Below are 56,497 nucleotides of genomic sequence, written 5' to 3' on the forward strand. Positions count from 1 at the left end.
TCAAGCTGGGCCGGGCGGAAGATCCGGCCTTCACGGTCAAGGTCATGACCATCATCACTGCCTGGCCGGGGGCCACGGCGCAGGAGATGCAGGATCAGGTCGCCGAGAAGCTGGAAAAGCGCCTGCAGGAATTGCGCTGGTACGAGCGCTCGGAAACCTATACCCGTCCGGGCCTGGCCTTTACCACCCTGACGCTGCTCGACAGCACACCGCCGGCCGAGGTGCCCGAGGAGTTCTACCAGGCGCGCAAGAAGATCAGTGACGAAGCCAAGGTCCTGCCCGCCGGGGTGAGCGGGCCAATGGTCAATGATGAATACGCCGACGTCACCTTCGCGCTCTTCGCGCTCAAGGCCCGGGGCGAGCCGCAACGGCTGCTGGCACGCGAGGCGGAAACGCTGCGCCAGCGTCTGCTGCATGTGCCGGGGGTCAAGAAGGTCAATATCCTGGGTGAGCAGACCGAGCGCATCTATGTGGAGTTTTCCCACGATCGCCTGGCGACCCTGGGCGTGGCACCGCAAGACATCTTCGCCGCGCTCAATGCCCAGAATGCCCTGACGCCCGCGGGCTCCATCGAAACCCGCGGCCCCGAGGTCTTCGTCCGTCTGGATGGCGCCTTCGAACAGCTCGATGCCATCCGCGACACCCCGGTGATCGTCAAGGGCCGCACCTTCAAACTGGCCGACGTCGCGACGGTGACGCGTGGCTATGAAGACCCGGCCACCTTCGTCATCCGCAGCGGTGGCGAGCCGGCGCTGCTGCTGGGCATCGTCATGCGCGACGGCTGGAATGGCCTGGATCTCGGCAAGTCACTTGAAGGCGAAGTCGGCAACATAAACGCTGAGATGCCCCTGGGCATGAGTCTGACCAAGGTGACCGACCAGGCGGTCAACATCGCCTCGTCGGTCGACGAATTCATGATCAAGTTCTTTGTCGCCCTGCTGGTGGTGATGGTGGTTTGCTTCGTCAGCATGGGCTGGCGGGTGGGCATCGTCGTGGCGGCCGCGGTCCCCCTGACGCTGGCGGCGGTGTTTCTCGTCATGGCCGCCATCGGCAAGAATTTCGATCGCATTACCCTGGGCTCGCTGATCCTGGCCCTGGGGCTGCTGGTGGACGATGCCATCATCGCCATCGAGATGATGGTGGTGAAGATGGAGGAGGGCTATAGCCGCGGCAAAGCCTCCGCCTATGCCTGGAGCCACACCGCCGCTCCCATGCTGGCCGGTACCCTGGTGACCGCCGTGGGCTTCATGCCGAATGGCTTTGCCCAGTCCGCGGCGGGTGAATACACCAGCAACATGTTCTGGATCGTCGGCATCGCGCTGATCACCTCCTGGGTCGTGGCAGTGGTGTTCACGCCCTACCTGGGCGTCAAGCTGCTGCCAGAGACCAAGACCGTCGAAGGAGGGCACACCGCGCTTTACGACACGCCGCGCTACCACCGCTTCCGCCGCGTTCTCGGCCAGGTGATCGCGCGCAAGTGGCTGGTCGCGCTGCTGGTGATCGGCCTATTCGTGGCCGCCATCCTGGGCATGGCTGTCGTCAAGAAGCAGTTCTTTCCCATCTCCGATCGCCCCGAGGTGATGGTGGAGGTGCAGATGCCCTATGGCACCTCGATCAGCGAGACCGAACGGGCGACCGCCAAGGTCGAGGCCTGGCTTGCCCAGCAGGATGATGCCCGGATCGTGACCTCGTACATCGGGCAGGGTGCGCCGCGCTTCTTTCTCGCCATGAGTCCGGAGCTGCCGGATCCGTCGTTCGCCAAGATCATCGTCCGCACCGACAACCCCGAGGCCCGTGAAGCGCTCAAGATGCGGCTGCGTGACGCCATTGCCGCCGGACTCGCGCCGGAGGCACGGCTGCGGGTCACCCAACTGGTGTTCGGGCCCTATTCGCCGTTCCCGGTCGCCTTTCGCGTGAGCGGTCCTGATCCGCAGGTGCTGCGGCGGGTGGCCGCGGAGGTGGAGCAGGTGATGCGTGCCAGTCCGCTGATGCGTACCGTCAACAGCGATTGGGGCACGCGGACGCCGGTGCTGCGCTTCAGGTTGCAGCAGGATCGCCTGCAGGCCATGGGCCTGAGCTCCAGCGCCGTCGCGCAGCAGCTGCAATTCCTGCTCAGCGGCGTGCCGGTTACGGCGGTCCGCGAAGACATTCGCACCGTCCAGGTGGTGGCGCGCGCGGCGGGCGACGTTCGCCTCGATCCGGCGCGGTTGGGCGATCTCACCCTGGTCGGCGCCCAGGGCCAACGCATTCCGCTGTCGCAGATCGGCGACCTGGAGGTGCAGCTGGAAGAGCCCCTCATGCGGCGGCGCGATCGGGTGCCAACGATCACCGTGCGCGGCGATATCGCCGAAGAGCTGCAACCGCCGGACGTTTCCACCGCCGTGCTCCAGCAGCTGCAGCCGATGATCCAGCGCTTGCCGGCGGGCTATCGGATCGTACAGGCGGGCGCCATCGAGGAGTCGGGCAAGGCGATGGCGGCGATGCTGCCGATCTTCCCGCTGATGATCGCCTTGACGCTGCTTATCATCATCCTGCAGGTGCGTTCCATGGCCGCGATGATCATGGTCTTCCTGACCAGTCCCCTGGGGCTGATCGGGGTGGTACCGACCCTGATCCTGTTTCAGCAACCCTTCGGCATCAATGCCCTGGTCGGGTTGATCGCGCTGTCGGGCATCCTGATGCGCAACACCCTGATCCTGATCGGGCAGATCCACCAGAACGAGCAGGACGGCCTGCCCCCCTTCCAGGCGGTGGTCGAGGCGACCGTGCAGCGTGCAAGACCGGTGATCCTCACGGCGCTGGCGGCGGTGCTGGCCTTCATCCCCCTTACCCATTCGGTGTTCTGGGGCACCCTGGCCTACACCCTTATCGGCGGCACCCTCGCGGGCACCGTGCTCACCCTCGTATTCCTGCCGGCCATGTATGCCATCTGGTTCAGGATCAGGCCACCCGTCCGCGGTGATTCCCTGTCCTCCGATCTGCCAATTGCGCCTTGATCGGGCGCGGACAAGAAGCGAGGTCGCCCGCGGGCGCCTCGTCCATCGAGAGAAGAGGTAAGGCAATGCAAGGCAACGACAGAACACGCATCGTGGTGACCGGCCTGGGCACGGTCAGTCCGCTGGGCTGTGGCACCGACCAGGTCTGGTCTCGGCTGCTGGCGGGGCGCTCGGGCATAAGTCCGCTGCCGCCCGCGGTCAGCGACGGGGTGGGCAGTCTCATCGCCGGTCAGGTGCCGAGCCGCGCCGACGATCCGGAGGCGGGATACGACCCCCTGGTGGCCATCGCCGCCAAGGATCTGAAGAAGATGGATCGCTTTATCGAGTTCGCTCTGGTGGCGGCCCAGGAAGCCCTCGGCCAGGCCGGCTGGCAGCCGACCAGCGAGGCGCAGCGCGAGCGTACGGCGACCATCATCGCCTCCGGGGTGGGCGGCTTCGGCGCCATCGCCGAGGCGGTGCGGACCACCGACGCCCGCGGCCCGCGGCGGCTCTCGCCCTTTACCGCACCGTCGTTCCTGGCCAACATGGCGGCGGGCAACGTCTCCATCCAATACGGCTTCCGCGGTCCGCTGGGTGCGCCTATCACCGCCTGCGCCGCCGGTGTCCAGGCCATCGGCGATGCCGCCCGGCTGATCCGCAGCGGCGAGGCCGACATCGCCCTCTGCGGCGGGGCCGAGGCGGCCATCAACCGCGTCAGCCTGGGTAGCTTCGCCGTCGCCCGGGCGCTGTCCACGGGATCCAACGAGCGTCCGCAGGAGGCCTCGCGCCCCTTCGACCGGGAGCGTGACGGCTTCGTCATGGCCGAAGGCGCCGGGCTGCTGGTGATCGAGACCCTGGAGCATGCCCTGGCACGGGGCGCCACACCCCTGGCCGAACTGGTGGGCTACGGTACCAGCGCCGATGCCTACCATCTCACCGCCGGCCCGGAGGACGGCAGCGGTGCCCGTCGCGCCATGGCGCAGGCGCTGCGCCAGGCCGGCATCGATGCTGCCCAGGTCCAGCACATCAATGCCCACGCCACCTCCACCCAGGTGGGCGACAAGGGCGAGCTGGCGGCCATCCGCGCGGTATTTGGCGATGCGTCCCCGGTGGCCATCACCTCGACCAAGTCCAGCACCGGACACCTGCTGGGCGCTGCGGGGGGCTTGGAAGCCATCTTCACCGTGCTCGCGCTGCGCGACCAGATCGTGCCGCCGACCTTGAACCTGCACCACCCCGATCCGGCCGCGGAAGGCCTGAACCTTGTCGCCCTGCAGGCTCGGCCGCTGTCGATCGACTACGCCCTGTCCAATGGCTTCGGTTTCGGCGGGGTGAATGCCAGCGTGCTGTTCAGGCGTTGGATGGGGAGCTGACAGTTGCCGAGCGCGCACGCAGGCGTGGCCCGGCTGGCCACGCTCGTGGCGTTGCAGGTGATTTTTTTGGACTCGCGTGGCGGTAGGAGCGGCGTTTCCCTGCGTCGTTTTCAGATAGGACTTGAGTCCACCAGGAAGAGAAGGCTCTCTTCCTGTTTTTCTCCAGCCGCTGTCCAAAACCTGACTGGGCAGCCGGCACCCACGTAGTTCCCTGGAATGACGAGTGCGCATCAATGTAAGTGCCGAAGAGATGCGCTAGGTAAGCATACATGCAAGAATGTTTGTAAAAGACAGGCTAAACGTTAGACTGTCAAAACAGACGCCTTTGAAACGAGATAGCCATGCGCCGTACTAAAGAAGACGCTGAGCAGACACGCCAGACCATTCTGGATGCAGCCGAGGCGTTGTTTCTCACCAATGGTGTTTCACGCACCAGCCTCGAAATGATCGCCAGAGAGTGCGGGCTCACGCGAGGAGCGGTGTATTGGCACTTCAGGGACAAGGCGCAGCTGGTCTACGAGATGCTCAATCGCATCCGCATTCCGCTTGACGAAGTCACCCAGCAGCTGAGTATGGATGGGGAGGGCGATTGCCTGATGAGGCTGTACGAACTGTGCGTCGAGTGCATGGAGAAATTCGTTCAGCCGGGACGGGAGCGCCGTGTCATGACCATCCTGATGCACCGTTGCGAGTTCACTCAGGAACTGCAGGAAGTCGAACAGCGGGAAAATGCCCTGACCCGCGAATTCGTGGCGCTCGTCGAGCGCCTCTTCGATGGCCAACGGCAGCGCCTGCAGGTCGCGGTGACGCCGAGAAGTGCCAGCCTACAGCTGCATAGCCTGTTTTGTGGCACGCTGGCTGGCATCCTTCGAGACCAGGACATCTTCGCGCCGCTCATGGATGTACGGCTGATCTTCACCCTCTACTTCAGGTCGCTTGTGAAAGACTGGCCCTGACGGTGGACGAGCGGCGCGCCAGCGGAGCAAGGGACCGGCACTGACGCCTTGCTCCCGCTGGGCGGGGTACTAAGCTGTCCCGGGCGTTGGTTTTCAGCCTTCGAGGGGACGCTACCCCGTTCAGGTCGGCGCGCTCCCGGCCGCTACTTGAAACGAGCGGTGTAATCCGCCAGGTTGCCGGGCGTGATCAGCTCGTACGGCACCCAGACATCCGCCTGGACCGGTTCCTTGCGGATCATCCTGAGCGCGGATTGCACCGCCTGCACGGCCTGGCCTCGTGGGTCCTGGAACACCGAGGCGGCCAGCAGTCCGCGCTTGATGGCCGCCTGACCATCGGGCAGACCATCCACCCCCACCACCGGAACCTGACCCTTGCCCATTCCGGCCTGTTGCAGCGCCATGGCGGCGCCGATGGCCATCTCGTCGTTGTTGGCGACAATGGCGTCGAAATGGGTCCCGGCGGTCAGCCAGTTGCTGGTCAGGTCCATGCCCTTGCTGCGGTCCCAGTCCGCGTTCTGCTGGGCGATCACCTTGATGTCGGGATAGGCCTTGAGCGCTTCCTTGAGACCTTCGGAGCGGCCGCGGGTGGCATTCTGGGTCAACTCGCCCATGATCAGGGCGATGCTGCCCTTGCCGTTCAGCTGCTTGGCGATGAACTGCCCCTGCAACTGCCCGGCCTGCAGGTCGTCCGAGGCCACGGCGACCACGCCGGCGGGCAGCTTGGGATCGTCCGGGCGCCGGTTGACGTACACCAGCGGAACCTTGGCCGAGGTGGCGGCGCGGGTAATGTTGATGGTGGCGGCGGTGTCCACCGGCAGCACGATCACGGCGTCCACGTTCTGCGCCAGGAAGCTCTGCACCTGGTTCAGCTGGCGAACGACGTCGCCCTGGGCATCCTCGAATTGCAGGCTGATCTTTTCCGCCTTGCCCGCCTCTTCCAGATTGCGGCGGACATAGGTCATGAAGTTGTCGTCGACCTTGGCGATGCTGACCCCGATACGGTAGTCGGCGAGGGCCAGGGGCGTCAGGGCGAAGGCGAAGGCGGCGCACAGCAGGTTGCGAAGCAGCATGTTCAGTTCCTCTTGTTGTTATGCGAGCGGAAACATCTAGCGGGACTACAGGGTGAAGGCCGTTCTGAAGCGCTCCAACGCACGCTCGGTATCACCTTCGGTAGCCCAGCCTTCGAGGCCGACCACACCGCGATAGCCGAGCCTGGCGAGGGCCCGGGCAATGGCCGGGTAGTGAATCTCGCCGGTCCCCGGCTCGCAGCGCCCCGGGACATCGGCTACCTGGATCTCGCCAATGGCCGACCCGGCCCGACGGATCAGCTCGATCAGGTTCCCTTCGCCGATCTGGGCATGGTAGAGGTCCAGGTTGAGCCGCAGGTAGGGACTGGCCACCGCCTCGATCAGGGCCAGGGTGTCTTCGGCGCGGGCGAAGGGCACGCCGGGATGGTCCACCGCGGTATTGAGGTTCTCCAGCAGGAAGACCCGGCCGGCGGACTCGCCCAGGCGGGCGATCTCGGCGAGGGTGTCACGCGCCGCCAGCCAGTGATGGCCGCTCACCTCGGCCAGCGGCTTGACCGGCAGGCCGCGTGGGTCCAGGCCGGTGCCGTGCAGGTTGAGCGAAGGGCAGGCCAGGCGCTCGGCCACGGCCAGGGATTCCCGGGCACTGGCGAGCAGGGCGGCACGGCCTTCGGCACTCACCAGGTCGCCTGAGACATAGCCGGTCATGGAGGTGAAGCGCGCGCCGGTGGCGGCCAGGGCGTCAATGTCGTGGCGCGTCCAGTCCCAGATCTCCACGGCGAAGCCCAGGGCGTGCAGGCGGCGGACCCGCTCGACGAAGGGCAGGTCGAGAAAGACCATTTCGGCGCTGACGGCCAGGATGAAGGGCGATGAGGTCATGGGCTTCACTCCGCGACGGCGACCGGCTGACCGGTCTGCACCGATTCGATGGCGGCCAGGGCGATGGCCAGCGCCGCCCGGGCATCGTGGCCGCCCACCGGCACCGGGGTGCTCTCGCGCACGGCATCGACGAAGGCGCGCAGCTCGGCCAGGTAGGCGTCGCGCAGCAACTCGGCGTCGGAGCGCTGGGTGGTCTGGCTGATGCCTTCGGCGCCGTAGCAGACCAGCTCGCTGGTCCGGGCGTCCCCGGCGGTCAGCATCCCCGCGCTGCCGAACACCTCGCCGCGCACGTCGTAGCCGTACACCGCCTGGAAGTTGGCCTCGGCGGTGGCGATGGCGCCGTTGTCGTAGCGAATGGTCACCACGGCGGTGTCCAGTAGACCGCGGTCACGGAAATCGGGGCGCACCAGGGCGTCGGCCACCGCGTAGACCTGCACGGCGCGGGCACCCGGATTGAAGAAGTTGAGGGTGTCGAAGTCGTGGATCAGGGTCTCGAGGAAGATGGTCCAGGGTTTCACCGCCGCCGGATCGTGCAGCGCCGGATCGCGGGTGAGGGAGCGCAGCAGTTGCGGTGTGCCGATCCGCCCCTGGACGATCAGCTCCCGAGCGCTGCGGAAGCTGGTGGCGAAACGCCGGTTGAAGCCTACCTGCAGGGCCACGCCGGCCTCCGCGCAGGCGGCGATGGCCCGGTCGGCCTCTTCCAGGGTCACGGCCATGGGTTTTTCGCAGAACACCGGCTTGCCGGCGCGGGCGGCGGCCACCACCAGCTCGGCATGGCTGCGGGCCGGGGCGACGATGACCACGGCCTCGACGGCGGGGTCTTCGATCAACGCCTGGGGGTCGGTGTGGATATGGGCGACGTCCAGGGTCTCGCCAAGCCGGGCAGCGGCGCCGGGCGCCGGATCGGCCAGGGCGACCAGCCGCGCGCCATGCAGGTGCCGGGCGAGGGCGGTGGCATGGAAGGTACCCATGCGACCGGTACCGATGAGGCCGAGGGCGAGGGGGGTGTTCGTCTGGGGCATGAGGCGTTCTCTTGTGGTTGTTATAGGCGTGGGCGATGTACCCGACGCGGAGGGAGCAACCGCCATGCCAGGGCAGAAAAGGCAGCCAGGTCGCGGCCTACGGGACTTGCCAGTCCGCCTTTATGTCTATAAAAAAGACATGTCCAGCTGGACATGTCCAAAGATTGGACGAGGAGCCGAAGATGCAGGAGAAGGTCGCCCCGAGCGAGCTGACGCGGGAATTGCAGTTCGTCAGCGAGCTGCAGCGGTCGTCGGTCGCCGAAGGTGTCCAGCGCGAGCTGGATGCCGCCTGGACCGACTGCCTGGCGGGGGCCACGGAACTGGTCCCGGTGCGGCCGGTGATCCGGGCGTCCTGGCTGCGCAGCCGCGCGGCGGGCATCGTCGCGGAGGAATTCCACTACGAATTCGTCGAGTCGCAGGAACTGGCCCGCCGGCTGCAGCGGCAGCGCGAGCTGCTGGACATCGCCGCGCCGGTCATGGCCGAGCTGTTGCGCTACAACCCGGACGGGCACCTCAACCTGGCAGATGCCGAGGGCGTGACCCTGGCCGCCTGCGGGCTGGATCTCACCCCGCTGGGCAGTCGTCTGCTGGAGTCGGTGCAGGGCACCAACTGCACCGGCCTGGCCCTGCGCGAGCAGCGGCTGGTGTTCGTCCTGGCGGGCGAGAATTTCAAGCGCGGGCTGCGCGAACGGCGGATGCACTGCGCCTCGGCACCGGTCCGCGACACCCAGGGACGGCTGCTCGGCGCCCTGACCCTCACCGCGGCGGTGGGCAACTTCCACTGCCATACCCTGGGCACGGTCCAGGCCGCGGCCGATGCGATCTCCCGCCAGCTGGCGCTCACCGCGCTGCTGGACGAGCAGCAGCGGGTGCTGGAGGTCCTCAACGAAGGCGTCATCCTGCTCGACGACGACCGCTGCATCCGTAGCCTGAACGGCTATGCGCGGCGCCTGCTGCAGCTCGACGATCCACAGCGGGGGCGCCCCTTCGCCAGCCTCATCACCCAGGACACTGACCTCGACCTCTGGCTGGATCGTCGCTGGGAACGCCAGGACCGCGACCTCACCCTGTTGCTACCAGACGGCAGCGGTTTGCCGTGCCTGGCCTCCGCCGCGCCCATCGCCCAGGGCGGCTGGGTGCTGTCGCTGCGAGAGAACCGCCGCATCCGCGAGATCACCCGCCAACTGCTGGGCACCCGGGCGCGTTACAGCTTCAACGATATCCAGGGTCGCTCGCCAGCCTTGCAGAACGCCTTGCGCGTGGCTCAGGCAGCCAGCCACAGCGAAGCCACGGTGCTGGTACTGGGAGAAAGCGGGGTAGGCAAGGAGCTATTCGCCCAGGCGATCCACAACGCCAGTGTCCGTCGCCATGGCCCCTTCGTTGCGGTGAACTGTGGCGCCATTCCACGCGACCTGGTGCAGAGCGAGCTGTTCGGCCATGTCGAGGGGGCCTTCACCGGGGCTGCTCGTGGCGGTGCGGCGGGAAAGTTCGAGCTGGCCGATGGCGGCACGCTGTTTCTCGACGAGATCGGCGATATGCCCCTTGAGGCCCAGGCGAGCCTGCTCCGGGTGCTGCAGGAGGGCGAGGTGACCCGGATCGGTGCCAAGAAGGCCCAGGCGGTGGACGTCCGCGTCATCGCCGCGACCCATCGCGACCTGGCCCAGGCCGTGACCGGCGGGAGCTTCCGTGGGGATGTCTTCTACCGCCTCAATGTGCTTCCCTTGCAGGTACCGCCATTGCGGGAGCGCCGCGAAGACATTCCGCTGCTGGTGGCTACTCTGCTCAAGGCGCTGAGCCGTCATCTGGAACGGCCGCCGCCGGCCATCGCAGACGAAGCGCTGACGTTGCTGCTGGCCCATAGCTGGCCCGGCAACGTGCGGGAGCTGGAGAACGTCATCGAGCGGGCGGTCAATCTGGCCCAGGGGCCGCTCATACAGCCGGGAGACCTGCCTCCTTCGTTGGTCGCCAACACGCTGTCCACGGATACCGAGGGCGAGCGCCTCACCCCCCTTGAAACGGGGCAGCGGGACCTGATCCGTGCCACCTTGCAGCAGACCCGCGGCAACCTTCGTCAAACCGCGACCCGGCTCGGGATCTCGCGCGCCGGGCTTTATGTGAAGCTGCGCCGCTACGCCTTGAATCCGGCGGATTTCCGGCCAGGACGCTGAAGTCCGGCAGCGGCCGACCGCAGCGAGCCAGGTTCTGGCGAGCGCGTCCCGGCCTGCCGCTCGCTGGCTGCATCAGGTCACGTGAAAGCGACCCACCAGTGCTTGCTGCTGTTCGGCCAGGCGGGCCAGTTCGCGGCTGGTGACGGCGGTCTGCTCGGCGCCGGCGCTGACCTGGATGACCCGTTCATGGATGTCGCTGACGTTGCGGCTGATGTCTTCGGCGACCTGGCTCTGCTGCTCGGTGGCCGAGGCGACCTGGATGGTGCGGTCGTTGATCAGGGTCACGCCCTCGGCGATCTCGCTCAGCAACTCACCGGCGCGGAGCATGTTGCCGGCGCCGGTCTGCACCAGGCCCAGGGTCTCCTGCATGGCCTCGGCGGCGCGGTCGGCGCCGCTCTGCAGGTGGCTGATCATCTGCTGGATGCTGCCGGTGGATTGCTGGGTCTTTTGCGCCAGGGAGCGCACCTCGTCGGCCACCACGGCAAAGCCGCGACCGGTCTCACCGGCGCGCGCCGCCTCGATGGCCGCGTTCAAAGCGAGCAGATTGGTCTGCCCGGCGATGCCATTGATCACGTCCAGCACCAGGGAAATGGCGTCGCTCTCCTGCTTGAGTTGGACGATGATCTGCGCGGTGCGCTCGGCCTGGCTCGACAGTCCCTGCACCAGGCCGATGGTGGCCTGCAATTCGCGGCGACCCTGACGGGCGTTGGCCTCGACCTGGCGCGAGCCCTCGGCGGCTTCGCTGGTACTGCGGGCGACGTCCTTGACCGTGGCGCTCATCTCGGCGATGGCGGTGACCACCTGATCGGTGCCCAGGCGCTGCTGGGCGACGTTCTGGCTGGTCTGGATGGCCACGGTCGAGGCCTCTTCGGCGGCGGTGGCAACCTGCAGGGTTGCCGCCCCGATCTCCTGGATGAGCTGGCCGAGTTCCTGGCTCATCAGATTGAGGTTGCCGGTGATGGTGCCGAATTCGTCCCGGCCCTGGTAGCCGCAACGGGCGCTGAGGTCGCGGGTCGCCAGGCGGGTGAGGGTGCCGTTGACCTGTTCGACCGCCTGCCTGATGGTGCGGATGACCAACCACGCCAGCACCGAGACGGCCAGCAGCAATACCAGCATCAGGCCGAGGGTGGTGCGGAGATCGCGGCTGGCGCCGGCGCGTGTCAGCTCGGTGGTGGCGATGATGTCTGCGCCCAGTTGCGTTTCCAGCGTGCCCAACTGATCGATGCGCCGGGTGGCCAGGTCGAACCAGCTGTCCGGCTGCACATTCAGCGGTCTGCCCGGCGTCGTGTAGAGCGCACGCCGCTGCAATTGCGCCAGCTCCAGGGCAGCGGGCTGCTGGAGGATGTTGTCGAACCGCTGGACGACCTCGGGTGCGGACCTCTGCCTGAAGGCGTCGGCATAGGCGGTGAATTCGCCGAGCGTGCGCGCGATCTGCACCAGTATCGGCAAATCCAGCCGATTCCTGCTGAAGGCTATGCCCAGCAGCGCGCGCTCGCGGCCAGCCCGTTCCTTCATCTCGACGAACAGATTCAGGGCATTCAGGGCGCGCTTGATCGCCGGATCCGCCACCTCGGCTTCGAGCTTGCTGTTGTAGCCGATCAATGCCTGGATCATCTCGGTATAGGCGGCACTGGACTGGGTCCCGCTGATCGTCAGGCCGTCCACGGTGGTGCGCACACCGGGCAGGCCGTCGAGGAGCTTCAGCACGGGTTGCAGGGCGGCATCGTCGCCGGCCGCGAGTGCGCGCAAGGCGCCTTGGGCCTGGTCGCTGTCCTGGCGATAGGTCCGCAGGTCGTCGCGCAGGGCCGTGCCGCCACTGCTGAGAAAGATGCCGCTGGCGCCCCGTTCACGCTGCAGGCGGGTGATCAGGGCGCTGACGCCTTGCGCCGTGGCGCTGGCGGTCACGGTGTGATCCAGGTTCTCCAGTATCTGGTAGCGCTCCGTTAGGAAGAGACCGCAGATCAGCAGGAAACCCGTCAGGGGCAGGAGCAGGATCAGCAGCAGCTTGGTACTCAGGGCGGCGTTCTTCAGCATCGGTCAGTCCTTTGAGAGAGGACCATCGCGCCTGCTGGGACGCGACGGTTCAGTTCCAGAAGCGGTCACCACGCAGGCATCGCCGGCCGAAAGGATCAGGTGATCAAGGTGGGCTATCGACGGCAGAAATACCCGGGTCGCAGCGGCCTGCGGAGGTCCACTCAAAACGCCTGCAAGTAGCGTGCTAGAGCGGTAGAAGGCTTCGGGTGCCGGCGCGAACGGCTGCTGGGCCGCCGCAGACGACTGACGTCCGGATGGGTCGCGGTGAGCGAGGCGGGGCAGTGACGGGCAGGAAGGCAGCGGACGCCCAGCGGCAGGCGACTGGGCTGCGCGGAGAGGATGTCGCAGAACGGGAACGGCCGGCTGCAGCGCAGGGATGGCGGGGAGGACCTGGATCGGTCCTCCGCTCTGGCGGTCGAGCGCCGGGAGGGGGTTCAGGCCACCCGGAAGCGGCCGACCAGCGCCTGCTGCTGTTCGGCGAGACGCGCCAGTTCGCGACTGGTGACGGCGGTCTGCTCGGCACCGGCGCTGACCTGGATCACCAGGTCATTGATGTCGTTGACGTTGCGGCTGATCTCTTCGGCGACCTGGCTCTGCTGCTCGGCGGCCGAGGCGACCTGGATGTTGCGGTCGTTGATCAGGGTCACGCCCTCGGCGATCTCACCCAGCAGCTCGCCGGCGCGGACCACGTTGCTGGCACCGGTCTGTACCTGGCCGAGGGTCTCCTGCATGGCCTGGGTGGCGCGGTCGGAGCCGCTCTGCAGATTGCTGATCATCTGCTGGATGCTGCCGGTGGATTGCTGGGTCTTCTGCGCCAGGGAGCGCACCTCGTCGGCCACCACGGCGAAGCCTCGACCGGCTTCACCGGCGCGGGCGGCTTCGATGGCGGCGTTGAGGGCCAGCAGGTTGGTCTGCTCGGCAATGCCGCGGATCACGTCCAGCACCGAGGAGATGGCGTCGCTCTCGTGCTTGAGTTCGCCGATGATCTCCGAGGTCCGCTCGGCCTGCACCGACAGCCCCTGCACCAGGCCGATGGTGGCCTGCAATTCGCGGCGACCCTGGCTGGTGTTGCCCTCTACCTGGCGCGAGCCTTCGGCGGCTTCGGTGGTGCTGCGGGCGACGTCCTTGACCGTTGCGCTCATCTCGGCGATGGCAGTGGCCACCTGGTCGGTGCCCAGACGCTGCTGGGCGACGTTCTGGCTGGTCTGGAGGGCGACCGCCGAGGCCTCTTCCGCGGCGGTGGCGATCTGCACGGTAGCCGCGCCGATCTCCTGGATCACCTGGCCCAGCTCCTGGCTCATCAGGTTGAGGTTGCCAGTGATGGTGCCGAACTCGTCCCGGCCCTGATAGGCGCAGCGGGCGGTGAGGTCGCGGGTGGCGAGGCGGGTGAGGGTCGCGTTGACCTGCTCGACCGCCTGCTTGATGTTGCGGATGATCACCCAGGCCAGGGCCGAGACGGCCACCAGCACCAGCAGCACCAGGCCGAGGGTGATCCAGAGGTCGCGACTGGCCTTGGCGCGGGCCTGCTCGGCCTGGGCGCCGACGCTGGCGCCGAGGTCCGCCTCGACCTTGCCCATCAGATCGATGCGCTGGGTGGCCAGGTTGAACCAGTCTTCCGGCTTGACGCCCAGGGCGTCGCCCAGGGGGACGGTGAAGGCCAGTTGCTGGAGGCGGCTGACTTCCTGGGCGCTGGGTTGCTTGAAGGTGTCGTCGAGCTGGCGGATGAAATCGGGCGTGGCCTTGCGCTCGAAGGCGTCGGCATAGGCGGAGAATTCGCCCAGGTTGCGGGCGAAGCGCGACAGCAGACCGGCGTCGAAGCGATTCTGGTTGAAGGCCAGGCCCAGCAGCACGCGCTCGCGGCCGGCGCGTTCCTTCATCTCGACGAACAGGTTGAGGGCGCCCAGGGCGCGCAGGATGGCCGGATCGTCGACACCGGCTTCCAGCGAATGGGTGTAGCCGATCAGTGTCTTGATCAGATCGGTATAGGCCGCACCGGACTGGGTGCTGTTGAGCGCCAGGGCGTCGACCCTGGTGCGCAGATCGGCCAGACCATCCAGGGCGCGCAGCAGGCTCTGGATAGCGGCATCGCTACCGCTGGCCACCGCCTTGAGCGCGCCATGGGCCTGGTCGCTGTCCTGGCGGAAGGCCTTGAGCTTGTCCTGCATCGACTTGCCGCCGCTGCCCAGGAAGACGCCGCTGGCGCCCCGCTCACGCTGCAGGCTGGTGACCACGGCGCTGATGCGCTGCGCCGTGGCGCTGGCGGTAACGGTGTGCTCCATATCCTTGAAGGTTTCGTAGCGGTCGGCGGTGTAGAGTCCAGAGATCACCAGGAATCCAGCCAGCGGCAGGAGCAGGATCAGCAGCAGCTTGGTACTTAAGGGGGCATTCCTGAGCATCGTGGCATTCTCTGAGGCGTTCAGCGGGTACGCCGGCGGCAAGCGAGGAGCCGGCACGGGCAAGATCGATTCCGGTTATGTCGGCACCCGCAGACGAACCTTGATAGTCAGATTATTCATCCACGGGAGTGAGGCGGCGCGAGTAGCGCGGCCAGGCGGTACGGCGGCTGATGAAGAAGGCGCCCGGGAAGGCCGGGCGCTATCGTCAGACGTCAATCAGCCCAGTTGCGCCTGGAAGAGCAGAACGTAGCCGAGCATCAGCAGCGGCCAGCCCAGCACCGGCCCGAACACCAGGCGCCACAGCCAGAGCCGCGGCACGAAACCGACGCCATGGACCAGGCCGGCGGAGACACCCAGCATGACCCCCATCAGCAGTGGATGGCTGTAGTGGCCGCTGGCGTCGAGCATCAAGCCCGGGTGAATCATCAGCAGCAGCGCCAGGGGCGCCGCCAGCAGCAGGGACAGCGTCCGTCCTAGTGGGTGGACGCGGGGCAGGGCCTCAGCACTCGGCATCGTCATGGACATCGAGCTCCCGGGTGCTTTCCAGCCAGAGGGCGTTGATGATGCCGAAGCTCGCGGCGAGCAGGACACCGAGGATCCAGGTGAAGTACCACATGAAGGAGTCTCCTTGAGATCGGTGATCAGTAGAGGCCGTGGGGGTTGGCGTCGATGAAGCGGTCATCGACCTTGCCCCACATGCGCACGTAGCTCCACAGGGTGTAGGCCAGGATGAGCGGCACGAAAATGGCCGCGGCGACGAACATGATGCCCAAGGTCTTGTGGCTGGAGACGGCGTCCCAGACCGTCAGGCTGGAGGCCGGGTCCAGGCTCGACGGCAGCACGAAGGGAAACAGCGCGCAGCCGGCGGTGGCGAGGGTACCGACGATGGCCAGGGACGTGCCGGTGAAGGCCAGGCCGGCCTGGCGCCAGCTGCTGCCGAGCAGGGCCAGGACGCTGCCGAGCGCCGCCAGCACCGGGGCGAGCAGGGTCAGCGGCTGGGTATGGTAGTTGGCCAGCCAGCCCGGATTGCCGGCGGTCACCACCTTGTGCAGGGGATTCAGGGCGCTGCCCGGATCACCCTGGCTGACCAGCACGTAGCCGTCGAAGCCATAGGCCAGCCAGACACCGGCCAGACCGAAGGTGACGAGGTGGAGCAGGGCGCTCAGGCCGGTGGCGCGACGGGCGCGCTCGCCCAGCGCCTGGTGGGTGCGCAGCATCAGCCAACTGCCGCCATGGGCGCAGAGCATGGCCAGGCTGACCAGGCCGCTGAGCAGGGCGAAGGGGTTGAGCAGGGCGAAGAAGCTGCCGCTGTAGGTGGATCTCAGGGTGTCGTCGAGCTGGAAGGGTACACCCTGGAAGAGGTTGCCGAAGGCCACGCCGAACACCAGTGCCGGGACCAGGCTGCCGGTGAACAGGCCCCAGTCCCAGGCGCTGCGCCAGCGGGTGTTGTCCAGCTTGCTGCGGTAGTCGAAGCCCACCGGGCGCAGGAACAGCGCGAAGAGCACCAGCAGCAGCGCCCAGTAGAGGCCGGAGAAGGCCGTGGCATAGACCAGCGGCCAGGCGGCGAAGAGGGCGCCACCGGCGGTGATGAACCAGACCTGGTTGCCGTCCCAGTGCGGCGCGATGCTGTTGATGGCGGCGCGGCGCTCCTTGTCGGTCTTGCCGATCAGGGGCATCAGGATCATGGCACCCATGTCGAAACCGTCGGTGAGGGCGAAGCCGATCAGCAGCACGCCGATCAGCACCCACCAGGTGAGCTTGAGCACTTCATAGTCGAACATGGCGGTCTCCTCAGACGTTGGCCGGAGCGGCGGGCCTGCCCACGGCGGCCTGGCGCAGGGCGTCGCCGACCTGGGCAGCGCGTTCGTGGTAGTAGCGACCACTGTGCAGGCTGCTCGGGCCGAGGCGGGCGAAGCGGATCATCAGGTACATCTCCACGATCAGCAGCAGGGTGTAGAAGATCACCAGGGCGCCGATGGAACCGAGCAGATCGCCCGCGGCCAGGGTCGAGGCCGACAGATGGGTAGGCAGCACCTCGCTGATGGTCCAGGGCTGGCGGCCATGCTCGGCGACCCACCAGCCGGTCTGGGTGGCGATCCAGGGCAGCGGCAGGCTGAACAGGGCCCACTTCAGCAGCCAGGGCTTCTTCAGCTCGTTGCGCCGGGTCGAGGCCCAGAAGGCGCAGATGAACAGCGCCAGCATCAGCACGCCGCTGGCGACCATGAGGCGAAAGGTCCAGAACAGGCTGGCGACGCCGGGAATGGTGTCCCGCGCGGCCTGGCGGACCTGGTCGGGGGTGGCGGTGACGGGATCGTTGACGTATTTCTTCAACAGCAGGCCATAGCCCAGGTCGTGCCTGCGCGCGTCGAAGGCGGCGCGGGTGGCGGCGGAGTCATCGCCGGCGCGCAGTCGCTCCAGCAGGGCGTAGGCCTGGGCGCCATTGCGGACGCGGGCCTCGTATTGAGTGACCAGGTCCTTGATGCCGGTGACCTGTTCGGTGGTGGAGCGGGTGGCGATCAGGCCCATCAGATAGGGGATCTTCACCGCATAGTCGGTGCGCATCTCCTGTTGATTGGGGATGCCGAACAGGGTGAAGGAGGCCGGGGCTGCCTCGGTGTTCCACTCGGCTTCGATGGCGGCCAGCTTGACCTTCTGCACCTCGCCCACGCGATAGCCGGATTCGTCGCCCAGCACGATCACCGAGATGACCGCGGCAGTACCGAAGGCGGCGGCCACGGCAAAGGAGCGCCGGGCAAAGCCGATGTCGCGACCCTTGAGCAGGTAGTAGCTGGAGATCGCCAGCACGAAGATGGCGCCGGTGACGTAGCCCGAGGCCACGGTGTGGACGAACTTCACCTGGGCCACGGGGTTGAGCAGCAGGGCGCCGAAGTCGACCAGCTCCATGCGCATGGTCACGTAGTTGAATTCGGCGCCGACCGGATTCTGCATCCAGCCGTTGGCCACCAGGATCCACAGGGCGGACAGATTCGAGCCCAGGGCCACCAGCCAGGTGACCAGCAAGTGCTGACCCTTGGACAGGCGATCCCAGCCAAAGAAGAACAGCCCGATCAGGGTGGATTCCAGAAAGAAGGCCATCAGGCCCTCGATCGCCAGGGGCGCGCCGAAGATGTCGCCGACGTAGTGGGAGTAGTAGGCCCAGTTGGTGCCGAACTGGAACTCCATGGTCAGGCCGGTGGTGACGCCCAGGGCGAAGTTGATGCCGAACAGCTTGCCCCAGAACTGGGTCATGTCCTTGTAGACCTGTCTGCCGGTCATCACATAGACCGACTCCATGATCCCCAGGATCACCACCAGCCCCAGGGTCAGGGGCACGAAGATGAAGTGATACAGCGCGGTCATGCCGAATTGCAGGCGTGACAGGTCCACGACGGATTCCGAGATCATCCCGGCAATCTCCTCAAGCTAAAGGAAGGGGTGCTAGTCCAGCAGGTGGGCGCTGACCGCCTGGGTGGCGTCGGGCGGGACCGTGGGGGCGCTGAACCAGAGGCTCCTGATCACCATCAGCAGCGCCAGCTTGATCAGCAGGATGACCAAGAGTTCTTTGACCAGGCGTCCGTTCATGGCGACCTCGTGAGCCGTGGCGCCGCTCCGGGGCGGAGTGGCGACTGCCTGCAGGATGCGCCTGCTGGCCCTGGGCAAAACTGATCCAGATCAATTGGCCAGTGGCCAGCGCCTGGGGCAGGTTGTCGCAGCCGTTCAGGTCGGGTTCAGAGGGGTTAAGACAGCGTTAAGACGCCTGGGCGCAAGGTGGAACCGTGACTGACGCCGGACCGCCTGCCGCGGCGACGCCAGCCCCCGTGTTCAAGACAGGAGAATCCACCATGAACGTCTTCAACAAGATGGCCGCACTCGCCCTGCTCAGCACCGCCAGCTACACCGCCATGGCTGCCGAGATCAACGAAAGACGCGCCCAGGCCGCGCTGCAGCCCAAGCCGGCGCAAGCCGAAGTCGTGGCGGTTCAGCAGCAGGCACCGGCGCGCTGGGATCAGGTGCTCGATCCCCAGGCCTATGGCCAGGCCGCGGTGCGCTATCAGGCGCGGGCGGTCGATCCGGCGCTGTTGCAGGGCGTGACCTTCGGCTAGCGGCCCAGTCTGCATGCTATGTTGAATCCCTCGAGACGGGTGGAGAGGAGACGAAGATGCAGACGGTCGCAGCCGGGGAAGCGGGACTCAAGCCGCTACGCTGGGAGGCGCATGCCTGCCTGCCACTGGTGCCGGGGCAGGATATGTCCGGCTTGAGTCGCTACCACGAGGCCGGCTTCCATCACGTGTCGCTCAACGTCGGCATGGACATGACGCCTTTCGCGACGGTGCTGCGCACCCTCGCCGGCTTTCGCGCCTGGCTGGCCCGGCACGACGCGCACTTCTGTCCCGTCGGCACGGTGGCCGACCTGCAGCGTGCGCGCGAGCAAGGCAAGCTGGCGGTTTCCTTCGATCTCGAAGGCTCGACCATGCTGCTCGACGACCCGGCGATGGTCGGGCTCTATGCCTCCCTGGGGGTGCGCCAGATGCTGCTCGCCTACAACCGCGATAACGCCTGCGCCGGGGGTTGCCACGGCGCAGGCGGCGGTCTGACGGCGCTGGGTCGCGCGGTGGTGGCGGCCGGCAATGCGGCGGGCATCACCCTCGACTGCGCCCACGCCAGCGAGCGCGCCAGCCTGGAGATCATGGCGGTCTCGACGCGGCCAGTGGTCTTTTCCCACACCAACATCAAGGCTCTCCACGACCATCCCCGGACGATCAGTGATCGGCAGATCCGCGCCTGTGCCGACCAGGATGGGGTGATCGGCCTGACCGGGCTAGGCATCTTTCTGGGCGATCCCTCGGCCTCGGTGGCCAGCTATGTCCGCCAGATCGACTACCTGGCGGAGCGGGTCGGGACCCGGCATATCGGCATCGGACTGGATACCGAGCTGTGCCCGGCCGACCATGACCTTCCCGCTGGTGTCGACGCTGAAGACTGGTGGCCGGCACGCCACTATGGACAGCCGCACGGTCATACCCAGCTGCAACCCGAGGCGCTGCCTGAACTGGTCAGCCAACTGACGGGTCGGGGCTACACCTCCGCTGACATCGACGCCATCCTGGGCGGGAATTTCCTGCGCATCGCGAGCCAGACCTGGCCGTCTTCGGCTACCTGAATCCAGTCGCAAGGCGCTTTCCCTGGCCTAGACGTACTGCGCCGCCGCATAACCCGAAGCCCAGGCCCACTGGAAGTTGAAACCGCCCAGGTGGCCGGTGACGTCCAGCACCTCGCCGATGAAGTACAGGCCGGGCGACTTGAGCGACTCCAGGGTCTTGGACGAGACCTCGCGAGTGTCGACGCCGCCCAGGGTGACCTCGGCGGTGCGATAGCCCTCGGTGCCCGCCGGGACCAGTTGCCAGTCGTGCAGCCGTGCGGCGATGGCCTTGAGTTCGTCGGGGGTGTACTGCTTCAGGGGCTTGGACTGGAACCAGCTGTCGGCGAGCAGGGTGGCCATCTTCTTGGTGAACAGCTCGCCGAGCAGCGTCTTGAGTTCGCTGTTGGGGCGCGCCTGGCGCTGTTCGGCGAGCCATAGGGCCAGGTCGAGGTGCGGCAGCAGGTCGATGCTGAGGCTGTCGCCGGGTTGCCAGTAGGAGGAGATCTGCAGGATCGCCGGACCGCTGAGGCCGCGGTGGGTGAACAGCAGATTCTCGACGAAGCTCTGGCCGTTGCAGCTGATCCGGCAATCTTCCACCGCCGTGCCGGACAGGGCGCTGCAGAATTCCTTGAGCTGCGGATCGGTGATGGTGAAGGGCACCAGGCCGGCACGGGTCGGCAGCAGCTGATGGCCGAACTGGCGGGCGACCTGATAACCGAAGCCGGTGGCGCCCAGGGTCGGGATCGACAGGCCACCGGTGGCGATCACCAGGGATTCGCCGCGCACCGGGCCCAGGCTGGTCTGCAGCTGATAGCCGCCCGGGTCGAGGCGGGTGATCTCCTGCACCGAGGTCTCCAGGCGGATGTCGACGCCGCCGCGCTCGCATTCGTCCAGCAGCAGGGCGAGGATGTCGCTGGCCTTGTTGTCGCAGAACAGCTGGCCGAGCTTCTTCTCGTGATAGGGCACGCCGTGCTTGGCCACCAGGGCGATGAAGTCCCACTGGGTATAGCGGGCCAGGGCCGACTTGCAGAAATGCGCGTTCTGCGAGAGGAAGTTGGCGGGCTCGCAATAGAGGTTGGTGAAGTTGCAGCGGCCGCCGCCGGACATGAGGATCTTCTTGCCGGCCTTGTTGGCGTGGTCGAGCACCAGGACCCGGCGCCCGCGCGCGGCGGCGCTCAGGGCGCACATCAAACCGGCCGCGCCGGCACCGATGATGATGACCTGGGTATCGAACACTGCGACTCCTTACCGATAGAAAGAGGGCCACTGGCCCGCGGCGGCGCATGTTACCCGATCGCCAGGGCGGGGTGGGGGGCCGCTGTCGGCGCGTTCCGGTACGCCGTCGCGCCCGACCCCCCCGGGGCGTAGCGGCCAGCCAGCCGCGCGCTAGGTGGTCAGGTGCGTCTCGCGCTCGGCGAGGATCTCCTGCAGCCGGCGAGACAGGGCGTCCGCCGAGTAGGGCTTGTGGATCAGCTCGAAGCCCTGGGCGCCATGGGTCGCCAGCACGTGGCTGTAGCCCGAGGTCAGCAGGATCGGCAGGCTGCGATAGAGGCGTCTGATCTCGATGGCCAGTTCCAGCCCGCTCATGCCGGGCATGACGACATCCGAGAAGACCACATCGAACCGGCCAGGCTGGTCGGCGAGCAGGGCGAGGGCGCGCTCGGCATTGGCGGCCAGCACCGCGTGATAGCCGAGATCGCTCAGCAGGTCGACGGCGAAGCTGCCGACCTCGAGATTGTCTTCGACCACCAGGACGGTGACCCCGCCGCCATCGGCGGTTGCCACGGCATCATCCAGGGGCGGTGGCTGTCCGGTTGCCGGCGCTATCGGCAGATAGAGGTGGAAGGTCGTGCCGCGACCGACCTCGCTGGTGACCCGCACCTCGCCACCGGACTGCTTGATGAAGCCGAACACCTGGCTCAGGCCGAGACCGGTGCCCTGGCCGACTCTCTTGGTGGTGAAGAAGGGTTCGAAGATCTGTTCCAGGTGCTCCCGGACGATACCGCTGCCATTATCCGTCAGGGCGACGACTACGGCCGGGAGGGCCAGGGCCGGCTGGGTGGCAGTGGCCGGAATGCTGGCGACGGTGCCGACGCTGATGGTCAGGCGCCCCGCATCGCTCATGGCGTCCCGGGCGTTCACCGCGATGTTCACCAGGGCGGTATCGAACTGGCTGGGGTCGGCATAGACCAGGCAGGGGTCGTCGCTGACCTCGAGTGCGATGCCGACCTGCGAGCCGAGCAGGGTTTCCAGCATGTCGCTCATGGCCAGGACATTGTCCCGGGCGGAAAACACTTCGGGAGCCAGCGTCTGGCGGCGAGCGAAGGCCAGGAGTTGCCCGGTCAATCTGGCGGCGCGATCCACTGTGGTGGAGATCGCCTCCAGATAGCGTTCGCGGCGGGCGTCGCTGAGGTTGGGGCGCTTGAGCAGGTCGCAGGAGGTGCGGGCGACGGTGAGCAGGTTGTTGAAGTCATGGGCCACGCCACCGGTGAGCTGGCCGATGGCTTCCATCTTCTGCGCCTGGCGCAGGGCATCCTCGGCGGCCGCGAGATCCAGCGTCTGCTGGCGTTGCTGGGTCACGTCGCGCACGGTGGCGTAGATCAGGTCGCCATTGCGCGTGGCATTCCAGGAAAACCAGCGGTAGGACCCGTCGCGGTGGCGATAGCGATTTTCGAAGTTGGCCAGCGCGATGCCCTGCTTGATATCCCGGAACGCCTGGCGCGTGGCGACGAGATCGTCATCGTGGACGAAGGTCAGGAAGGGGCGGGCCTTGAGCGCTTCGAGCGACCAGCCCAGGGTCGCCGTCCAGGCCGGGTTGAGGTTGACGAAGAAGCCCTCGAGGTCAGCCACGCACAGCGGATCGGTGGAGCGGTTCCAGATCTGATCACGTTCGGCGGTGCGCTCCGAGATGCGTCGCTCCAGCTCGTCGTTGAGCGCCGCGATGGCTTCGACCCTGGCCTGCTGGGCCTGCTGGGCGAGGATGCGACTGCTGATGTCGCGGGAGATGCAGACGATCTTCACCTCGCCGGTGCCGGCCACCACGAAGGGTGAGCAGGAGACCTCCCACCAGCGCGGCTCGCCGCGGGCGGTGGGGCAGAAACCTTCGACCCGGGTGGTCTGGCCGGTAGCGGCACGCGCGACGGCGTGGCGGATCTTCGCGACCTCCGCGTCGGGCCAGAGCGCGGCGTACTCGCGGCCCATCACCTGATCGACGGACTGCAGCTGGTTGAGCTCCAGGCCCTGGGCGTTCATGAATTCGATATGACCCCCGGCGGAGAGGACCTTGACGCAGTCCAGGCTGGCCTGGAGCAGGCTGCGGGAAAAGCCCTCGCTGTGCAGGACGTTGCGGGCGGCAACAAAGCGGCGCTGGGCGCCGATCTCCAGCGCAATCATGCCAGCGAAGAGTTCGAAGGCGGACAGGATCTCGGGGCTACTGGGTTTGGCCGGCTTGGGGTCGATGGCGCAGAGGGTGCCGAAGAAACTGCCATCGTCCAGCACGATGGGGACCGAGATATAGCTGCGCAGGCCGTAGCGCAGCGGCGTGTGATGGTCGCGATAGCAGTCGTCCTGCGCCACGTCGTCGATCACCACGGGCTGGCGATGATCGCGGATCTCGTCGCAGATGGTCGACTTGAGCTCCAGCTCGCCACCGGACTCGAGGCCGAAGCCGATCAGGTCGAGGGTGCTGCAGGCGATCCAGCGATCATCGGTCACCCGGGCGACGGCGGCGAAGCCCATGCCGGTCATCCGGCAGACCACATCCAGGATCTTGGGTACCGCGGCGATCTCGGCGATGAGATCGATGTCCTGGGTCAGGCCATACGAGGGGACTGGAGTCGAGGTGAGGATGCTCATCGGGTCGCTCGTACGGTGCCCTGCCCGGGCAACGGGGAAGATGGCGAGCGACAGTCTGAAGCCTCCGGCACGGATGCCAGAGGGATTCGTCACAGGCCGTGCGCGGCCAGTATAGCGAGCATCCAAGCGAAGCGGGTGACGGGATGCCCGCCAGTTTGCGATGGGCATCTCCGTCTCTCACCTGAGACCGTGGCGGGCCTTGCCGTGCGCCCCGGGCCTCAGCGACTGCCCGCCAGCGGCGGCCGCCGTCCCGCCCAGGGTTGCGCGCGCTCCAGCTGGGCGGCCAGCGCCAGCAGGGTGCCTTCCTCGCCAAAGCGCGCGGCGAAGTGGCTGCCCAGTGGCAGGCCATTGGCGGTCCACCAGAGCGGCACCGACATGGCTGGCTGGCCACTGGCGTTGAACAGGGCGGTGAAGGGCGAATAGCTGTGGAAGGCGGCGATGGCCTCGGCCAGCGAGCGTTCCTGGTGGTCGCCATCCAGCTCGCCCAGCCGCGGCGGTTCGCGGGTCAGGGTGGGGGTGAGGATGACGTCATGGTCGGTGAGAAAGCGTGCCAGGGTCCGGCCCAGGGCATGCAGGCCTTCCACCGCGGCAGCGTAGCGATGGGCGGGGATGTCGCCCCGTTCGCGCAGGATCACCCGGGTACGGGCGTCCAGCTCCTCGTCGCTGACCGGGGCACCGCGCATCGCGCCGAGCACCTGCAGGTAGTGACGGGTGCTGGGACCGATGATGTCGAACACCTGGTCGAGAAAGCGGGGCAGGTCCACCGGCAGGGTCGCCGGCTCGACGTGGTGGCCAAGGCTTTCGCACAGTCGGGCGGTGTGGCGCACCGCGGCCAGGGCCTCGGGTCCGCTCGGCCAGGGTGCCAGGTGCTCGACCAGGGCGATGCGCAGCGGGCGGGGATCGCGCTCCAGCAGGCTGGCGAAGGGTACGTCGTGGGCCGGTGCCGCATAGGGCGCGCCCAGGTCGGCGCCAGCGGTGGCATCCAGCAGCAGGGCGCTGTCGCGCACCGACAGGCTCATGGCGTGGGGCGTGCCCATGCCGGCCCAGCCTTCACCGACCATGGGCCCGGAAGGCATCCGTCCGCGGCTGGGCTTGAGACCGAAGATCCCGCAGCAGGACGCCGGCACCCGCAGCGAGCCGCCGCCATCGTTGCCATGGGCGAAGGGCACCACCCGCGCGGCGACCAGGGCAGCCGCGCCGCCACTGGAGCCACCGGCGCTGTGGGCCGGATTCCAGGGATTGGCGGTGGCGCCGAAGCGCCGCGATTCGGTGCTGTAGGAGGTACCGAATTCCGGCGAGGTGGTGGTGCCGACGAACAGGCAGCCGGCCTGGCGCAGGCGGCTGACCAATTCACAGTCGAAATCCGGGCGGGCTTCGCCCAGGGCCAGGGAGCCATTGGTCATGCGGGCGCCGGCCAGGGGGGTGAAGAGGTCCTTGACCAGGGTCGGGACTCCGGCGAAGGGGGCCTCGACATCGAGCGGCGCCCGGGCCGCGGCGCGGGCCTGGTCATAGAGTCGTTCGCTCACGGCGTTGAGACCGGGCTCAACGGTGTCCAGGCGCTCGATGACCGCTTCGAGCAATTCGCTCGCCGTGATCTCGCGCTGCCGCAGCAGCGTCGCCAGGCCGTGGCCGTCCTGGGTGTCCAGCAGGGATTGCAGGCTGTGCATGGAAAAATCCTCGATCAGAATTCAGGAAGAGCGCGACGGAGCGGGCAGGGCGGCCTTGCGCCGCAGCAGGGCGACGGCCGCCCAGACCAGTGCGGCGACCAAAGCGGCGCTGGCGAGGGTACGGATGGCCAGGTGCAGATCGCCGGTGAAGGGCAGGAGCACTGCCACCACCAGGGGACTGGCGAACTGACCCAGGTAGAGGCAGCCGGTGTAGCCGCCCATGCCGCGGCCCCGGGCCCGGGCGCTCAGGGCGCCCATCACCGGTGCCATGGTGTTGGGCACCAGCATGCCGACGCCCAGGCCGTGGACGGTCACCGCCACCAGCACGGCTTCGTAGCTGCGGGCGTTCACCAGCAGCCAGAGGCCGCTGCCCATGCAGGCCAGCAGCACGGCGTTGCAGCCGGCCAGGCCCCACCGGCGGCGCAGCAGCGGCCAGAGCAGCGGGCCGCCCAGGGTCGCCAGCAGGCCAAGGCCCGCCGAGGCGCCGATCAGGGTGCTGGAGGTGATGCCCAGTTGCACCAGCAGCAGCGGACTCTGGATGGGCACTACCACGCTGAGCACCATGCCGGCGAAGACCAGCAGGTAGTTGACGATCAGGGGCAGCGGCGCACTGTGCTGGGGGCCTTCGTCGGCGCCGCTGGTGACCTGGGCGCGGATTGGTTCCCACAGCAGCCGCAGCATGAAGGGCACCAGCAGCAGCGGTAGCAGATAGAGGTAGAAGGGCGTGCGCCAGGAGTGCTCGCCCAGGGCGCCGCCAACCACATAGAACAGCGAGCCCACCAGGCTGATGGCGATGACCTGGCCATTGACGTAGGCCAGCCGCCGGCTGCCCTGCCAGTAGTCGGCGATCAGGGTCACGCAACAGGTCATCACCGCGGCCTCGGCCAAACCGAAGACCAGGCGGGTGAGGGTGATGGCCGGCAATGATTGCAGCAGCGCCGGCAGCATGCCGAGCAGGGCGTAGCAGAAGGTGGCGATGATCAGCAGCCGCTTGCGACCCAGGCGGTCGGCCAGCCAGCCGGCCAGGGGCGCGAAGAGGGCGATGGCCAGGGCCGGCCCGGTCATCGCCAGGGGGATCAGCAGATCGGCGCGGGGTTCGACGGGACCGAATTCGGCGCCCAGCTTGGGGATGATCGGGGCGACCATTACCGAACCCATGATGGTCAGGCTGCTGCCGAGCAGGAGCACGGCACCCTGGCGCCGGCCGGGGGTGGGGCGGGGGGAGGCGGTGGCGGTCATGGACGGATCCTCAGAAGCTGTGGGAGAGCCGCACGGCGAAGGCGTAGCCTTCGGCGCGGTTGCGGGCGTCGACCTCCTTGTAGAGGTGCACCCAGACCGCTGGCAGGCCAGGTTGGAAGAAGCTCAGCGCCGGTCCCAGCGCCAGTACCCGGGCGCGATTGCCGCGGGTGAGGCCGGGGGCGTCGTCGTCGGTGAGCTGGCGGTAGTAGTAGCCGCCCAGGCCCGCGGTCCAGGGGCCGAAGTGCTGACCCACGGCGAATTCGTGGCGGTATTCCGTGCCGCTGCGGTAGTCGGTGGCGGGGTTACGGCTGTTGAAGTCGGTCTGGAAGCTGGACGACACCTCGAATCCCGAATCGCTGATGTAGCTCAGGTTGAGCATCGGCGAGACGGTCCAGTGGTTGGTGCCCGGATTTACCAGTCGATTCTTTTCGTAATCCCCGGTGGGCGCCTGCACCTGAAACCAGAAGTTCACCCCCAGATTGCGCGAGGGCTCCCACTGCAGGATCAGCGGAATGACCTGGATGTCGGCCTGGCGGAAGAGCGTGGCGCTGTCGGCAAACACCGGAACGCCGTTGGCCTTGACGGTGAGGTCCGCGTCCATCCTGAAGAAGGGCTGGACCCCACCGAAACCATAGCGAGCGCCCAGGACGCGGGTATCGGTCATCTTCAGGTAGGCCAGGCCCAGGGAGAGGACGTCGATGGAAAAGTCATTGCCGTTGTCGCGACCGTGGCTGTCGCGGATGGAGGTGGCGCGATAGAAGTTGCTGCGCAGACCCAGGGTGCCGTGGGGCGTCGGCGGCGGGGTGAAGCCGGCGCCGAAATCGTAGACGCCGAAGGCGGTGGTGGGCGAGCCGCTTTCGGTGGCGTGGGTCGCGGCGGTCAGCCCCAGGACGGCGAGGCCGACGGCAAGGGCGTGGAGCGGACGGGTAACGTTCATGGAGTTCCCTCTTCTTATTGGCCACTCGAGCCTGAGGGAAAGCCGTTATCCGCCGTTAGCCAGATTCAGCACTTCTGCGTGGCGGTCTTGAGGGTGGTGGAGGGCAACTGGCCGAACAGCCTCCGGTAGTCGCGAGCGAAGCGGCTGAGGTGACAGAAACCCCACCGGGCGGCGACGTCCTGCACCGATTCGCCTGCTCCCCGGCGCAGCGCGCGATGGGCCGCATTAAGACGCAGGGTGCGCAGGTAGGCGACCGGATTGATGCCCAGCGTCTCCTGGAAGCAGTACTGCAGCTTGCGGCGGCTGGCACCGACGCGATTGCACAGCTCCAGGATACTGGGCGGCTGGTCCGGATGGGCCAGGGCGTATTCCCGCGCCCGCCGCACCATGCGCAGCCGCGCGCTAGGTGCCAGCTCATGGGGTTCGCTGGTGTCGAGCAGATCGAGCAGGTGCAGCAGCACGGTGTCGCGCAGGGTCGCGCGGGTGCGCGGATGGTCCAGCCAGGTCTGGATTTCCGCTTCCGGGGCGAAGAGTTGATGGGCCAGGGCGGCCAGCTGCCCATGGGCACAGCCGGTAGGGAGGCGATAGCAGCCGGACAGGTCGCGCACGTCGAGAGCGCTGTGCTGGCAGGCCAGCAGGCGCGCCATCTCGGCTTCCTGCAGATTGATGCAGAGCAGATCGAGATTGGCCGGGGTACGCAGCTCCGGCAGATTGTCGCCACGCGCCACCAGTAGCTGGGCCTCGTGCAAGGTATGGCCGCCGCAGTGCAGGGCGCCGGCGTCACGCATGGGCAGGCTGAAGGTCAGGGTGTTCCCCTGGGCCTCGCCGCTCTTGAGCATGGCCTGGTTGGAGCGATCCCGCAGCAGGCTGAGGCCGTCCAGCCAGAGATCGCTGAGTTCGCCGTGGAAGCGACCCGACGACAGCTGATCGTATTGCATGTGCCAGCCCTCGACGCATAGCGCATGCTCGTCGATGTCACCGGTATACCGATGCCGGACGCGCGGCGGTAACGCGAGGGAGCCGTCTTGGTGCATTTGGGAAACCTTTTGGGTCGCAAAGGGCCGTTGGCGCGGGAGCTACAAGTTTCGTACCTCAAGGCCGGTTTACGCGACAAAGGTGCCAAATTTGGCTATTGGCAGACCGCCGTTCTATCCCCGCTATGGGAGAGTCCTTGGGACGGGCTGGTGGTCGATCCGCCAGCTGGCTATCGCGCTTTTCCTGGGTGCGCGAGCAAAGCCAGGCTGCCAAAGGGTCCGATAGTGGCTTGAGCGAACGTATAAAGTGCAACTACCTCCGATGTTTGCACCAGGTTGGCGCGAAGTCGTCGCAGCGACCCTCGCAAAACCAGGCCGGCAAATGCTGGCGTACAATTTGCTTTGCTCCTGGCAGGTGTAACGCCTCTGCGCCGGCCTCGCTTCCAAAGATGCAAGCGATTCCGCCGACACCGCCTTATCGTTTCCGCCGCCAGTGCTGCCGGCTCGGACCTCGCCCCAGCGACGTTCTGTCCTGTACCCCTTACGCTGCCTTAGAGGCGGACGATTGCGGTATCCGGAGCACAGTTATGCCCATTGTTACCCAGACGCACGGCCATAACGTTGGCCTTTTGTTCTCACGTCACAGCATGACCGCTGCCGTCGAGACGACGCAGGCCCAGGCCAGCGCTCTTGCCATTGACGAGATCAATCAACAGGGCGGGATTCTGGGACAGCCTATCTCGGCTCTGCTGCCCGACATCGGGGCAAGTCCCGACCATTACCGTCTGGCAGCTTTGCGGCTCTGTGACGACCATTCCGTACAAGCGCTGTTCGGCACTCACATGTCGAGCACCCGTAAGGCGGTGCTGCCGGTCATCGAAAGCCGCCGGGTTCCGTTGTTCTATCCCACGCTCTATGAGGGCTTCGAGTTTTCGCCACTGTGCTGGTATACCGGAGCGACACCGAATCAGAACGCCTTTGCCCTTGCCCGCTATGTGATGGCCCAGTACGGCAAGCGCGTACTGTTCGTTGGAGTGCCCTACATCTATCCGGTGGAATCGAACCGGGTGATGCGCGAATTGTTTCAGCAGGCCGGCGGTGAGGTGCTCGACGAAATCTATCTGCCGTTCGGTGCCTCCGTCGAGCGCTATCAGCAGGTCATGGACCGAGTCGTCGCGCTCGCACCGGACGCTATCTATTCCACGGTGGTGGGTGCAGACATCCCCACGCTTTACGGCGCCTACTACCAGGCGGGACTGGATCCAGCGCGGATGCCCATCATCAGCCTGTCGACCAACGAGGCGGAGGTCGCGCAGATGCCGCCCGCCCACGCTGCTGGGCACCTCTGTGCCGCACCCTGGTTCGATACGGTGCAAACCCCTGCCAGTCTGGCGTTCGTGGGTGCCTATCGGGCGCGCCATGGTGCCAACGCGCCTATCACCGCTGCGGCTGAAGCGGCGTACTTCCAGGTGCACCTCTATGCCAAGGCGGTAGAGGTCGCCGGTAGCAGCGAACCGGGTGCCCTGCGCGAGGCCCTGACCCAGGTACGGATAGAGGCGCCTCAAGGGCAGGTACACCTCGACGGTGAAACCCAGCACTGCTGGCTATGGCCCCGGGTAGCAAAACTTGATAGCCAAGGTCGTTTCGTCATCGTCGAGGGGACGGCCCGAGCGCTGCGTCCTTGTCCCTATCTGCTCGACTATGACTTGCAGGGCTGCTTATGACAGCCGCTTCGCTTCTGAGTGAACTCAAGGATCTGCGGGTGCTGGTACTGCACCCGCAGGATGCCGAGGCGCGGCTGGTGGTCGGGCAGTTGCAGCGCATAGGTTGCAAGGTCCAACAGGTTTGGCCAGTGCCGACGGCGCTTCCTGGTGAGACTGATGTGGTCTTGTTGTCGATCGAGCTGGATCAGCGCGCCGCTATCGATGTGCTGGTTGCTGGCCTTGACGAGCAGGCGCCGCCGGTGATTGCCATTGTCGGTTATGAAAGCCCGAGCATGCTCGAACTGGTGCTTAGCGCCCAGCCGGCGGCCGTGATCGAGCGTCCGCTGAAACCCTTCGGCCTGCTCACTCAATTGATCATGGCCCGTGCCACCTGGCGGCGCCGTATGGAGCTGCTTAAGCAGCTGCGCAAACTCGAGGTCCGACAGTCGGCGGTCGGCCGGGTAGCCATGGCAAAGATGCTGCTGATCGCCCGCCATGGCATCAGCGAGGACGAAGCGCACAAACGCATCCAGCGGCAAGCCATGGCGCAGCGCAGCTCGGTGGAAGTCGTGGCGCGCGCCATCATCGAGCATGAACCCGTCCCACGCGGCCCCCCCTGACCGCACACCCTGTCGTTCCACTTAACGCTAACCCGTTCAGGTCACGGCATTGTTGCCGTTAGGGGCCTCTGCATGCCCCGCAAAAGGAGACGTTCGCTATGAGCCTGTTGAAAAAATGGTTCCAAGGACCGCAAGACATTTCTGAAGCCGAGGCTATCGAGGATTACGCGGTAGGGCGGGTACCCAGCCGCTACCGCTGGCCGATCCCGGCCATCATCCTGGTGCTGCTGGGCAATTCCACCGCAATGTTCTGGTTCAGTTTGGGCGCTGACATGAGTTTCCAGGTGGGCTGGCCGGGCATGCTCTGGCCCATTCTCTATATGGTGGTTCTGGCTACGGTGATCGGTGCCTGCGTGATGAAGATCGCCGCCAAGGAAGGTTTGTCGCTGAGTCTGCTCACACGAGGGCTGGGTTTTGGCTACATGGGTTCGGCGTTCACCTCGCTCATCTACGCGGTGAACTTCATCTTCTATTTCCTGTTTGAAGGCACCATCGTTTCCCACGCAATTGCCCATTACGCCGGCATCGAGGTGGGATCCCTGAGCGGGGTGGCGATCTTTGCTGGTATCGGTGCGGTAACCATCTGGTTTGCCTGGAAGGGTATGTCGTCGATGCAGTTCCTGCAGACCTGGGGCGTGCCGATCTTCATCGGGCTGTTCGCCTTTTGCCTGTATCAGCTCCACCAAAATTATGAGGTGGTGGGGCCGAGCGGATGGTTGCCTCGCGAGGCGGGCAGCGCCAGTGCCCTGTGGGTGGTGATGAACATGGCCAATGGGCAGATCGTCTTCCAGGGGTTGCTGGGAACTGACTACGGACGCTTCGCCAAACCCGATATCAGTCATAGGGGGACTGCAACCATCATGCTTGGCATGCTGGTACCCATCGTTGCGGTCATGCTGTGCGGTGCCTTGCTGGCCTATACCCTCATGCCGCACATAGCCAAGGGGGATGCATTCGCCCTGGCCATGGATCCGGGCTTTGTCTTTCCCACCGTGATCGCTGCCATTGGCGTGCTCTTCACCGTGATAACCCAGATCCGGATCAATGTGATGAATCTCTATTCGGGTTCGATCGCGCTGTCCAACACCATGGATATGGCGCTCGACTATCGACCCGGTCGGCAGTGGTGGATGCTCACGGTCTGGGCCCTGGGGGTATTGTTCTATCTGTGCAACATTCTTCAGTACACCGGCACCTTTCTAGCCATCACCGGCATCCTCACCAATACCTGGGTGTTCATCATCCTCGCCGATTACTTCATTTGCCGCCGAGTGTTCAAATTGGCGCCGAGCGATTTCGTCGAATTTCGCCGGGAGCACCTTCGCCGATGGAATCCGTGCGGTGTAGGCAGCTTGTTGATCGCGGTGGCCATAGGGGCAGCGGGCATCCTGGGCCTGTACCCCATGTATTACGCCTCGTTCATCGCCATGCTTGTCGGTCCGGTACTGCATGTGGCGTTCAGCCTGGCGAGTCGTGGTCGCTATTACTTCTCGGACTTTCCCGCCGATACCCCTACTTCCTGGCGCCCCGCGGCACGCTACGAAGGCCCGCGTCCTGCAATCCGTGCGCCCGGAGTCTGAACCATGACGACCCTGAAGATCGCTACCATCCAATTCGAGCCCACTCAGTTCGACCACCACGGCAACCTGCAGCGACTCGAATCTCTGGTCCGCGAAGCTGCCTTTGCCGGCGCACGCCTGATCGTCACTCCGGAAATGGCTACCACCGGCTATTGCTGGGCCAGCCGCGAAGAGGTGTCTCCCTATGTCGAGCCTGTGCCGGGTCCGACCGTAGAGCGATTCGCCGAGATGGCACGCGAGCACCAGTGCTACGTAGTCATCGGGATGCCTGAGGTCGATCCGCTCGATGAGCTCTACTACAACTCAGCCGTCCTCATCGGCCCGGACGGTTTGATCGGCGTTCACCGTAAAAGCCACCCCTACATCTCAGAGCCGCGCTGGGCGGCGGCAGGGGATGGGCATAGCGTTTTCGATACGCCCATCGGCCGCATCGCGCTTTTGATTTGCATGGACATCCACTTCATCGAAACCGCGCGCCTTGCCGGGGTCGCCGGCGCGGAAGTGATCTGCCATCTAAGCAACTGGTTGGCCGAACGTACGCCAGCGCCTTACTGGATCAATAGGGCTTATGAAAACGGGTGTTACCTGATCGAAAGCAATCGCTGGGGGCTGGAGCGAGGGGTGCAGTTCAGCGGCGGGAGTTGTGTGATTGATCCGGAAGGGAATGTCCAGGCAATGCTGGACAGCGGCGACGGTATCCTGCTGGCCGATCTTGATCTACAGCTTGCCCGTCAGACGCAGGCTGAACGCCTGGCCCTGCGCCGTCCGGAGCAATACAAGATCCTCGCCATGCACAGCTATGCGTGGAATCCCCTGGCATTCTTTGGCCTGTACGGCTTACAGAGCCTGCCGCCGGGCAAGGCTTCGCTAATCGCAATCTGCCGGCTGAAAGTGGGCAACGACGTGAACGGTAATCTGGTGGCGCTGGAAGTCCTTGCCCGTCAGGCGCGGGAGGAGGGTGCCGAGTTGCTGGTGTGCCCGGAGTTGGCTCTCACAGGCCCAGGCGTAGCCAGGGCCCTGAGTTTGGCCAGCGCACCAGTCAAGGCGCTTATGCGGCTTGCCGCTCAGCTGCGACTGCACCTGGTCGTGGGCTTCGCCGAGCAGGCTCAGGAAGGTTGCTACAACAGCGCCCTGTTGCTCGGACCCGAAGGTTTGGTGGGGGTGTATCGCAAGCAGCATCTGAGCAGTACCGACCGGACCTGGGCCCGTGCGGGCGACAGCTGGGCCTGTTTCGATCTTCCATTCGGTCGCCTTGGGCTGCTGATAGGGGAAGATTGCCTGGTGCCAGAAGCTGCCCGGGTGTTGGCCTTGCAGGGCTGTGATCTGATCGGTTGCCCAGCGCTGCTGGCAAGTCCCTCTGCCGGCAGCCACCTTGGCACCGACGTACGCCATCCAGGTGCCATTCCCACAGGCGCAGATCTCTATCATTGGCACCTGGCGCGCGTGCGAGCTGGCGAGAACAACCTCTACCTGGCTTTTGCCAACGATGGGAATGGCCTGCCTAGCGGAGTGTTCGGCCCTGACACCTTCGCCTTTCCTCGCCAGGAAAGGCTGCTGACCGACGAGGAGGGCGTAGTGGTGGCACCAGTAAGCACGGCCAATCTGGCCAGCGATTACCCCACCAGTACCGTACGCGCCAAGGATCTGGTGCGAATGCGGTTGCCGCAGCACTATCGACCGCTGCTGGCATCAAACCGTGTCGCTCCAGGCGGCGAGTCGACCCGCTAGTCTCCAGCGGTGCCTGGGTTGTCCTGCCAAGACACCTGGGCACTGCTGTTGGAGGTGCCATCTCGTTGCCACCGGACCTCGCGCACCTGTCGCACGGCCTCGGGTCGTTTACCACCTGACCTGCGAGGCTCAGAGCGGATCTGGTTACTCAGCCAAGCCGTCAGCCCATAGCGTTACGTCCCGGGTGTCTTGCAGGCGCTTTTCAGTGCTGTCGCCTACCTTGAAGTGTGCCCCGCCATGCGAGAGCAGCGGTGACTCCTATCGCCCACGAAAAAGGACTGAACCCGATGCGTTACCTGGTCAACAAGTCTCGTCTTCGCTCCGCCTCAGGTTTGCTTGTCGCCTTGGTGTGCCTCTCCCGTGCCACGGCCTTCGCCGCCACCTCGCCGGCAACCGATATCCCCGCTCGGCAAGAGGTGCTGACCTTCACCTCGCTGACGCTGAGCGATCAGCAATTCCTGACGGGGGACAAGGGCGGCACCGAGGTGCTGCTCGGTGGCGTGCTGTCGCTGCCGCCAGGCGCGGGCAAAGTGCCGGTGGTCATTCTCCAGCATGGCTCGGGCGGGGTGGGTGCCAACATCACCTACTGGCAGCGGCAGTTCAATCAGGTCGGCATCGCTACCTTCGCCGTGGATGGCTTCTCGGGCCGGGGCATCACCAGCACCGCCACCGATCAGGCCCAGCTGGGACGGCTCAATTTCGTCCTGGATGACTATCGCGCCGGCGCCCTGCTCGCGCGGCACGCGCGGATCGATCCGGGCAAGATCCTGCTCATGGGCTTTTCCCGCGGCGGACAGGCTTCGCTCTACGCCGCCCTGGAGCGCTTCGACAAGCGCTGGAAAAGCCAGGATTTCCAGTTCGCCGGCTACCTGTCGTTCTACCCCGACTGCTCGATCACCTTTCGCGAGCAGGACCAGGTCGTCGCCAAGCCGCTGCGGGTCTACCACGGCCTGGCCGACAACTACGATCCCTATTCCCGCTGCGAGGGCTATTTCGCGACGCTCAAGCAGCAGGGGGCCGACCTCGGGGTGCATACCTATCCCCATGCCGAGCATGGCTTCGACAGCCCCTATGCCTGGAGTCCGGTGGTGGTCGCGAAGGGCAGCCAGACCGTGCGTGACTGCCGGATCGCCGAGAACGCCAGGGGCGAGTTGATCAACCAGCAGACCGGCAAGGTCTTTTCCTACCGGGACAGCTGCGTCGTGCTGGGTCCCAGGGTCGGGCCTGATGCGGAGGCGACCCGCCAGGCCACCCGGGATGTGTTGGAGGCGGTCAAGGCCATCGTGAAATAGGCCTGACGCGGCCATCGGCCCTGGCGGAGGAGGGCGCGGGACCGTATCGGGACTCGCGCGAAGCGCCTGACGGGACCGGCATCGATCCAGGCGGCGGGTCAGGCCCGCTGGTCGAAAAAGCGGCCAATATCCCGGTGTAGAGCGTTCGGGTACGAGCGAGACGGCACTTTTACAAGATGTGTCTAGTCGTAACTCAGGCCTCGCCCGGCCACTGAATCGGCCCCGCGCCTCCTCCATGCTCCGCTCCGAGACGACTCCTGATGAATACTGCGAACTGGGCTTATATCCTTATCGTCGTTGCCGGATTCCTGCAGGCTGCCGGTGCGGCCATGAACGGCTCGCTCAACAAGGCGCTGGTCAATCCCTGGCTGGCGACCTCGGTGTCCTTCGTGATGGTCACCTTCGTCGCGATCGGGCTGTTCATCTGCATGCCCAGGCCGCTGCCCTCGGTGAGCCAGCTCGGCGACATGCCCTGGTGGGCGCCCCTGGGTGGCATCGCCGGCGCGGTGGCGGTATTCGCCGGTCTGCTGTTCATCCAGCGCCTCGGCGCGGCGCCGGTGAACGGCGTCACCATCACCGCCAACCTCATCGCCAGCCTGGCCATCGATCACTTCGGCCTGTTTTCCATGGAACAGCATGCGGTCAATGGCTGGCGGCTGCTGGGCGCGCTCCTGATGATTGCCGGGGTCGTCCTGATCGCGCGGTTCTGAAGCGGCACCCCGCTAGTCGCCGGCACGCGGCGGTCCCCTTGTCCCCGGGACGGCTGTCGTCATCGCGTCCGGACGGTGACGACAGCGCGGAGACCGCCAAGGCGCCTCCAGACGCGCTGGGATCAGCCTAGCCGTCAGCCCTTTCCAGCCAGGCGCGGGCGATCTCTTCGCGGGTCGCGAACCACACCCCCTCGGACTGCCTGGCGTATTCGATGAATCTCTTGATCGCCCGGACCCGGCCGGGGCGGCCGACCATGCGCGGGTGCAGGCCGATCGACATCATGCGTGGTCCGGTCGCGGAGTCCTCGTAGAGGACCTCGAAGCTTTCCTTCATGTATTCGAAGAAGTCCGAGGCCTGGGACAGGCCGGGCGAGTTCCAGTAGCGGAAGTCGTTGACGTCGGCGGTGTAGGGCACGACGAGATGGCGCCTGCCCTCGACCTCGATGAAATAGGGAACGTCGTCGTTGTAGGCGTCGGAGTCGTAGAGGAAGCCGCCTTCCTCGGCCACCAGCCGGCGGGTGTGGATGCTGGCGCCATAGCGGCAATACCAGCCGACCGGCCGCTTGCCACAGGTGCGTTCGAAGGATTCGACGGCGAGGCGGATGTGCTCGCGCTCTTCTTCTTCGCTCAGGCGAAAGACTTCTTCCCAGCGATAACCATGGCTGCAGATCTCGTGGCCACCGGCGACGGCCGCCTTGGCGACCTCGGGATTCTGTTCGAAGGCCACCGCACAGGCATGGAAGGTCGCGCGCACCGCCTGTTCGTCGAGGATATCGAGGATCCGCCAGATGCCGACGCGGGAGCCGTATTCATACATGGATTCCATCGCCAGATTGCGGGTGCCGGCGGGGATGGCGTAGCTGCCCCATTCGGTCATCGACTCCTGGTCCGGATCGCCCATGGCGAGCGAGCGCTCGGAGCCTTCCTCGTAGTTGATCACCAGGCTGATGGCCAGACGGGCGCCGTTGGGCCAGGTACCTTGCGGGCGTTGTCTTCCATAACCCACTAAATCGCGTGCAGGTGACAGCATCGGGGTCTACTCCTGAAGTGCTAGTTGTGAACTACAAGGTGAGCGCAGGGGCTCAGCAGTCGATGTCCTTCAGTCGTTCATGATCGAAGGTGCCATCGGTATCGCCCTGGCTGAAGGCGAGCCCCATGGCCAGGGTCTGGGCGATGCAGAAGGAGGCGGTGAGGGAGCGAAAGCCGAGCAGCTCCGCATCGTTGACCTCTATGACCGTCTCCGCCATTTTGCCGATCGGGCTCAGCACGGTGTCGGTGATGGCCACCAGCGTCACACCCGCCTCGCGCGCCTGCCGGCAGGCCTCGACGGTATCCCTGGCGTAGGGCGGAAAACTCACGGCGATCAGCAGATCGTCATGGGCGATGGCGCTGACCTGTTCCGGCAGGGTGCCGCCACCGCCGCTGATCTGTACGGCGCGGCGGCCCACCCGGCTCAGGGCGTAGCTCAGGTAGGCGGCCACCGGGAAGGCCCGGCGCAGGCCGATGACGAAGGTGGTGCGCGCGACCTGCAGGTGGGCGATGGCGGCTTCGATGTTGGCCTGCTGGTCGCCTTCCGCCAGGTGTTCCAGGGACACGATATTGGCCTGGCTGAATTCCCGCAGGATGGCGCCGACGTCGCTGGGATCGTCCAGCAGCTTTTCCCCGCCGTAATGCCGGATGCGCTCGCTGTGGGTATCGGCGGCCTGTTGCAGCGGCGCGCGAAACAGCCGCTGCAGATCTTTGAAGCCGGCGAAGCCCAGCGCCTGGGCCAGGCGGATGTAAGCCGTCGGGGCGATGTTGGAGCGCCGGCCCAGCTCGGCGACCGTGCTGAGGGCGATCTCGTGCGGATTGTCGATGAGGAAGCGGGCCGCGTCGCGCAGCCGCTCCGACAGGTGCTCGTGCTGGGCGGCTAGGCAGTCGCGCAGCTCCGCAAGGGTTTCCGGTAAGGCCATGAAAAACGCTCGGCAGAGGGAAGGGAGAGGCGCCGGTCAGCGCAATTCGGTGATTGCCTGATCCAGCGCGGTGATGAGGCGATCGATCTCTTCGAGCGTGTTGTAGTGCGCCAGGGACACCCGCACCACCCCACCCAGGGGCGCCAGGCCAAGGGCCTCGATCAGGCGCCGCGCATAGAAGTCGCCGAAGCGGATGCCGATGCGCTGCTCGTCGACCTTGAGCACCACGGCTTCCGAGCGCACCCCTTCCACCACGAAGCTGATGGTGGGTACGCGCGCCTGGACGCCGGTCTTGCCGATGACCCGAACCCTGGGGCGCTGGCGCAGAAAGCCCAGCAGTCGCTCGGCCAGGGCATCTTCCTGGATCTCGAAGGCGTCGAATGCTGCCTGCATCCGCTCGCGCTCGCTACCCTGGACGCCCAGTCGGTCGCCGATGTCGAGCAGATAATCGGAGATGCCGATGCAGCCGAAGGACAGCTCGTAGTTGACGTTGCCGGGCTGCAGTTTGTAGGGCACCACGTCCTGGCCGATGAAGAAGTGGTTGAGGCTGGGAAATTCCAGCAGCAGGTCGCGACGGCCCCAGAGCACGGCGAAGTGGGGGCCGAAGGTCTTGTAGAAGCTGTAGACATAGAAGTCGGCGCCGCTGGCCTGCACATCGACCAGCCGGTGCGGCGCATAGGCCACCGCGTCCACGCACAGCTGCGCGCCCACCGCATGGACGCGACGGGCGATCTCGGCGACGGGATTGATCGAGCCGAGGATGTTGGAGGCGTGGGTCACGGCCACATAGCGGGTCTTGTCGCCGAGCAGCGCCTGCAGGTCGTCCAGTTCCAGTTCGAGGCTGTCGGGATCGACCTGCCAGACGCGCAGGGTGGCGCCGCGGTCTTCGCAGAGCCGGACCCAGGGGCCGATGTTGGCTTCGTGGTCGCAGTTGGTGACGATGATTTCATCACCGGGCGCGATCGAGGGTGCGATGGCGCGGCAGAGTATCTGCAGCAGGTGGGTGGTCGAGCCGCCCATGATGACTTCGTCGGGATGGGCCGCGTTGATCAGCTGCATGACCGAACGACGCGCCTGCATCACGCGCTCGCCGGCCGCGACCGAGGGCGGGTAGGAGGCGCCCAGCTGGACGCTGCTGTTGAGCAGATAGTCGGCCACCCGCTCGGCGACCCCTTGCAACACCAGGGAACCGCCGGCGTTGTCCATGAAGACGTAGTCGTCGGCCAGACCGGGAAACTGCTTGCGAACGTATGCGATATCGAGGGAATTCACGCGACTCTCTCCAGCCAGGATCAGTGGTGCAGGATGGCCTGCAGGAAGGCCCGGGTGCGGGGTTCCTGAGGGGCGGTAAAGAAGGGTTCCGGGGTGTTCTGTTCGACGATGCGACCGCTTTCCATGAAGATCACCCGATCGGCGACGCGCCGGGCGAAGCCCATCTCATGGGTCACCACGACCATGGTGACGCCGGAGCGGGCCAGGTTCTGCATGACGTCGAGCACCTCGCCGACCATCTCCGGGTCCAGCGCCGAGGTGGGCTCGTCGAAGAGGATGGCGCGGGGCTCCATGGCCATGGTGCGGGCGATGGCGACCCGTTGCTGCTGGCCACCGGACAACTGGCTCGGGTACTTGTGGGCGTGATCGCCCATGCCGACCTTGACCAGCAGATCCCGCGCGCGGGCATGGACCTCGCGCCGGTGCAGGCCGCGCACCCGGATCGGCGCCAGCGACACGTTGTCGAGGACGCTCAGGTGCGGATAGAGGTTGAAGCTCTGGAAGACCATGCCCACTTCGCTGCGGATACCGGCGAGGCGGGGTCCGTTCTCGACCCGTTCGCCCGCCACGCGGATATGGCCCTGCTGGTAGTTTTCCAGCAGGTTGATGCAGCGGATCAGCGTCGACTTGCCGGAGCCGGACGGGCCGAGGATGACCACCACCTCGCCTTCCTCGACCTGCAGGTTGATGTCGCTCAGCGCCTGGAAATTGCCGTAGTACTTGTCGAGGTGTTCGATGTCGATCAGGGTGCTCATGCGGTCTTGCCTCCCACGCCATTGCGTCTTTCGACCCAGCTGACCAGTTGCACCATGGGCAACAGCAGCAGCAGATAGAGCAGGGCGGCGCCCACCAGCGGGGTCGGGTTGGCCGCCAGGGCCTGGGCCTGGGTCGCCTGCTTGAGCAGGTCGGGCATCGCCACCACCGAGGCGAGGGCGGTGTCCTTCATGACGTTGATGCAGTTGCTGGTCATGGGCGGCAGCACGATGCGGATCGCCTGGGGCAACACGACGTCGCGCATGGTGTTGAAGAAGCTCATGCCCTGGGCGGCCGACGCCTCGAACTGACCGCGGGGAATGGCTTCGATGCCCGAGCGAAAGATCTCGGCGCTGTAGGCGCAGGACACGAGGGAAAGCGCGCTGGCCGCTGCCGCGAAGGAAGACAGGCGGATCCCGACGAAGGGCAGCGCGTAATAGATCAGGACCAGCAGGACCAGCAGCGGGATGGACCTCATGATGTCGATGTAGATCCGCGCCAGCAGCCGCACCGGCGCGTAGGAATACAGACGCAGCAGGGCCAGCAACAGCCCGCCGACCAGACCCAGGACGATACTCACGAGGCCCAGCAGAACGGTCACGCCCAGGCCCCGGATCATCAGGGGCAGCGATTCGACCAGCACGTTCCAGTTGAAGAAGGTTTGCAGAAGATCCATGGGATACCTCGGTCACGGCCCAGGGCGAACGAACCTCGCCCCGGGCCTGCAGCAGCGGCAGGGCTTACTTGGGCGCGGCGGAGACCTTCAGGGTGCTCGACTCCTTGGCGGCCTCGGTACCGAACCACTGTTTGTGGATGGCGCCCAGGGTGCCGTCTTCCTTCATCTTGCTGATGATGTCGTTGACCTGGTCGCTCATGGGCCAGCCCTTGGCGTGCATCAGCGAATAGCGTTCACCCGTGGGAATGCGGGCGACGATGGTGAATTGCGGCTTGTCCTTGATGTAGTAGAGGACGGCGGGGATATCGCTCAGGTAGCCATCGATGCGCCCGGAGCCCAGGTCCAGCATGGCCGGTGACAGCCCCTCGTAGCGCGAGACGTCGGCGAACCTGTACTCGTTCTGGTGCTGGCCGATCCACATGTCGCCGGTGGAGCCGGTATCGACACCGACGACCTTGCCCTTCATGTCCTCGAGGCTCTTCACCTTGGATTTGGTCAGGGCGGTAAGCGACTGGTCGCTGTCGAAGTAGGGTTGAGCGAAGGCGACCGATTCCAGGCGCTTGGGCGTGATGGTGATGGACGAGATCGCGATGTCGACGCGTTTCGACTGCACCGCGCTGAACAGCCCGTTGAAGGGGATGTTGACGAAATCCACGCTCTTGCCGGCCCGCTTCGCCACTTCCTTCACCACATCGACTTCGAAGCCGACGAAGTCACCCTTGGCGTCCTGAAACTCCCAGGGCACGTTGCCGACGTTGGCCCCCACCGTCCAGTCGGCTGACCAGGCGGGCAGGGCTACTGCGGCGGTCATGAGCAAGCCCAACGCTATCTTCGCTTTCATCTTCACTCCCTATTTTCCGGTGCTGTCAGTGGCTTTTCCTTACAACGTCGAATCGAGAGTAAGGCAGTGAATTATTTTATTCAATGGTAAATTTTATTGGATTTTTTGCTCCAAAATCGTGCGGAGAATTGCCGCGGAAGCCGCCTTGGCAGGGTTGCGGACGGGGCTGCTGAGCGGGGACGCCGGGGAAAGGTTGGCGCCAGACGCCTTGGGCCCGCGCGGCAGTCCGTGCCTGAAAATGAGGCACGGGGCCTTCGGCTCAGGGCCGCGCCGGGGCGCTGGGCATGCCGTCCGGCGGCTGGGCTTTGCGGCGGCGGATAGAAGGCGCAACCCGCTGGTCCGCAGGGCCACCAGGTAGCTGACGAAGCCCGGGAGCGGCCAGGTCCTTCCGCGACAACGGCTGGATCGTCTACCCGGGACGGCCGGGAAAATGCGCGGGTTTCCCCTATGTCCTTGTTGCGACTACAGTTGTCTGACTAATCCAACAAGGCCAACAAGGAAAGTCCGATGTCCGCTCCGTTCTTGCGCACCACCCTCGCTGCCGTTCTCACCTGCTGTATCGCCCTGCCCGCCAGCGCCGCGCTCGACGCGCGCATCCAGACCGCCGCGGAACAGGCCAAGGCGCCGACGCTCACGTTGCTGGAGCAACTGGTGAACATCGACTCGGGGTCCGGCTACGCGCCCGGCCTGACCGAAGTGGGCAAGCTCGTCAGCGCGGAATTGCAGAAACTCGGCGCCACGGTGCAAGAGGTGCCCAACACCGCACCGGACCAGAGCCGGCACCTGGTCGCCACGCTCAAGGGCAGCGGCAAGGCGAAGGTTCTCCTGCTGGCGCACATGGACACGGTGTTCAAGGAGGGCACGGCCAAGGCCCGGCCGTATCGCACCGATGAAAAGCGCGCCTATGGTCCGGGCGTGTCCGACGACAAGGGCGGCATCGTGGTCGCCCTGGCGGCGCTGGAGATTCTCAAGAAGCTCGACTTCAAGGACTACGGGCAGATCACCCTGTTGCTGGACGCCAGCGAGGAAACCGGCTCCCAGGCCGCCACCGAGCTGATCGCCAGCACCGCCAAGCAGCATGATGTGACGCTGAATCTGGAGCCGGGCCGGCCGGCCGATGGCCTGGTGGTGTGGCGCAAGGGCAGCGCCACCGCCGTGGTGGAGGTCAAGGGCAAGGCGTCCCATGCCGGCGTGTCTCCGGAGCTGGGGCGCAACGCCGCCACCGAAGTCGCGCACCAGGTGCTGCAGCTGAGCGACCTGGGCGATGCGGAGAAGAAGACCTCGGTCAACTTCACCGTGATCGAGGCGGGCGAGCGCATCAACGTGATCCCCGATCACGCCGTCGCCAAGGCCGACGTCCGCGCCGCGTTGCCCGAGGAATTCGACCGGGTGGAAAAGGACCTGGCGCGGATCTCTGCCAACAAGCAGATCCCCGACACCGAGGTGACCACGCGGCTGGAGCGTGGCCTGCCGCCGATGCCGCAGACCGCGGCGAGCGATCGGCTGCTGGCCATGGCCCAGGGCATCTATGGCGAGCTGGGCCGCACCCTGACCGTCGAAGGCAGCGGTGGCGCCGCGGATGCCAGCATCGCCGCTGGTGCCGGCGTGCCCACCCTGGACGGCTTCGGCATCGTCGGCGGCAAGCTGCACACGCCCGAGGAATACGTGGAACTGGACAGCGTGACGCCGCGCATCTATCTGCTCACGCGGATGCTGGTGGAGCTGTCCAAGGGGCAGTAACTGCCGAAGCGGCTCAGGACCCCTGGGTGCTGCCGGTCAGCGCCCGGGGCTTGCGATCAGGGCGCGCAGTTGCCCGCCTTGGTGAAGCCCGCCGCCTTCGCCTCGGCTTCGGAGGCGAACTTGACCTGGTTCTTCGGCGCCACCTGGGCGTAGCTCGGGCAGCCTTGCGGCAGGTGATAGACGTGACTGTTGCGGTTGCCGATGATCGCGCCCTGGCCGGCCGCGGCGGGGCTATCGGTCTTGGCCGGTGCTGAGGGCGCTGACGGCGCTGGCTTGGCTACCGGCAGGGGGCTGACGATGCCGTCGCCAACCGGCTGGTAGCCCAGCGTCCAGTGCCGCTCGCCGGACACGAAGGGGTTGCCGTGGCCCATCACCGCGGCGATGCGGCTGTCCCGTTCGCGCTCCCAGGCGGTGACAGGTTGCTGCTTGTCCCAGGCCATCAGCAGTTGTTGCTGCTGGCGCGACATGTTCAGGCCGTAGCGATCGAACATATAGAAGGTGACCCGGGCGACCAGGCCCTTGACCTCGTCGCGCGGTTCGGCGGCGCGTTCCTGGAAGTCGACCTTGGTCGTGCACCGGCCGTATTGCGGCTGCACGCCCTGGGCCATGCCGTAGTTGAAATTGGCCCGGTCACCATTCACCTCGCCCACGGCGGGGTAGAGGTTGAAGAGGTCGGCCTCCATGGCGCGGAACACCGGGTCATCCGCCACGCAGTGTTCCCGTCCGCCGTTCTGCCAGCACTGGCGCTGATGACCGAAGGTCCAGGCCGGCACGATGTGCTCCCACTCGGTGCGTTCGCCGCGGTTTTCCTGCTTGCGCGCCTGGAAGCCGCAGGAGGCGGCATCGAGCCGTCCCCCGGACTTGCCGACCCACTCCCACTTGCAGCCGCAATAGAGGTCGCCCTGGGCGCTGGTGTTCTGATCGAAATAGACTTTTTGTCTGGCGATTACCTTGGCCTCGACAAAGGTATCGGGCGCTGCGGCGAGCGCGGAGGAGGCCACCAGTGTGGCCAGGAGGAGCGAAAGCAAAAGGCGCATGTATCTTCACAGCTCGATTAGGGCGCCGAATTGTATAGCTTTTGCCTCGCTGATAGCGGGTGCAGGGTGCGGAAGTCTCGGGGCAGACGCTCTAGCTCGGGGGCTGGACAACCTCAGGTCGAAACTCACCTTTCAGCAACAATGAGATCCGCTAAGAATTGTGAACCAAATCTCAAAAACTTGTCTGATGACGCAGTCTGCACTTCTGTCCGGAGTTTTCTATGAATGGCCCCACCCCCTGCTGTGATCTGGGCGGTATGAGCACCTTGGTGCTGGAAGATGAGCTGGCCGAGCGCAAGACGCGGCTGGCCGAGGCCCAGGCCGATGTTCAGCGCCAGTTCCTGTCCTATGCGGACGACCACGCCTGCATCGCCGTGCTGGAGCGGGCACTGGCCAAGGCCTATCGGTTCTTCTAGCGGTCCGCCCGCCGATCCGTTGCGTTCTCTACCCGCCCGATATCCTTGGGTTCCGGGGGCAGAAGAGGACGATGCAGAAGGCCTCTCGGCTAGCGCGACGGTGGCCGCCGCGCTTCGGTACCGGGTCGAACAACGCCTCAATTCTGGTTGTAGCAGCCATTGCCAGACACCAGATAGTCCAGCTCATGCTCTAGGCCGGCGTGATCCAGATAGTCGAGGCGGGCCGGCACGATCCCGCACTGGGCGTCCAGGTCGGTCTGGCTGACGACCTTGGCGACGTCGAGCGGGACGAAGAAACCGGGCTGGTCATGGATCAGGGCGGGATGGTCGGGAGCGGCCAGGGCGGAGCCGGTGGCGAGCAGACCGAAAAGACCGAGCAGGAGCGCTTTCATGGAGAGTCCTCTTGAAGGGGTGGGTAGCGAGTCGCTGACCGGGCCACTTTAGGAGGACAGGGGGGACGCCAGGCTGACCGGGTGATGACAAATCGGTCATGGAGGTTGTCGCCTGGCCGCACGGCCGGCCGTGATATTCGCGCGGCCCCTGCGTGCGCGCACCGCTCACACAGAGCAGTCCAGCGCCTTGCCCGGCACCTGGCGGCGTCCCCAGGACAGCATGACGAGCACCAGGACGCAGCCGATCAGGATGGCGCCCGCCGACAGCACGAAGAGACTGCGCCGGTCGTTGCCTTCGATGAGCAGACTCAGCAGGGTCGGCGCCGCGGCGGCCGAGGCGACCTGCACCACGCCGACCAGCTTGGTCAGGCGCCCGCTCGGATCATGGGTCACGACCGAGGACATGTAGTAGGACAACGCCAGGTTCCAGCCGAAGTTCATCAGGAACACCGCGAGCATGAGATCCGCCGCCGTGTGGATGCGCGTGGCCAGCAGATAGATGGCGCCGAGCACGGCCAGGGAGCCGGTGAGGATCATCGGCACGCGGCCCAGATGGCGCCCGGCCACGCTGGGCAGGGCCGCACCGGGCAAGCCGCCGAGCAGGCCGATGCTGATCGCCCAGCCGATGTCCACCGGTGCCACCCCGGCGTCGCGGGCGATGCCTTCGACGAAGCCCCACAGCGAGTAGATCGACAGCTGCAGGAACAGCATGCCGAGCAGCGAGCAGACGCCGATCACCGTCAGCCCGGACCGCAGCGGTGCGGGGGAGACCTGTCGCTCTTCCGGGCTCTGCCTGGCCGGCAGGCAGAGACTCAGCAGACAGACCAGGGCGAACCAGGCGGCCAGGTAGTAGATCGCCCCCGCGAAACCCTGCCACTCGGCGATCATCGGCATGAGCACCGCGCTGCTGGCGAACAGGGCGGTCTGCACGAACAGCAGGATGCCGAAGGACCTGTCCTGGCCCGGCATGCTGCCCAGCCAGTAGATGGCATAGGAGTAGAGCACCCCCGAGCAGATTCCCGAGAGGCCGCGCAAGGCCAGTAGCGGATCGAGGGCGGTGACGCTGGCGGTCGCGGCGTTGGCGAACAGCAGCAGCAGGGCCGTGCTGAGGGCCAGGGTGCGCGGCCCCAGGAAGCGGATCATCGGCAGGTACAGCAGCGTCCCGACGATGGAGCCGCACATCTCGACGGACAGGGTCCAGCTCTGCTGCGCCAGGGTCAGGTCGAGGCGTTCGGTCAGCAGTCCGATGAAGATCGGCTGCACGCCGATGACGAGAATCGAGGCGGCGGCGATGGCGATGCACGCGGTGCGCACCAGGGTTTGCTTGGCGATGGTCATGGTCGTTTACCTGCCGGCTCGGCCACCACGTGGCCTGCCGCTTCAGTAGAAAGCCTGGCTGTAAGAGGGGTGGCCGGTCAGGTGAGGCGATAGCAGTGGATGGCCACCTGGTCGGCGGCGGGATAGCCCACCTTGCCGATCATCACGCTGCGGGTCAGCCAGTCGAGTCTGCCGCTCGCCACCTGGAAGCGCGGTGTGCAACTGCAGTGATAGTCCTCCTCGGCGATCGGCCAGAGGCCCTGGGCGACCTGCGCCTGTCCCCTGTCGCTGAGGGTGATGAGGCCGGTGTTGTGGATGTTGATCCACTCGCCCTGGTCGCTGCGCAGGCTGTAGCGCGCGTCCAGCTCGCCCACCCCGTCGCTGCGCAGCAGATAGAAGTCCGCGCCGCCGGCGATCACTTCGCCGCGTACGTTCACGCCCTCGAAATGCCCGCCGGTGATTCGATAGTTGCTGCGCTGGCCATCGGTGCAGGCGCCCAGGCCATCGGCCGGATCGATGAGCACCTGCAGGCTCAGCACCCATTCCAGCGTCGGCACGGCGATCCCGGTTGGTGTCTTGGTATTCATCACGCTCTCCTGTGCCCCACGGGGGCTGTGGTGACTGGTGGTCAGTAGCGATAGGTGAAATACAGCTCGAGGGCGCTGAAGCGATCGTTGTCGCCGAACGCCTGGCGGGCGGCCGACCTGGCCTGCACCCAGTTGTACGAGAGCGAGCCATAGAACTGCCGGTTGGGCGTCCAGTCGAGGTACACCGCGGTCTCGTCGGCGAAGCGCCTATCGCTGACCGCGGCGCCGCGGAAGTTGGCCTGGTCGAGCCAGAACTGGTAGTGGATGACGCCCAGGGTGAGGGCGTCGCTGAGCCGGTTCTTCAGCGAGAACTGCTGGACGCGCTCGTTGCTGTTGAACAGCAGGTAGTTGCCCACCACGTCGCCGATCAGCCAGGTACTCCAGTCGGTGAAACCCTTGCTCAGCGGGTCCCAGGCCTTCTGGCGGTTGTCGGTCGGGTTGTCGTCGCCGGAAAAGACGGCGTAGCGATAGCCGAGGGTGGGCGTGAGGGGCAGGTCCTGGAACTGGTAGTCGGCCTGGGCGTACCAGGCCCTGGCGTCGTAGCTGAGGGCGCCGTCACCACCACGTTGTACCGCGTATTCGCCATTCAAGGTGAGATTCGGCAGGCCCGGCAGGTGACCGCGCAGGGCTCGCAGGTTGTACACCCGCATGCCGTCGCGGCGCGCTGCGGCGCTGTTGTTGCTGGCCAGGGTATCGACCGTCATGGCCAGGGCGCCGAGGGTCACCTGGCCGTCGAGGTCGTAATCCAGGTTGGCGCCGCTCAGGCGGAAATCGCCATAGTGATCGTCGGTGCGCAGGGTGAAGGCCTGTGCCTGGGCCGGGCCATGCCCCCACGCCAGGATCGCCGAGTCGCGGAAGGCGGTGCGCGGACCGAGCCAGTAGGCGCCATCGCCGAACAGATCGAGATTGCCGTCCATGACGATGAAGCCGGTGCCGACCATGAAGTTCTGGCGGCCAGCGGTGAATTTCCAGTCACCCGCCTGTACCCCGGCGTAGCCTTCTTCCGGGGCGAAGCGGCCGTCGGAGCTGCGGGTGAAGCCACCGGCATCGCCGTCGCCAAGGGTGGCAGCGCCGACCACCGAGCCGCCGGCGAGCAGGTGGAGCCTGTCGCTGAGCGAATAGTCGAGGGTGACGCCAGGTTTGACGTAGAACTCCTGCCAGGCAATGCGGCTGCCGTCGTTCCTGCCGCTGCGGGCATTCACGCGACCGGCGCCGAAATTGACGCCCCGGGTGGTGATGGAACCGGCGCCCGCCGTCAGGTTGAACTCGCCTTTGAGGTGTTCGTTTTCGAATGGATAGCCCGCCAGGGCCGGCTGGCCGGCCAGCGGCAGGCCGAGCGCCAGCAGCACGCCGGGAAGGCGCTTGGTTGTGCACATAGAGAGCTCCTGACTATTTTTCTTGTATTACAGGGCAGTGAAGGGTGGCCAAGGCGACCACCAAATACCTGGCGCAGCAGGTGGGAGCGCTGGCGGGCCGGCGCTCGTCGATCTCGTTAGGGATGGATCAGCCGCGCAGTCGGGCGGCAATGGCGCGCAGCAGCCGTACGGTATCGATGTCCAGTTCGGTGACCGCTTCGGGTAGCGAGGATTGCTTGACGATCACCACCTCGGCGGCGCGGTCGACGAACAGGTACTGGCCGTGGATACCGCTGGCCATGATGGCCGGACTTTCGTCGTTGAAGACATACCACTGGCTGCGGTAAGAGGCGCCCGGGGTCCAGTCGGCGAAGTCCTGGTGCACGCCATAGAGGGCCGGATCCCCGCCCGCCGCGATGGCCTCGACTACCGCCTGTTCGATGACCTGCTGGCCGTCGACCCGCCCGCCGTTGGCCAGCATCAGGCCGAAGCGGCCCATGTCGCGCAAGGTGGCGTTGAAGCCGGCACCGGCGACGCTGCGACCCCAGGGATCGGCCATGAAGTAGGCGTCGCGCTCGCAGCCGAGTTGCTGCCAGATCCGCTGCAGCTGTTCGGCGCAGCCCAGGCCGCTGGCGCGCTCCATCACCCAGGCCAGGACCTCGGTGGTGGCGGTCACGTAATGGAAGAGGCCGCCGTGCTCGCATCTTTTGCGCAATGACGGCAGGTACTGGTACAGGGATTCGTACTGGGCGTAGTCGGGCAGGGCCGGTTTGAAGCCACAGGCATAGCCATATTGCGAGCTTGCCGAGGTGGGATCGTCGTAGAGCTCGGTGTAGTGGACGCCCACGGCCATGTCGAGCAACTGGCGGACACTGGCGTCGCCGAAGGCGCTGCCGGCCAGTTCCGGCACGTAATGCTGGGTCGGCGCCTGGGCATCGAGCACGCCGTCGTGGATGAGTTGCTCGCCGAGCACTCCGATCAGCGACTTGGTGACCGAGAACATGATGTGACGGTCGGTGGCGACCTGGCCGTTGAAGTAGCGCTCGTACACCACGCGGCCCTGGTGCAGCACCAGAAAGCCGTCGGTCTTGCTGGCCTGCAGATGGTCGAGGGCGCTGACGCTGCGGCCGCAGCTGCTCTGGAATCTCAGCGCTTCGAGGGCCACGGGCGCATGGGCCAGCACCCTGTCCGATCGCGGCCCGGCAGCCACCTCGATGGTGGGGCGCAGGCGCGCCAGGTTGCGAAAGCCCCAGCGATTGAACGGCGGTGACATCCAGTTGGCCCAGGTCACGCGCTGGTCCGGCTCGGCCGGAAAACCCTGCATCAGTACGGGCTCTTGTTCTTGTTGGTCGTACATCTCGCTGACTCCCCGATTCCGGGAAACCAGGGAGCGGTCGAGGCTCTGGTTCATCAGACTCATCCTGGCAGTGGCCCTGCGTAGAGCAGGTACGGGAAAATAATTAACCCTGTTAATTTATTTAGTCAATAAAATAATTTTCATACCCAAGCCCCGCCAGCTATTCTCCATCGCACCCCAAGGGAATCAGGAGCGACGGTGAGCGGCCTACGCGAACGTCAGAAGGAATTACGCCGCACCGCCATCTCGGCCGCGGCGGTCAAGCTGTTCCAGCGTCAGGGCTTTCGCGAGACCACCGTCGAGCAGATCGCCCGCGAGGCCGGCGTCTCGGCGCCCACGGTGTTCAAGTATTTCGGCAGCAAGCACGAGATCATCCTGGAGATGATCAAGGAGTCCGATCGCCGGGCGCTGATCGACGTGCGCCGGCACCTTCGCGACGTCGCGGATCCCGTCGATGCGCTCTGCCACCTGGAACACCTGCTCGTCAGCTACGCACTGGACGTCCTGCCCGCTGCCCTCTGGCGCGAATTGCTGCCGCTGGTGCTGGTGGGGGGCGACAGCGGTCTGCCCCAGGCCTACCGGCAGATGAACCGCGGCCTGCAGGAAGAGATCGCCAAGGTGCTGCGCGAGCTGCAGACCGCCGGCAAGCTGCGCGCCGATCTGGACGTGGAGCTGGCGGCCTTCCTGCTCAACGACTACTCGCATCTGCAATTGCTGCGCCTGACGGCCAGTGACGAGATGGATCGCGAAGGTCACGCGGCCACCGTGCGCAACACCACGCGCCTGATCTTCGAAGGCATGCGCGCGGTACCGGCGTGAGGCGCTAGTGGCTGCATCAGCCTTGGTTGTCTTCCCGGACCGGCTGGCGTCTCGACAGGTCTCGCTCAGGGAACGTGGCGGGATAGCCGGCGAGCCGATTGCGAGGTCAGGGAGAAGGCGAAGCGGATCGCGGCGCCAACCCAGCAGTGAGCCGAACAGGATGGGTATCTTTCGCTGAGCTCGGCATGGATTTGCCCAGCCATTTTCAGATGCGCCTATAGTGAGGCCGCGCGTAGCAGGGGAACGTCAGACAGCCTGACCGGCAGAGATCACCGCTCTTGCGGAAGGGGCGACAGCCAACGGACCGGTCCGGCTGGCGCGGGCCTGGCATGGCTGCGCGGGCGCATAGTGCGGACTGTTTGGAATAACAAGGCATTCGGGGTGGTTATGAACGTAACGGGCTTCCTGACACTGGTGGGTTGCTACCTGCTTGGCACCTATATGACGAATTTCATCGGCGGCATTCCGGCCAGTGTCATAGGGATCATCGTGCTTTTCGCCCTGCTGATCCTGCTGCGCAGGGTGCCCGAAGGGGTGGAGAAGATGGCGGGCAATCTGCTTGGTTATCTTCCCCTGATGCTCGTGGTGCCGGCGGTCGGCATCGTCGATTTCAGCGGCCTCGAGACCTCGGTGTGGTTGCGCCTGGTGCTGGTCATCGCCCTGTCCCTGCTGGTCACCGTGCCCCTGTGTGGCTGGCTGCTGCAGTACCTGATCGGTAGAAACAAAGACCATGTCTGACCCGGCCCTCGCTTCCCTGCTGGCCCTGTCCCTGACGCTCGCGGCCTATCAACTGGCGCTCGTGCTGCAACAGCGCCTGCGCCTGGTCATGCTGCAACCGGTGCTGATCACCACCGCCATCGTCGCGACCGTGCTCTTGATCGGCGGGATTCCCTACGACAGGTATCGAAGCGCCAGCGGCTTGCTCTCGATGCTGCTCGGACCCACCACCGTGGGCCTGGCCGTTCCGCTCTACAAGAACGTCCAGCGCGTGACGGCACTCTGCACGCCGCTGCTGATAACCCTCACGGTTGGCGGCGTGGTAGGTGCTTCCCTGACCCTGGCCCTGGGCTGGCTGTTCGGCCTGCCGGAGACACTGCTGATGAGTCTGCTGCCGAAGTCGGTGACCATGCCGATCGCCTTGCCCCTGGCGGATCATTTCGGTGGCGTCGCGCCGCTGACCGCGGTGATCGTGATGCTGACCGGCGTCATCAGCACCACGCTGGCGCTGCCACTGCTCAAGGTCTTCAAGGTCGAGGATCCCGCGGCCCGCGGTCTGACCCTCGGCATGAACGGCCATGCCATAGGCACCGCCCATGCCTTGCGGGAAAGCCAGGAGACGGCGGCGTTCTCGGCGCTGGGCATGATCCTGCTCGGGATCGTTACCGCTCTGGTGCTGCCGCTGGTGCTCGGTTGAGCGCCAGTGCCGCCAGGAGCGGGCCGACCGGAAGCCCTGAGTCGACGAGCTCGGAGCGCTGCCAACTGCCGCTCAGTCATCATTATCGACACTTCATGCGATAACCGTTATGTGAATAACGCCCGCGCGAAAGATGATAGCACTAGGCCAGCCGGCGATCGGCAGCCGTGCTTACAGGGACAGACGTCATGGGCATGGAAGACAAGGAATTTCAGACCACCCTCCAGCAACTCGGTCAGCTGAATCTGGACCGGATCATGGAGCAGGCGCGCGTTGATCGAGACTTCATGAATCGCGTGGTGACCGTGCTGGAAGAGTGTGGGGTGGACGATCGTACCGACGAGGAAAATTCCCTGCTCGAATGGGCCCGTGCCTTCCAGCGTCTGCCGGGTAAGGACGCCGGCCGCTAGGCGTCTGCGCGCTGGCCCGGTTTCGGCAGCCAGCCGTCCTGGTCTGCCGACACTCTCTGTCGATTGCCCTGCGCCGCACCGCATGGTGTCTCGAACACCGGGCAGGGCGGCGGCGCGTTCAGGCAGAAAGGTCCGGCGGATCAGCGCTGATCGGTGGCGTCGTGAGCGCTGCTTCCTGCGACCGGGTCCAGCGGCAGCGGCGCCAGCAGGGCCGTCTCGGCCACCATGTCGGCAACCCGCTCATTGAGATCCTGCACGGCCTGCAGGACAGCGCGGACGTCCGGATCGTCGCAGTCCACCGTGCCCAGCCGCCTGGCGTTTTCCTGTAGCTGGCGATGCAGGCCAAGCAGCGCCTCGCGGGCGTGGCTCTGGGGATCAGGGTGCATAGGGCGTCGGGCTTCGATCAGGCAGAGGTCATAAGGCCACTATGATTCGTCCGTTTGAATATCGCAATAATTGATCCGCTGGCTTGGTCCTGTCTAGACGAGCGGTCAGGAAGCCAGTGAAGCGGCTTGGATCTCCCTCCTGATGCCATGCCTGTTTCCGAGCACCTACCCTTTACCCGGATGTGCAGGAGCAACGCATTGATCCTTTGCCTGGGATGCAGGGGCAATGCCTTTCAGACCTACGCCTTGCCACCGTCGACACGTGCCATACGGCCGAGCGGGATCAGCCTGTTCAGCTGCTCCCATACTTCCGCCGAGGTCGCGGCGCAACGACGTTGATGCGGATGTTGCGGGGTGCCAGTTCATTGGCCCAGGTGCACGAAGGAGCGCACTGCGGCCTTGCTTGCGCCATAGACGCCATAGCCGTGGGTGCCGATCGCCGCGGCGATGGAGTCGATCAATACGATGGCGCCGCCATTGGGCATGCTCGCCGTCGCTGCCTGGGTGGCGAAGAGCAGAGCGCGCACGTTGAGCGCGAAGGTCCGGTCGAAGCGCTCTCCGCTGATGCTCTCGAACGGCGCGAACTCCGACAGGCCTGCGGCGGCTACCGCCCGGCTCCAAGCACCCTGTTGCGTCCCGTGGCTTGTGCGCGATGCTTTGGTCCTCGCCTAGCTATCCCGCAGTGCTCGACGCAACCCGGCCCTGGCCAGCGAGAAAGCCAGGCAGTCTTCGGCCAGGCCGAGGCCGGCATTGAGCCAGGCGTTGCGGGCGTAGCCCTTGCGCAGATCGATCGCTACCTTGGCGGCGACACAGGCAGCGGTTGCCCCGATCAGTGCAGGCAGCAGTCGCGGTTGCCGCTGCGCACCGGCGAGTGCCGCGGCACTGATGCCACCGGACAGGGCACGGACCAGCATTGAGGGCGCAATGGTGCGGTCCGGCGCGAAGGGCAGTTTGTCGCCCAGGAGCTCCGCCGCAGCCAGGGGTATCCCGTACTGCCGTACTCGAGACGACGCGAGGGTAGGTGCGGGTTCGTCAGCGCTCGCGATATCCTCACGCCCCGCCAGCGCCGCGCTGACCAGGGTCGGCGCCAGCATGCTGCGCATGCCTGTCACCACACCAATGGCCAAGGCGCCCCACAAGAGATTGCTGGCTGTCGTCATGGTCGATTCTCCCGGTAGTCATACCAATACGGACCGGGTGTGTGCGGGCCTGTTCAGATTACCGGGTCCGCAGACATTCGCGGCTCGTGCGTGACGTTGCAGGAACGCCGCCGAGGCCTGGCGACGTTCAGTCAACGTTGGCGCTACAACGACTGACGCCTGGGTCGATCAGAAGCGGAATGCCTGGCGCCCGATCAACAGCCAGTGGCCTTTCTGTTTCTGCCAGATCTGAAAGTTCTCGATCTCGGTCGGCACTACCTTGCCACTGTTTACGGCCTGAGCTGAAAAGTGGTTGCGCACCAGCGCGACGTCCCCGGATAGGGTGATCTTCTGGTTGAGCATCTTCAGCTCGTTGAATGCGCTTTTGCCCGTCTCGATGTCGGCGATGAACGCCTGCTTGTCCTGGATGTTGCCGCTCGAATGTCCATAGGTCAGGCTGTCTGCGGTCAGCGCCTTGAGCTGCGCAATATCCTTGTGCCACATGGCCTGGGTCAGCTGGTCGACGGCGGAGGCGACGTCCTTTTCATCACTTGTTGCTGCTGCGACATAGCCACTGAACAGGCAGAGGAAGCCTACCGCTAGTTTCAACTTTTTCATGCTCGGATCCTTTTGTTGTAGTTGTCGGAAATGCCAGGTGGCGAGAGCCACAGATCACACAGTCTTGTCTGTCATCGTATGACTATGCGATTGTGCCTGGCTGGAGGGCGCAAGACCAGTCCTGCGCGGCTACCCGGAAAGTGCCTGTCTGAAAGCCGGTTTCCTGGTAGTCGGGACATCGGTCTGAGCGGAGGCCTGTTGCCGCGTGCACCAGGTGGCGCCGAGTCGAGAGGTCGGTACTGCCGACGGGATGGCCATCCGGCCGCGTTCACCTCAGCGAGGGGACTGGCGGCTCGTCCTCTGCCGTCTAGGCGCCAATGCGCCCGGTACTCGTGGCTGATCGCTACCGACTCAACTCATAGGCGCACATGTTCACCGTGGCCGCCAGATTCAGGGACTCGATGGCGCCCGAGCCGGCGATGGTGAAGGGCTGGGCGTTCAGGGCCGCGAGGTGCTCACGGGGAACGCCGCGGGCTTCGTTGCCGAACAGGTAGCAGTCGAAGGCTGCGAAAGCGGCGGACTGCACCGGCATGCCCTGCATGTCGAGGCAGGCGAGGCGGGGGAAGCGCTCCTGCAGGCCGTCGAGGTCGACGTCCAGCTCCAGCGGGGTGTGGAAGATGGCGCCCATGCTGGCGCGGACCACCTTGGGATTGTAGGGGTCGACGCTGCCCGGGCTGAGCAGGCAGCGGAAGCGCCCGAACCAGGCCAGGGTGCGCAGGATGGTGCCCAGATTGCCCGGGTCCTGGATCTCGTGCAGATAGACGGCGCGCTCGCCCTCGACCGCTGCTGCCACAGGCTCCCGGGGCATGGGCACCACCGCAAGGATACCCTGTGGGGTCTTGGTATCGGCAAGCTGCGCCATCTGCCGGTCGCTGATCGGGTGCGTCCGGAACGGACTCTGCCAGTGCTCGTAGGCGCCCGTCACATAGAGTTCGGCCCGCTGCAGCTGGGGATTCCCCAGCGCAGCCTTTTGCAGTTCCAGCGCCAGGTGCTCGCCCTCCACCAGGAAGTGACCGAACTCGGCACGGTACTTCTTCTGGTGGAGCTTCCTGATGTCGTCGAGCTTCATCAGCCAGCGGCCCGAACCAGCGGTGCGGCCTGCGCGTCGCCTTCCGCGAGCATCGCCTTGGCCAGGGCTTCGGCCACCTTGATGCCGTCCACGCCGGCGGACAGGATACCGCCTGCGTAGCCAGCGCCTTCCCCGGCCGGATACAGGCCGCGCAGATTCAGACTCTGTAGGCTGTCGTTGTCGCGGGTGATGCGCACCGGCGAGGAGGTGCGGGTCTCGATCCCGGTCAGGATGGCGTCATGGCGGTCGAAGCCGCGGATCTGCCTGCCGAAGGCGGGCAGGGCTTCGCGGATGGCCTCGATGGCGTAGTCGGGCAGCGACGGCGCCAGGTCGCCCAGGCGCACGCCGGGCTTGTAGGAGGGCTCGACTTCACCGAAGGCGGTGGAGGACACGCCGCGAATGAAGTCGCCGACCAGTTGGCCAGGCGCCGAATAGTCGCTGCCGCCCAATTCGTAGGCGCGCGATTCCAGGCGCTCCTGGAGTTCGACGCCGGCCAGCGGATCACCGGGGAAGTCCTGCTCGGGATTGATGCCCACCACGATGCCGGAATTGGCATTGCGTTCGTTGCGCGAGTACTGGCTCATGCCGTTGGTGACCACGCGGCCCGGCTCGGAGGTGGCCGCCACCACGGTGCCGCCCGGGCACATGCAGAAGCTGTAGACCGCGCGGCCGTT

Annotated in this window: 51 protein-coding genes and 1 pseudogene (2 of these 52 cut by a window edge); 18 read left to right on the forward strand and 34 right to left on the reverse strand. The window is 65.9% G+C overall.

All coding sequences use genetic code 11. From position 1 onward, the window contains the following. The 3 genes from OMP44_RS03655 to OMP44_RS03665 form a co-directional block, all read left to right on the forward strand. Positions 1-2,996, forward strand: the 3' portion of a protein-coding gene (locus OMP44_RS03655; protein ID WP_280306503.1) for an efflux RND transporter permease subunit. The gene continues 103 nt to the left of window position 1, outside the view; only the last 2,996 of its 3,099 coding nucleotides appear in the window; its start codon lies off the left edge, out of view; the stop codon is at positions 2,994-2,996. Positions 2,997-3,061: 65 nt separating this feature from the next. After that, on the forward strand, positions 3,062-4,348 hold the full coding sequence (gene fabF / locus OMP44_RS03660; RefSeq protein ID WP_280306504.1) for a beta-ketoacyl-ACP synthase II: 1,287 nt from the start codon (positions 3,062-3,064) through the stop codon (positions 4,346-4,348). 341 nt (positions 4,349-4,689) lie between these two features. Beyond that, complete coding sequence (locus tag OMP44_RS03665) at positions 4,690-5,304, forward strand: TetR family transcriptional regulator (RefSeq protein ID WP_280306506.1); 615 nt, start codon at positions 4,690-4,692, stop codon at positions 5,302-5,304. 143 nt (positions 5,305-5,447) lie between these two features. Here OMP44_RS03665 and OMP44_RS03670 read toward each other — a convergent pair whose 3' ends face one another. From OMP44_RS03670 to OMP44_RS03680, 3 genes are read right to left on the reverse strand one after another with little or no spacing between them, the layout of a single operon-like run. Beyond that, the gene (locus tag OMP44_RS03670; protein ID WP_280306507.1) at positions 5,448-6,374 is read right to left on the reverse strand and encodes a sugar ABC transporter substrate-binding protein; all 927 of its coding nucleotides are present in this window, start codon (positions 6,372-6,374) and stop codon (positions 5,448-5,450) included. 45 nt (positions 6,375-6,419) lie between these two features. After that, positions 6,420-7,208: a TIM barrel protein gene (locus tag OMP44_RS03675; protein WP_280306509.1), complete on the reverse strand. Its 789-nt coding sequence runs from the start codon at positions 7,206-7,208 to the stop codon at positions 6,420-6,422. 5 nt (positions 7,209-7,213) lie between these two features. After that, positions 7,214-8,230: a Gfo/Idh/MocA family oxidoreductase gene (locus OMP44_RS03680; protein WP_280306511.1), complete on the reverse strand. Its 1,017-nt coding sequence runs from the start codon at positions 8,228-8,230 to the stop codon at positions 7,214-7,216. Positions 8,231-8,412: 182 nt separating this feature from the next. Between OMP44_RS03680 and OMP44_RS03685 the strand changes: the two genes are divergently transcribed. Beyond that, complete coding sequence (locus tag OMP44_RS03685; protein WP_273862217.1) at positions 8,413-10,398, forward strand: sigma-54-dependent Fis family transcriptional regulator; 1,986 nt, start codon at positions 8,413-8,415, stop codon at positions 10,396-10,398. 72 nt (positions 10,399-10,470) lie between these two features. Here OMP44_RS03685 and OMP44_RS03690 read toward each other — a convergent pair whose 3' ends face one another. The 7 genes from OMP44_RS03690 to cydP form a co-directional block, all read right to left on the reverse strand. Then, a complete protein-coding gene (locus OMP44_RS03690; protein WP_273862216.1) occupies positions 10,471-12,432 on the reverse strand; it encodes a methyl-accepting chemotaxis protein in 1,962 nt (653 codons plus the stop codon). 434 nt (positions 12,433-12,866) lie between these two features. Continuing rightward, a complete protein-coding gene (locus OMP44_RS03695) occupies positions 12,867-14,828 on the reverse strand; it encodes a methyl-accepting chemotaxis protein (RefSeq protein WP_280306513.1) in 1,962 nt (653 codons plus the stop codon). A gap of 216 nt (positions 14,829-15,044) precedes the next feature. Further along, positions 15,045-15,341 carry a cyd operon YbgE family protein gene (locus OMP44_RS03700; protein ID WP_133861251.1) on the reverse strand — a complete coding sequence of 99 codons (297 nt, stop codon included), beginning with the start codon at positions 15,339-15,341 and terminating at the stop codon, positions 15,045-15,047. Beyond that, positions 15,328-15,444, reverse strand: a complete 117-nt coding sequence (gene cydX, locus OMP44_RS03705; RefSeq protein WP_007158843.1) for a cytochrome bd-I oxidase subunit CydX — start codon at positions 15,442-15,444, stop codon at positions 15,328-15,330. Before cydX ends, OMP44_RS03700 begins: the two co-directional genes overlap by 14 nt. A gap of 25 nt (positions 15,445-15,469) precedes the next feature. Further along, positions 15,470-16,609, reverse strand: coding sequence for a cytochrome d ubiquinol oxidase subunit II (gene cydB / locus OMP44_RS03710; protein WP_280306516.1), 1,140 nt, complete (start codon positions 16,607-16,609; stop codon positions 15,470-15,472). Positions 16,610-16,619: 10 nt separating this feature from the next. Beyond that, a complete protein-coding gene (locus tag OMP44_RS03715) occupies positions 16,620-18,233 on the reverse strand; it encodes a cytochrome ubiquinol oxidase subunit I (RefSeq protein ID WP_280306517.1) in 1,614 nt (537 codons plus the stop codon). Positions 18,234-18,266: 33 nt separating this feature from the next. Further along, the gene (gene cydP, locus OMP44_RS03720) at positions 18,267-18,410 is read right to left on the reverse strand and encodes a cytochrome oxidase putative small subunit CydP (protein ID WP_166655895.1); all 144 of its coding nucleotides are present in this window, start codon (positions 18,408-18,410) and stop codon (positions 18,267-18,269) included. 260 nt (positions 18,411-18,670) lie between these two features. Between cydP and OMP44_RS03725 the strand changes: the two genes are divergently transcribed. After that, positions 18,671-18,931 (forward strand): hypothetical protein, encoded by a 261-nt coding sequence (locus OMP44_RS03725; protein WP_280306520.1) that lies wholly within the window; start codon positions 18,671-18,673, stop codon positions 18,929-18,931. Between the two features lie 56 nt (positions 18,932-18,987). Beyond that, a complete protein-coding gene (locus OMP44_RS03730) occupies positions 18,988-19,989 on the forward strand; it encodes a dipeptidase (RefSeq protein ID WP_280306521.1) in 1,002 nt (333 codons plus the stop codon). Positions 19,990-20,016: 27 nt separating this feature from the next. Here OMP44_RS03730 and OMP44_RS03735 read toward each other — a convergent pair whose 3' ends face one another. The 6 genes from OMP44_RS03735 to OMP44_RS03760 all read right to left on the reverse strand — a co-directional run bounded on the left by OMP44_RS03735 (position 20,017) and on the right by OMP44_RS03760 (position 28,700). Beyond that, the gene (locus tag OMP44_RS03735) at positions 20,017-21,204 is read right to left on the reverse strand and encodes a BaiN/RdsA family NAD(P)/FAD-dependent oxidoreductase (protein WP_273862210.1); all 1,188 of its coding nucleotides are present in this window, start codon (positions 21,202-21,204) and stop codon (positions 20,017-20,019) included. 150 nt (positions 21,205-21,354) lie between these two features. Further along, entirely contained in the window at positions 21,355-23,823 is a 2,469-nt protein-coding gene (locus tag OMP44_RS03740) for a PAS domain-containing protein (protein WP_280306523.1), read from the reverse strand. Between the two features lie 218 nt (positions 23,824-24,041). Continuing rightward, the gene (locus tag OMP44_RS03745; protein ID WP_280306525.1) at positions 24,042-25,490 is read right to left on the reverse strand and encodes an amidase; all 1,449 of its coding nucleotides are present in this window, start codon (positions 25,488-25,490) and stop codon (positions 24,042-24,044) included. 21 nt (positions 25,491-25,511) lie between these two features. Next, on the reverse strand, positions 25,512-26,729 hold the full coding sequence (locus tag OMP44_RS03750; protein ID WP_187979596.1) for an MFS transporter: 1,218 nt from the start codon (positions 26,727-26,729) through the stop codon (positions 25,512-25,514). Between the two features lie 10 nt (positions 26,730-26,739). Continuing rightward, the gene (locus tag OMP44_RS03755; RefSeq protein WP_280306526.1) at positions 26,740-27,666 is read right to left on the reverse strand and encodes a SphA family protein; all 927 of its coding nucleotides are present in this window, start codon (positions 27,664-27,666) and stop codon (positions 26,740-26,742) included. 65 nt (positions 27,667-27,731) lie between these two features. Next, entirely contained in the window at positions 27,732-28,700 is a 969-nt protein-coding gene (locus OMP44_RS03760; protein ID WP_280306527.1) for a helix-turn-helix domain-containing protein, read from the reverse strand. 527 nt (positions 28,701-29,227) lie between these two features. Here OMP44_RS03760 and OMP44_RS03765 point away from each other — a divergent pair. The 6 genes from OMP44_RS03765 (at position 29,228) to OMP44_RS03790 (ending at position 36,273) form a co-directional block, all read left to right on the forward strand. Next, positions 29,228-30,364, forward strand: coding sequence for a transporter substrate-binding domain-containing protein (locus OMP44_RS03765; RefSeq protein ID WP_273862207.1), 1,137 nt, complete (start codon positions 29,228-29,230; stop codon positions 30,362-30,364). Beyond that, positions 30,361-30,963: an ANTAR domain-containing response regulator gene (locus tag OMP44_RS03770; protein ID WP_280306529.1), complete on the forward strand. Its 603-nt coding sequence runs from the start codon at positions 30,361-30,363 to the stop codon at positions 30,961-30,963. The genes OMP44_RS03765 and OMP44_RS03770 overlap by 4 nt, the downstream gene beginning before the upstream one ends. Positions 30,964-31,061: 98 nt before the next feature. Further along, complete coding sequence (locus tag OMP44_RS03775) at positions 31,062-32,543, forward strand: purine-cytosine permease family protein (protein WP_280306530.1); 1,482 nt, start codon at positions 31,062-31,064, stop codon at positions 32,541-32,543. A gap of 3 nt (positions 32,544-32,546) precedes the next feature. Further along, positions 32,547-34,271, forward strand: coding sequence for a nitrilase-related carbon-nitrogen hydrolase (locus tag OMP44_RS03780; RefSeq protein WP_280306532.1), 1,725 nt, complete (start codon positions 32,547-32,549; stop codon positions 34,269-34,271). 347 nt (positions 34,272-34,618) lie between these two features. Next, positions 34,619-35,563 carry a dienelactone hydrolase family protein gene (locus tag OMP44_RS03785; protein ID WP_280306764.1) on the forward strand — a complete coding sequence of 315 codons (945 nt, stop codon included), beginning with the start codon at positions 34,619-34,621 and terminating at the stop codon, positions 35,561-35,563. Between the two features lie 260 nt (positions 35,564-35,823). Then, the gene (locus OMP44_RS03790) at positions 35,824-36,273 is read left to right on the forward strand and encodes a DMT family transporter (protein WP_133860994.1); all 450 of its coding nucleotides are present in this window, start codon (positions 35,824-35,826) and stop codon (positions 36,271-36,273) included. Between the two features lie 127 nt (positions 36,274-36,400). On the opposite strand, the gene OMP44_RS03795 is transcribed toward OMP44_RS03790, so the two are convergent. From OMP44_RS03795 to OMP44_RS03820, 6 genes are all read right to left on the reverse strand, one after another. After that, a complete protein-coding gene (locus OMP44_RS03795; protein WP_280306535.1) occupies positions 36,401-37,303 on the reverse strand; it encodes an allantoinase PuuE in 903 nt (300 codons plus the stop codon). Positions 37,304-37,355: 52 nt separating this feature from the next. Beyond that, positions 37,356-38,225 carry a MurR/RpiR family transcriptional regulator gene (locus OMP44_RS03800; RefSeq protein WP_158890436.1) on the reverse strand — a complete coding sequence of 290 codons (870 nt, stop codon included), beginning with the start codon at positions 38,223-38,225 and terminating at the stop codon, positions 37,356-37,358. A gap of 36 nt (positions 38,226-38,261) precedes the next feature. Next, the gene (locus OMP44_RS03805; RefSeq protein ID WP_280306538.1) at positions 38,262-39,497 is read right to left on the reverse strand and encodes a cysteine desulfurase-like protein; all 1,236 of its coding nucleotides are present in this window, start codon (positions 39,495-39,497) and stop codon (positions 38,262-38,264) included. A 20-nt stretch (positions 39,498-39,517) separates the two neighbouring features. Continuing rightward, positions 39,518-40,252: an amino acid ABC transporter ATP-binding protein gene (locus OMP44_RS03810; protein WP_133860990.1), complete on the reverse strand. Its 735-nt coding sequence runs from the start codon at positions 40,250-40,252 to the stop codon at positions 39,518-39,520. Next, positions 40,249-40,926: an amino acid ABC transporter permease gene (locus OMP44_RS03815; RefSeq protein ID WP_280306540.1), complete on the reverse strand. Its 678-nt coding sequence runs from the start codon at positions 40,924-40,926 to the stop codon at positions 40,249-40,251. Before OMP44_RS03815 ends, OMP44_RS03810 begins: the two co-directional genes overlap by 4 nt. A 64-nt stretch (positions 40,927-40,990) precedes the next feature. Further along, positions 40,991-41,767 carry a transporter substrate-binding domain-containing protein gene (locus OMP44_RS03820; protein WP_133860988.1) on the reverse strand — a complete coding sequence of 259 codons (777 nt, stop codon included), beginning with the start codon at positions 41,765-41,767 and terminating at the stop codon, positions 40,991-40,993. Positions 41,768-42,274: 507 nt separating this feature from the next. Between OMP44_RS03820 and OMP44_RS03825 the strand changes: the two genes are divergently transcribed. Continuing rightward, entirely contained in the window at positions 42,275-43,507 is a 1,233-nt protein-coding gene (locus OMP44_RS03825) for a glutamate carboxypeptidase (protein WP_280306542.1), read from the forward strand. A 56-nt stretch (positions 43,508-43,563) separates the two neighbouring features. Here OMP44_RS03825 and OMP44_RS03830 read toward each other — a convergent pair whose 3' ends face one another. Continuing rightward, positions 43,564-44,535: an endonuclease gene (locus tag OMP44_RS03830; RefSeq protein WP_280306766.1), complete on the reverse strand. Its 972-nt coding sequence runs from the start codon at positions 44,533-44,535 to the stop codon at positions 43,564-43,566. A gap of 230 nt (positions 44,536-44,765) precedes the next feature. Between OMP44_RS03830 and OMP44_RS03835 the strand changes: the two genes are divergently transcribed. Beyond that, entirely contained in the window at positions 44,766-44,960 is a 195-nt protein-coding gene (locus OMP44_RS03835) for a hypothetical protein (protein ID WP_187979588.1), read from the forward strand. A 137-nt stretch (positions 44,961-45,097) separates the two neighbouring features. Here the strand turns inward: OMP44_RS03835 and OMP44_RS03840 are convergent, their stop codons facing one another. From OMP44_RS03840 to OMP44_RS03860, 5 genes are all read right to left on the reverse strand, one after another. Continuing rightward, positions 45,098-45,352, reverse strand: coding sequence for a DUF2790 domain-containing protein (locus OMP44_RS03840; protein WP_187979587.1), 255 nt, complete (start codon positions 45,350-45,352; stop codon positions 45,098-45,100). A 165-nt stretch (positions 45,353-45,517) separates the two neighbouring features. Next, entirely contained in the window at positions 45,518-46,690 is a 1,173-nt protein-coding gene (locus OMP44_RS03845) for an MFS transporter (RefSeq protein ID WP_187979586.1), read from the reverse strand. A 77-nt stretch (positions 46,691-46,767) separates the two neighbouring features. Next, entirely contained in the window at positions 46,768-47,256 is a 489-nt protein-coding gene (locus OMP44_RS03850) for a DUF3237 domain-containing protein (RefSeq protein WP_187979585.1), read from the reverse strand. A gap of 41 nt (positions 47,257-47,297) precedes the next feature. Further along, entirely contained in the window at positions 47,298-48,632 is a 1,335-nt protein-coding gene (locus OMP44_RS03855; RefSeq protein ID WP_280306546.1) for an alginate export family protein, read from the reverse strand. A 127-nt stretch (positions 48,633-48,759) separates the two neighbouring features. After that, the gene (locus tag OMP44_RS03860; protein ID WP_431312616.1) at positions 48,760-50,022 is read right to left on the reverse strand and encodes a serine hydrolase domain-containing protein; all 1,263 of its coding nucleotides are present in this window, start codon (positions 50,020-50,022) and stop codon (positions 48,760-48,762) included. Between the two features lie 144 nt (positions 50,023-50,166). Between OMP44_RS03860 and OMP44_RS03865 the strand changes: the two genes are divergently transcribed. From OMP44_RS03865 to OMP44_RS03880, 4 genes are all read left to right on the forward strand, one after another. Then, a complete protein-coding gene (locus OMP44_RS03865; protein WP_280306549.1) occupies positions 50,167-50,787 on the forward strand; it encodes a TetR/AcrR family transcriptional regulator in 621 nt (206 codons plus the stop codon). A gap of 387 nt (positions 50,788-51,174) precedes the next feature. Then, positions 51,175-51,525, forward strand: a complete 351-nt coding sequence (locus OMP44_RS03870) for a CidA/LrgA family protein (protein ID WP_273862194.1) — start codon at positions 51,175-51,177, stop codon at positions 51,523-51,525. Then, positions 51,518-52,201, forward strand: a complete 684-nt coding sequence (locus OMP44_RS03875; RefSeq protein WP_273862193.1) for an LrgB family protein — start codon at positions 51,518-51,520, stop codon at positions 52,199-52,201. Before OMP44_RS03870 ends, OMP44_RS03875 begins: the two co-directional genes overlap by 8 nt. Positions 52,202-52,389: 188 nt before the next feature. After that, entirely contained in the window at positions 52,390-52,611 is a 222-nt protein-coding gene (locus tag OMP44_RS03880) for a hypothetical protein (RefSeq protein ID WP_133860976.1), read from the forward strand. 140 nt (positions 52,612-52,751) lie between these two features. Here the strand turns inward: OMP44_RS03880 and OMP44_RS03885 are convergent, their stop codons facing one another. The 6 genes and pseudogenes from OMP44_RS03885 to OMP44_RS03910 all read right to left on the reverse strand — a co-directional run. Beyond that, positions 52,752-52,997, reverse strand: coding sequence for a hypothetical protein (locus tag OMP44_RS03885; RefSeq protein WP_208691586.1), 246 nt, complete (start codon positions 52,995-52,997; stop codon positions 52,752-52,754). Between the two features lie 362 nt (positions 52,998-53,359). Next, a pseudogene (locus OMP44_RS03890) lies at positions 53,360-53,596 on the reverse strand (SDR family NAD(P)-dependent oxidoreductase); the annotation flags it as partial. Positions 53,597-53,665: 69 nt separating this feature from the next. Beyond that, positions 53,666-54,157: a DUF4126 domain-containing protein gene (locus tag OMP44_RS03895; protein WP_273862192.1), complete on the reverse strand. Its 492-nt coding sequence runs from the start codon at positions 54,155-54,157 to the stop codon at positions 53,666-53,668. A gap of 168 nt (positions 54,158-54,325) precedes the next feature. Then, entirely contained in the window at positions 54,326-54,754 is a 429-nt protein-coding gene (locus tag OMP44_RS03900; RefSeq protein WP_280306552.1) for a nuclear transport factor 2 family protein, read from the reverse strand. 343 nt (positions 54,755-55,097) lie between these two features. Next, positions 55,098-55,823: a TrmH family RNA methyltransferase gene (locus OMP44_RS03905; protein WP_280306554.1), complete on the reverse strand. Its 726-nt coding sequence runs from the start codon at positions 55,821-55,823 to the stop codon at positions 55,098-55,100. After that, a protein-coding gene (locus tag OMP44_RS03910) for an NAD(P)/FAD-dependent oxidoreductase (protein ID WP_280306555.1) crosses the window boundary here: on the reverse strand, positions 55,823-56,497 show its 3' end. 975 nt of this gene lie beyond the right edge of the window; only the last 675 of its 1,650 coding nucleotides appear in the window; the start codon falls outside the window, past its right edge; the stop codon is at positions 55,823-55,825. The genes OMP44_RS03905 and OMP44_RS03910 overlap by 1 nt, the downstream gene beginning before the upstream one ends.

It is taken from the genome of Pseudomonas flavocrustae (assembly GCF_029872515.1).
Lineage (GTDB): Bacteria > Pseudomonadota > Gammaproteobacteria > Pseudomonadales > Pseudomonadaceae > Chryseomonas > Chryseomonas aestiva.

What these genes read in the sequence shown, in the direction of transcription:
- fabF (WP_280306504.1), top strand. Translation starts at nt 3,062, where the DNA reads ATGCAAGGCAACGACAGAACACGCATCGTGGTGACCGGCCTGGGCACG.
- OMP44_RS03665 (WP_280306506.1), top strand. Translation starts at nt 4,690, where the DNA reads ATGCGCCGTACTAAAGAAGACGCTGAGCAGACACGCCAGACCATTCTG.
- OMP44_RS03670 (WP_280306507.1), bottom strand. Translation starts at nt 6,374, where the DNA reads ATGCTGCTTCGCAACCTGCTGTGCGCCGCCTTCGCCTTCGCCCTGACG.
- OMP44_RS03675 (WP_280306509.1), bottom strand. Translation starts at nt 7,208, where the DNA reads ATGACCTCATCGCCCTTCATCCTGGCCGTCAGCGCCGAAATGGTCTTT.
- OMP44_RS03680 (WP_280306511.1), bottom strand. Translation starts at nt 8,230, where the DNA reads ATGCCCCAGACGAACACCCCCCTCGCCCTCGGCCTCATCGGTACCGGT.
- OMP44_RS03685 (WP_273862217.1), top strand. Translation starts at nt 8,413, where the DNA reads ATGCAGGAGAAGGTCGCCCCGAGCGAGCTGACGCGGGAATTGCAGTTC.
- OMP44_RS03690 (WP_273862216.1), bottom strand. Translation starts at nt 12,432, where the DNA reads ATGCTGAAGAACGCCGCCCTGAGTACCAAGCTGCTGCTGATCCTGCTC.
- OMP44_RS03695 (WP_280306513.1), bottom strand. Translation starts at nt 14,828, where the DNA reads ATGCTCAGGAATGCCCCCTTAAGTACCAAGCTGCTGCTGATCCTGCTC.
- OMP44_RS03700 (WP_133861251.1), bottom strand. Translation starts at nt 15,341, where the DNA reads ATGCCGAGTGCTGAGGCCCTGCCCCGCGTCCACCCACTAGGACGGACG.
- cydX (WP_007158843.1), bottom strand. Translation starts at nt 15,444, where the DNA reads ATGTGGTACTTCACCTGGATCCTCGGTGTCCTGCTCGCCGCGAGCTTC.
- cydB (WP_280306516.1), bottom strand. Translation starts at nt 16,609, where the DNA reads ATGTTCGACTATGAAGTGCTCAAGCTCACCTGGTGGGTGCTGATCGGC.
- OMP44_RS03715 (WP_280306517.1), bottom strand. Translation starts at nt 18,233, where the DNA reads ATGATCTCGGAATCCGTCGTGGACCTGTCACGCCTGCAATTCGGCATG.
- cydP (WP_166655895.1), bottom strand. Translation starts at nt 18,410, where the DNA reads ATGAACGGACGCCTGGTCAAAGAACTCTTGGTCATCCTGCTGATCAAG.
- OMP44_RS03725 (WP_280306520.1), top strand. Translation starts at nt 18,671, where the DNA reads ATGAACGTCTTCAACAAGATGGCCGCACTCGCCCTGCTCAGCACCGCC.
- OMP44_RS03730 (WP_280306521.1), top strand. Translation starts at nt 18,988, where the DNA reads ATGCAGACGGTCGCAGCCGGGGAAGCGGGACTCAAGCCGCTACGCTGG.
- OMP44_RS03740 (WP_280306523.1), bottom strand. Translation starts at nt 23,823, where the DNA reads ATGAGCATCCTCACCTCGACTCCAGTCCCCTCGTATGGCCTGACCCAG.
- OMP44_RS03745 (WP_280306525.1), bottom strand. Translation starts at nt 25,490, where the DNA reads ATGCACAGCCTGCAATCCCTGCTGGACACCCAGGACGGCCACGGCCTG.
- OMP44_RS03750 (WP_187979596.1), bottom strand. Translation starts at nt 26,729, where the DNA reads ATGACCGCCACCGCCTCCCCCCGCCCCACCCCCGGCCGGCGCCAGGGT.
- OMP44_RS03755 (WP_280306526.1), bottom strand. Translation starts at nt 27,666, where the DNA reads ATGAACGTTACCCGTCCGCTCCACGCCCTTGCCGTCGGCCTCGCCGTC.
- OMP44_RS03760 (WP_280306527.1), bottom strand. Translation starts at nt 28,700, where the DNA reads ATGCACCAAGACGGCTCCCTCGCGTTACCGCCGCGCGTCCGGCATCGG.
- OMP44_RS03765 (WP_273862207.1), top strand. Translation starts at nt 29,228, where the DNA reads ATGCCCATTGTTACCCAGACGCACGGCCATAACGTTGGCCTTTTGTTC.
- OMP44_RS03770 (WP_280306529.1), top strand. Translation starts at nt 30,361, where the DNA reads ATGACAGCCGCTTCGCTTCTGAGTGAACTCAAGGATCTGCGGGTGCTG.
- OMP44_RS03775 (WP_280306530.1), top strand. Translation starts at nt 31,062, where the DNA reads ATGAGCCTGTTGAAAAAATGGTTCCAAGGACCGCAAGACATTTCTGAA.
- OMP44_RS03780 (WP_280306532.1), top strand. Translation starts at nt 32,547, where the DNA reads ATGACGACCCTGAAGATCGCTACCATCCAATTCGAGCCCACTCAGTTC.
- OMP44_RS03790 (WP_133860994.1), top strand. Translation starts at nt 35,824, where the DNA reads ATGAATACTGCGAACTGGGCTTATATCCTTATCGTCGTTGCCGGATTC.
- OMP44_RS03795 (WP_280306535.1), bottom strand. Translation starts at nt 37,303, where the DNA reads ATGCTGTCACCTGCACGCGATTTAGTGGGTTATGGAAGACAACGCCCG.
- OMP44_RS03800 (WP_158890436.1), bottom strand. Translation starts at nt 38,225, where the DNA reads ATGGCCTTACCGGAAACCCTTGCGGAGCTGCGCGACTGCCTAGCCGCC.
- OMP44_RS03810 (WP_133860990.1), bottom strand. Translation starts at nt 40,252, where the DNA reads ATGAGCACCCTGATCGACATCGAACACCTCGACAAGTACTACGGCAAT.
- OMP44_RS03815 (WP_280306540.1), bottom strand. Translation starts at nt 40,926, where the DNA reads ATGGATCTTCTGCAAACCTTCTTCAACTGGAACGTGCTGGTCGAATCG.
- OMP44_RS03820 (WP_133860988.1), bottom strand. Translation starts at nt 41,767, where the DNA reads ATGAAAGCGAAGATAGCGTTGGGCTTGCTCATGACCGCCGCAGTAGCC.
- OMP44_RS03825 (WP_280306542.1), top strand. Translation starts at nt 42,275, where the DNA reads ATGTCCGCTCCGTTCTTGCGCACCACCCTCGCTGCCGTTCTCACCTGC.
- OMP44_RS03835 (WP_187979588.1), top strand. Translation starts at nt 44,766, where the DNA reads ATGAATGGCCCCACCCCCTGCTGTGATCTGGGCGGTATGAGCACCTTG.
- OMP44_RS03840 (WP_187979587.1), bottom strand. Translation starts at nt 45,352, where the DNA reads ATGAAAGCGCTCCTGCTCGGTCTTTTCGGTCTGCTCGCCACCGGCTCC.
- OMP44_RS03845 (WP_187979586.1), bottom strand. Translation starts at nt 46,690, where the DNA reads ATGACCATCGCCAAGCAAACCCTGGTGCGCACCGCGTGCATCGCCATC.
- OMP44_RS03850 (WP_187979585.1), bottom strand. Translation starts at nt 47,256, where the DNA reads ATGAATACCAAGACACCAACCGGGATCGCCGTGCCGACGCTGGAATGG.
- OMP44_RS03855 (WP_280306546.1), bottom strand. Translation starts at nt 48,632, where the DNA reads ATGTGCACAACCAAGCGCCTTCCCGGCGTGCTGCTGGCGCTCGGCCTG.
- OMP44_RS03860 (WP_431312616.1), bottom strand. Translation starts at nt 50,022, where the DNA reads ATGAACCAGAGCCTCGACCGCTCCCTGGTTTCCCGGAATCGGGGAGTC.
- OMP44_RS03870 (WP_273862194.1), top strand. Translation starts at nt 51,175, where the DNA reads ATGAACGTAACGGGCTTCCTGACACTGGTGGGTTGCTACCTGCTTGGC.
- OMP44_RS03875 (WP_273862193.1), top strand. Translation starts at nt 51,518, where the DNA reads ATGTCTGACCCGGCCCTCGCTTCCCTGCTGGCCCTGTCCCTGACGCTC.
- OMP44_RS03880 (WP_133860976.1), top strand. Translation starts at nt 52,390, where the DNA reads ATGGGCATGGAAGACAAGGAATTTCAGACCACCCTCCAGCAACTCGGT.
- OMP44_RS03885 (WP_208691586.1), bottom strand. Translation starts at nt 52,997, where the DNA reads ATGCACCCTGATCCCCAGAGCCACGCCCGCGAGGCGCTGCTTGGCCTG.
- OMP44_RS03895 (WP_273862192.1), bottom strand. Translation starts at nt 54,157, where the DNA reads ATGACGACAGCCAGCAATCTCTTGTGGGGCGCCTTGGCCATTGGTGTG.
- OMP44_RS03900 (WP_280306552.1), bottom strand. Translation starts at nt 54,754, where the DNA reads ATGAAAAAGTTGAAACTAGCGGTAGGCTTCCTCTGCCTGTTCAGTGGC.
- OMP44_RS03905 (WP_280306554.1), bottom strand. Translation starts at nt 55,823, where the DNA reads ATGAAGCTCGACGACATCAGGAAGCTCCACCAGAAGAAGTACCGTGCC.